This is a genomic window from Bradyrhizobium huanghuaihaiense (assembly GCF_007830635.1).
GTDB lineage: Bacteria > Pseudomonadota > Alphaproteobacteria > Rhizobiales > Xanthobacteraceae > Bradyrhizobium > Bradyrhizobium huanghuaihaiense.
In genome coordinates, this window is record NZ_VLLA01000003.1 from 163,810 (window position 1) to 219,172 (window position 55,363).

At 63.6% G+C, this 55,363-nt stretch carries 61 protein-coding genes (2 of these 61 running past the window's edge); 11 read left to right on the plus strand and 50 right to left on the minus strand.

Annotated elements, in window-relative coordinates; all coding sequences use genetic code 11:
• On the minus strand, positions 1-343 hold the 5' portion of the coding sequence (locus IQ16_RS08435; RefSeq protein ID WP_018647266.1) for a winged helix-turn-helix transcriptional regulator. It extends 35 nt beyond the left edge of the window; 343 of the gene's 378 nt are visible here — the first part of the coding sequence; it begins with the start codon at positions 341-343; its stop codon lies off the left edge, out of view.
• Between the two features lie 131 nt (positions 344-474).
• On the opposite strand from IQ16_RS08435, the gene IQ16_RS08440 reads away from it, so the two are divergent.
• Positions 475-1,488, plus strand: coding sequence for a zinc-binding alcohol dehydrogenase family protein (locus IQ16_RS08440; protein ID WP_018647265.1), 1,014 nt, complete (start codon positions 475-477; stop codon positions 1,486-1,488).
• Positions 1,489-1,604: 116 nt separating this feature from the next.
• Here IQ16_RS08440 and IQ16_RS08445 read toward each other — a convergent pair whose 3' ends face one another.
• Together IQ16_RS08445 and IQ16_RS08450 are read right to left on the minus strand one after the other, a co-directional pair.
• Positions 1,605-1,901, minus strand: a complete 297-nt coding sequence (locus IQ16_RS08445; protein ID WP_018647264.1) for a DUF1330 domain-containing protein — start codon at positions 1,899-1,901, stop codon at positions 1,605-1,607.
• Positions 1,902-1,910: 9 nt separating this feature from the next.
• Positions 1,911-2,699, minus strand: coding sequence for an SDR family NAD(P)-dependent oxidoreductase (locus tag IQ16_RS08450; protein ID WP_018647263.1), 789 nt, complete (start codon positions 2,697-2,699; stop codon positions 1,911-1,913).
• A 190-nt stretch (positions 2,700-2,889) separates the two neighbouring features.
• Between IQ16_RS08450 and IQ16_RS08455 the strand changes: the two genes are divergently transcribed.
• Positions 2,890-3,867, plus strand: a complete 978-nt coding sequence (locus tag IQ16_RS08455; RefSeq protein ID WP_026312668.1) for a Bug family tripartite tricarboxylate transporter substrate binding protein — start codon at positions 2,890-2,892, stop codon at positions 3,865-3,867.
• A gap of 75 nt (positions 3,868-3,942) precedes the next feature.
• On the opposite strand, the gene IQ16_RS08460 is transcribed toward IQ16_RS08455, so the two are convergent.
• The 33 genes from IQ16_RS08460 to rpsL form a co-directional block, all read right to left on the minus strand.
• Positions 3,943-4,401 carry a hypothetical protein gene (locus IQ16_RS08460; protein WP_018647261.1) on the minus strand — a complete coding sequence of 153 codons (459 nt, stop codon included), beginning with the start codon at positions 4,399-4,401 and terminating at the stop codon, positions 3,943-3,945.
• Between the two features lie 203 nt (positions 4,402-4,604).
• Positions 4,605-5,021 carry a 50S ribosomal protein L17 gene (gene rplQ, locus IQ16_RS08465; protein WP_018647260.1) on the minus strand — a complete coding sequence of 139 codons (417 nt, stop codon included), beginning with the start codon at positions 5,019-5,021 and terminating at the stop codon, positions 4,605-4,607.
• 165 nt (positions 5,022-5,186) lie between these two features.
• Positions 5,187-6,218, minus strand: a complete 1,032-nt coding sequence (locus tag IQ16_RS08470) for a DNA-directed RNA polymerase subunit alpha (protein WP_018647259.1) — start codon at positions 6,216-6,218, stop codon at positions 5,187-5,189.
• Positions 6,219-6,330: 112 nt separating this feature from the next.
• On the minus strand, positions 6,331-6,720 hold the full coding sequence (rpsK, locus tag IQ16_RS08475; RefSeq protein WP_007603045.1) for a 30S ribosomal protein S11: 390 nt from the start codon (positions 6,718-6,720) through the stop codon (positions 6,331-6,333).
• A 121-nt stretch (positions 6,721-6,841) separates the two neighbouring features.
• The gene (rpsM, locus tag IQ16_RS08480) at positions 6,842-7,210 is read right to left on the minus strand and encodes a 30S ribosomal protein S13 (protein WP_018647258.1); all 369 of its coding nucleotides are present in this window, start codon (positions 7,208-7,210) and stop codon (positions 6,842-6,844) included.
• A 186-nt stretch (positions 7,211-7,396) separates the two neighbouring features.
• On the minus strand, positions 7,397-8,263 hold the full coding sequence (locus tag IQ16_RS08485) for an adenylate kinase (protein WP_018647257.1): 867 nt from the start codon (positions 8,261-8,263) through the stop codon (positions 7,397-7,399).
• A complete protein-coding gene (locus IQ16_RS08490; protein ID WP_244635588.1) occupies positions 8,260-9,360 on the minus strand; it encodes a preprotein translocase subunit SecY in 1,101 nt (366 codons plus the stop codon). Before IQ16_RS08490 ends, IQ16_RS08485 begins: the two co-directional genes overlap by 4 nt.
• Before the next feature lie 128 nt (positions 9,361-9,488).
• Positions 9,489-10,820 (minus strand): preprotein translocase subunit SecY, encoded by a 1,332-nt coding sequence (gene secY / locus IQ16_RS08495; RefSeq protein ID WP_018647255.1) that lies wholly within the window; start codon positions 10,818-10,820, stop codon positions 9,489-9,491.
• Positions 10,821-10,970: 150 nt separating this feature from the next.
• Positions 10,971-11,456 carry a 50S ribosomal protein L15 gene (gene rplO / locus IQ16_RS08500; protein WP_018322273.1) on the minus strand — a complete coding sequence of 162 codons (486 nt, stop codon included), beginning with the start codon at positions 11,454-11,456 and terminating at the stop codon, positions 10,971-10,973.
• Between the two features lie 75 nt (positions 11,457-11,531).
• Positions 11,532-11,726: a 50S ribosomal protein L30 gene (gene rpmD, locus IQ16_RS08505; protein ID WP_018647254.1), complete on the minus strand. Its 195-nt coding sequence runs from the start codon at positions 11,724-11,726 to the stop codon at positions 11,532-11,534.
• Positions 11,727-11,749: 23 nt separating this feature from the next.
• On the minus strand, positions 11,750-12,343 hold the full coding sequence (rpsE, locus tag IQ16_RS08510; protein WP_008136332.1) for a 30S ribosomal protein S5: 594 nt from the start codon (positions 12,341-12,343) through the stop codon (positions 11,750-11,752).
• Between the two features lie 44 nt (positions 12,344-12,387).
• Entirely contained in the window at positions 12,388-12,750 is a 363-nt protein-coding gene (gene rplR / locus IQ16_RS08515) for a 50S ribosomal protein L18 (RefSeq protein WP_008549238.1), read from the minus strand.
• 11 nt (positions 12,751-12,761) lie between these two features.
• Complete coding sequence (gene rplF / locus IQ16_RS08520) at positions 12,762-13,295, minus strand: 50S ribosomal protein L6 (protein ID WP_018647253.1); 534 nt, start codon at positions 13,293-13,295, stop codon at positions 12,762-12,764.
• A 16-nt stretch (positions 13,296-13,311) separates the two neighbouring features.
• A complete protein-coding gene (gene rpsH / locus IQ16_RS08525; protein ID WP_018647252.1) occupies positions 13,312-13,710 on the minus strand; it encodes a 30S ribosomal protein S8 in 399 nt (132 codons plus the stop codon).
• A gap of 14 nt (positions 13,711-13,724) precedes the next feature.
• Complete coding sequence (rpsN, locus tag IQ16_RS08530; RefSeq protein WP_018647251.1) at positions 13,725-14,030, minus strand: 30S ribosomal protein S14; 306 nt, start codon at positions 14,028-14,030, stop codon at positions 13,725-13,727.
• A 46-nt stretch (positions 14,031-14,076) separates the two neighbouring features.
• The gene (gene rplE, locus IQ16_RS08535) at positions 14,077-14,634 is read right to left on the minus strand and encodes a 50S ribosomal protein L5 (RefSeq protein ID WP_018647250.1); all 558 of its coding nucleotides are present in this window, start codon (positions 14,632-14,634) and stop codon (positions 14,077-14,079) included.
• The gene (rplX, locus tag IQ16_RS08540; protein ID WP_018647249.1) at positions 14,627-14,941 is read right to left on the minus strand and encodes a 50S ribosomal protein L24; all 315 of its coding nucleotides are present in this window, start codon (positions 14,939-14,941) and stop codon (positions 14,627-14,629) included. The genes rplE and rplX overlap by 8 nt, the downstream gene beginning before the upstream one ends.
• Entirely contained in the window at positions 14,941-15,309 is a 369-nt protein-coding gene (gene rplN / locus IQ16_RS08545) for a 50S ribosomal protein L14 (protein ID WP_007603030.1), read from the minus strand. The genes rplX and rplN overlap by 1 nt, the downstream gene beginning before the upstream one ends.
• A gap of 84 nt (positions 15,310-15,393) precedes the next feature.
• Positions 15,394-15,642 carry a 30S ribosomal protein S17 gene (gene rpsQ, locus IQ16_RS08550; protein ID WP_018647248.1) on the minus strand — a complete coding sequence of 83 codons (249 nt, stop codon included), beginning with the start codon at positions 15,640-15,642 and terminating at the stop codon, positions 15,394-15,396.
• A 13-nt stretch (positions 15,643-15,655) separates the two neighbouring features.
• A complete protein-coding gene (rpmC, locus tag IQ16_RS08555) occupies positions 15,656-15,862 on the minus strand; it encodes a 50S ribosomal protein L29 (RefSeq protein ID WP_011088144.1) in 207 nt (68 codons plus the stop codon).
• A gap of 5 nt (positions 15,863-15,867) precedes the next feature.
• Complete coding sequence (rplP, locus tag IQ16_RS08560) at positions 15,868-16,281, minus strand: 50S ribosomal protein L16 (RefSeq protein WP_018647247.1); 414 nt, start codon at positions 16,279-16,281, stop codon at positions 15,868-15,870.
• Between the two features lie 30 nt (positions 16,282-16,311).
• Positions 16,312-17,037: a 30S ribosomal protein S3 gene (rpsC, locus tag IQ16_RS08565; RefSeq protein WP_018647246.1), complete on the minus strand. Its 726-nt coding sequence runs from the start codon at positions 17,035-17,037 to the stop codon at positions 16,312-16,314.
• Positions 17,038-17,054: 17 nt separating this feature from the next.
• Complete coding sequence (gene rplV / locus IQ16_RS08570; protein ID WP_008549264.1) at positions 17,055-17,441, minus strand: 50S ribosomal protein L22; 387 nt, start codon at positions 17,439-17,441, stop codon at positions 17,055-17,057.
• A 10-nt stretch (positions 17,442-17,451) separates the two neighbouring features.
• Positions 17,452-17,730, minus strand: coding sequence for a 30S ribosomal protein S19 (gene rpsS / locus IQ16_RS08575; protein WP_008136357.1), 279 nt, complete (start codon positions 17,728-17,730; stop codon positions 17,452-17,454).
• Between the two features lie 12 nt (positions 17,731-17,742).
• The gene (gene rplB / locus IQ16_RS08580; RefSeq protein ID WP_018647245.1) at positions 17,743-18,576 is read right to left on the minus strand and encodes a 50S ribosomal protein L2; all 834 of its coding nucleotides are present in this window, start codon (positions 18,574-18,576) and stop codon (positions 17,743-17,745) included.
• Positions 18,577-18,588: 12 nt separating this feature from the next.
• Complete coding sequence (locus IQ16_RS08585; protein WP_018647244.1) at positions 18,589-18,891, minus strand: 50S ribosomal protein L23; 303 nt, start codon at positions 18,889-18,891, stop codon at positions 18,589-18,591.
• Complete coding sequence (gene rplD / locus IQ16_RS08590; protein WP_018647243.1) at positions 18,888-19,508, minus strand: 50S ribosomal protein L4; 621 nt, start codon at positions 19,506-19,508, stop codon at positions 18,888-18,890. Before rplD ends, IQ16_RS08585 begins: the two co-directional genes overlap by 4 nt.
• A 1-nt stretch (position 19,509) precedes the next feature.
• Complete coding sequence (gene rplC / locus IQ16_RS08595; protein ID WP_018647242.1) at positions 19,510-20,223, minus strand: 50S ribosomal protein L3; 714 nt, start codon at positions 20,221-20,223, stop codon at positions 19,510-19,512.
• Between the two features lie 51 nt (positions 20,224-20,274).
• A complete protein-coding gene (gene rpsJ, locus IQ16_RS08600; RefSeq protein ID WP_002712302.1) occupies positions 20,275-20,583 on the minus strand; it encodes a 30S ribosomal protein S10 in 309 nt (102 codons plus the stop codon).
• Positions 20,584-20,664: 81 nt separating this feature from the next.
• On the minus strand, positions 20,665-21,855 hold the full coding sequence (gene tuf, locus IQ16_RS08605; protein WP_018647241.1) for an elongation factor Tu: 1,191 nt from the start codon (positions 21,853-21,855) through the stop codon (positions 20,665-20,667).
• Between the two features lie 40 nt (positions 21,856-21,895).
• The gene (fusA, locus tag IQ16_RS08610; RefSeq protein WP_018647240.1) at positions 21,896-23,968 is read right to left on the minus strand and encodes an elongation factor G; all 2,073 of its coding nucleotides are present in this window, start codon (positions 23,966-23,968) and stop codon (positions 21,896-21,898) included.
• 33 nt (positions 23,969-24,001) lie between these two features.
• Positions 24,002-24,472, minus strand: a complete 471-nt coding sequence (gene rpsG / locus IQ16_RS08615; protein WP_018647239.1) for a 30S ribosomal protein S7 — start codon at positions 24,470-24,472, stop codon at positions 24,002-24,004.
• A gap of 15 nt (positions 24,473-24,487) precedes the next feature.
• On the minus strand, positions 24,488-24,859 hold the full coding sequence (gene rpsL, locus IQ16_RS08620; RefSeq protein ID WP_007603006.1) for a 30S ribosomal protein S12: 372 nt from the start codon (positions 24,857-24,859) through the stop codon (positions 24,488-24,490).
• A 668-nt stretch (positions 24,860-25,527) separates the two neighbouring features.
• On the opposite strand from rpsL, the gene IQ16_RS08625 reads away from it, so the two are divergent.
• A complete protein-coding gene (locus IQ16_RS08625) occupies positions 25,528-26,775 on the plus strand; it encodes an FAD-dependent oxidoreductase (protein WP_018647238.1) in 1,248 nt (415 codons plus the stop codon).
• Here IQ16_RS08625 and IQ16_RS08630 read toward each other — a convergent pair.
• The 14 genes from IQ16_RS08630 to IQ16_RS08695 form a co-directional block, all read right to left on the minus strand.
• Positions 26,694-28,724 carry an ABC transporter ATP-binding protein gene (locus tag IQ16_RS08630; RefSeq protein ID WP_018647237.1) on the minus strand — a complete coding sequence of 677 codons (2,031 nt, stop codon included), beginning with the start codon at positions 28,722-28,724 and terminating at the stop codon, positions 26,694-26,696. The genes IQ16_RS08625 and IQ16_RS08630 overlap by 82 nt on opposite strands.
• A gap of 133 nt (positions 28,725-28,857) precedes the next feature.
• Complete coding sequence (locus IQ16_RS08635) at positions 28,858-30,918, minus strand: FAD-dependent oxidoreductase (protein ID WP_018647236.1); 2,061 nt, start codon at positions 30,916-30,918, stop codon at positions 28,858-28,860.
• Positions 30,919-31,111: 193 nt separating this feature from the next.
• Complete coding sequence (gene rpoC, locus IQ16_RS08640; protein WP_018647235.1) at positions 31,112-35,308, minus strand: DNA-directed RNA polymerase subunit beta'; 4,197 nt, start codon at positions 35,306-35,308, stop codon at positions 31,112-31,114.
• Positions 35,309-35,437: 129 nt separating this feature from the next.
• On the minus strand, positions 35,438-39,556 hold the full coding sequence (rpoB, locus tag IQ16_RS08645; protein WP_018647234.1) for a DNA-directed RNA polymerase subunit beta: 4,119 nt from the start codon (positions 39,554-39,556) through the stop codon (positions 35,438-35,440).
• 481 nt (positions 39,557-40,037) lie between these two features.
• On the minus strand, positions 40,038-40,415 hold the full coding sequence (rplL, locus tag IQ16_RS08650) for a 50S ribosomal protein L7/L12 (protein WP_018647233.1): 378 nt from the start codon (positions 40,413-40,415) through the stop codon (positions 40,038-40,040).
• A 54-nt stretch (positions 40,416-40,469) separates the two neighbouring features.
• Complete coding sequence (gene rplJ, locus IQ16_RS08655; protein WP_018647232.1) at positions 40,470-40,988, minus strand: 50S ribosomal protein L10; 519 nt, start codon at positions 40,986-40,988, stop codon at positions 40,470-40,472.
• Positions 40,989-41,574: 586 nt separating this feature from the next.
• On the minus strand, positions 41,575-42,492 hold the full coding sequence (locus IQ16_RS08660) for a 2-hydroxyacid dehydrogenase (protein WP_018647231.1): 918 nt from the start codon (positions 42,490-42,492) through the stop codon (positions 41,575-41,577).
• Positions 42,493-42,582: 90 nt separating this feature from the next.
• A complete protein-coding gene (rplA, locus tag IQ16_RS08665) occupies positions 42,583-43,275 on the minus strand; it encodes a 50S ribosomal protein L1 (RefSeq protein ID WP_018647230.1) in 693 nt (230 codons plus the stop codon).
• A gap of 6 nt (positions 43,276-43,281) precedes the next feature.
• On the minus strand, positions 43,282-43,710 hold the full coding sequence (gene rplK, locus IQ16_RS08670) for a 50S ribosomal protein L11 (RefSeq protein ID WP_008136439.1): 429 nt from the start codon (positions 43,708-43,710) through the stop codon (positions 43,282-43,284).
• A gap of 131 nt (positions 43,711-43,841) precedes the next feature.
• Complete coding sequence (gene nusG / locus IQ16_RS08675) at positions 43,842-44,396, minus strand: transcription termination/antitermination protein NusG (protein ID WP_018647229.1); 555 nt, start codon at positions 44,394-44,396, stop codon at positions 43,842-43,844.
• Positions 44,396-44,587, minus strand: coding sequence for a preprotein translocase subunit SecE (secE, locus tag IQ16_RS08680; RefSeq protein ID WP_007611620.1), 192 nt, complete (start codon positions 44,585-44,587; stop codon positions 44,396-44,398). The genes nusG and secE overlap by 1 nt, the downstream gene beginning before the upstream one ends.
• A gap of 329 nt (positions 44,588-44,916) precedes the next feature.
• Positions 44,917-46,209 (minus strand): methyltransferase domain-containing protein, encoded by a 1,293-nt coding sequence (locus IQ16_RS08685; protein ID WP_347340196.1) that lies wholly within the window; start codon positions 46,207-46,209, stop codon positions 44,917-44,919.
• Between the two features lie 61 nt (positions 46,210-46,270).
• Positions 46,271-47,293, minus strand: a complete 1,023-nt coding sequence (locus IQ16_RS08690; RefSeq protein ID WP_018647227.1) for a lysylphosphatidylglycerol synthase transmembrane domain-containing protein — start codon at positions 47,291-47,293, stop codon at positions 46,271-46,273.
• A 12-nt stretch (positions 47,294-47,305) separates the two neighbouring features.
• Positions 47,306-47,893, minus strand: a complete 588-nt coding sequence (locus tag IQ16_RS08695; RefSeq protein WP_244635592.1) for an SIS domain-containing protein — start codon at positions 47,891-47,893, stop codon at positions 47,306-47,308.
• A 160-nt stretch (positions 47,894-48,053) separates the two neighbouring features.
• On the opposite strand from IQ16_RS08695, the gene IQ16_RS08700 reads away from it, so the two are divergent.
• The 8 genes from IQ16_RS08700 to IQ16_RS08735 form a co-directional block, all read left to right on the plus strand.
• Complete coding sequence (locus tag IQ16_RS08700; protein ID WP_018647225.1) at positions 48,054-49,082, plus strand: SDR family oxidoreductase; 1,029 nt, start codon at positions 48,054-48,056, stop codon at positions 49,080-49,082.
• A gap of 84 nt (positions 49,083-49,166) precedes the next feature.
• On the plus strand, positions 49,167-50,732 hold the full coding sequence (locus tag IQ16_RS08705; RefSeq protein ID WP_018647224.1) for a PfkB family carbohydrate kinase: 1,566 nt from the start codon (positions 49,167-49,169) through the stop codon (positions 50,730-50,732).
• 26 nt (positions 50,733-50,758) lie between these two features.
• On the plus strand, positions 50,759-51,760 hold the full coding sequence (locus IQ16_RS08710) for an NAD-dependent epimerase/dehydratase family protein (RefSeq protein ID WP_018647223.1): 1,002 nt from the start codon (positions 50,759-50,761) through the stop codon (positions 51,758-51,760).
• Between the two features lie 5 nt (positions 51,761-51,765).
• Positions 51,766-52,377: an HAD family hydrolase gene (locus IQ16_RS08715; RefSeq protein ID WP_244635594.1), complete on the plus strand. Its 612-nt coding sequence runs from the start codon at positions 51,766-51,768 to the stop codon at positions 52,375-52,377.
• Positions 52,374-53,411, plus strand: a complete 1,038-nt coding sequence (locus IQ16_RS08720) for a phosphotransferase family protein (RefSeq protein WP_035667885.1) — start codon at positions 52,374-52,376, stop codon at positions 53,409-53,411. Before IQ16_RS08715 ends, IQ16_RS08720 begins: the two co-directional genes overlap by 4 nt.
• Positions 53,386-54,234 carry a transketolase gene (locus tag IQ16_RS08725; protein WP_018647220.1) on the plus strand — a complete coding sequence of 283 codons (849 nt, stop codon included), beginning with the start codon at positions 53,386-53,388 and terminating at the stop codon, positions 54,232-54,234. Before IQ16_RS08720 ends, IQ16_RS08725 begins: the two co-directional genes overlap by 26 nt.
• Before the next feature lie 10 nt (positions 54,235-54,244).
• Positions 54,245-55,204 (plus strand): transketolase family protein, encoded by a 960-nt coding sequence (locus IQ16_RS08730; protein WP_018647219.1) that lies wholly within the window; start codon positions 54,245-54,247, stop codon positions 55,202-55,204.
• 8 nt (positions 55,205-55,212) lie between these two features.
• On the plus strand, positions 55,213-55,363 hold the beginning of the coding sequence (locus tag IQ16_RS08735; protein ID WP_018647218.1) for a DegT/DnrJ/EryC1/StrS family aminotransferase. 956 nt of this gene lie beyond the right edge of the window; only the first 151 of its 1,107 coding nucleotides appear in the window; its start codon is at positions 55,213-55,215; its stop codon lies off the right edge, out of view.

Here is a 55,363-nt window from a genome sequence, read left to right on the forward strand (position 1 = left end):
GCGGCGGCGCGCAGGACAGCCGCTGCTGATGGCTCTCGCCCCAGGCCTTGAGGATGTCGATCACCGGCTTGAGGCTCTCGCCAAGCTCGGAGAGGCAATACTCCACGCGCGGCGGCACTTCGGCATAGACCTTGCGGATGACGAGCTTGTCCTCCTCCAGCGCGCGCAGCTGTTTCGTGAGCATGCGCTGGGTGATGCCGGGCATCCGGCGACGCAATTCGCCGAAGCGCTGGGTTCCGCTCTGCAGGTGGTAGAGGATCACGCCCTTCCACTTGCCGTCGATCAGATCCAGCGTCGCCTCGACCGAGCAGCCGGGACGACGGGCGAAATTGCGCCGTTTCATGCGTGTTTTCCCAATAGTATCCAAACAGGGACTATATCCCCGAATTTACAGTACTTGCCAAATGGACGCCAGCGGGACAGTTAGCAGGCCAGGCGTACGCGACAAGCTGCGCCAACTGATGGAGACACGCCATGAAGGCCGTCGGCTACAAGAAGTCGCTTCCGATCGAGGACTCGAATTCACTGATCGATTTCGAGGCCGCAAAACCCGAGCCGAAGGGGCGCGACATCCGCGTCGCCGTGAAGGCGATCTCGGCCAATCCGGTCGATTACAAGGTACGCAAGCGCGCCGCCCCGCCCGAGGGCGAGGTGAAGATCCTGGGCTATGACGCCGCCGGCGTGGTCGATGCCGTCGGCCCCGATGTCACGCTGTTCAAGCCGGGCGACGAAGTGTTTTATGCCGGCTCGATCCTGCGCCAGGGCACCAACGCCGAATTCCACTTGGTCGACGAACGCATCGTCGGCAACAAGCCGAAGTCGCTCTCGTTCGCGCAGGCAGCAGCCCTTCCCCTCACCTCCATCACCGCCTGGGAATTGCTGTTCGATCGGCTCGGCGCGGTACCCGGCAAGAGCGTCGATCCGCGCACGCTGCTGATCACGGGCGGTGCCGGCGGCGTCGGCTCGATCCTGATCCAACTCGCGCGCCGCCTCACCGGACTCACGGTGCTCGCGACCGCGACGCGGCCGGAATCGCAGAAATGGTGCCTCGATCTCGGCGCACACGCGGTGATCGATCACGGCAAGCCGATGAAGGAGCAGATCGAGAAATTGAAGCTGCCGCCGGTCGCGCTGGTGGCGAGCCTTACCTTCACCGATCAGCACTACAAGGCGATCGCCGAGTTCATGGCGCCGCAGGGACGGTTCGGCCTGATCGACGATCCCCCGGAGTTCACCATGAGCACGTTCAAGGGCAAGGCGATCTCGGTGCACTGGGAATCGATGTTCACGCGCTCCTCGTTCCAGACCCCTGACATGATCGCACAGCATCATCTGCTCAACGATGTCGCCGACCTCATCGACAAGGGCGTGCTACGCACCACGCTCGACCAGACCTTTGGCACGATCAATGCCGCCAACCTCAAGCGCGCGCATTCGCTGCTGGAGAGCGGCAAGTCGCGCGGCAAGATCGTGCTGGAGGGGTGGTAGCTAAGACCTCGTAGGGTGGGCAAAGGCGCACTTGCGCCGTGCCCACCATCTCCTCGACACGCGCAATCAAGGTGGTGGGCACGCTTGCGCTTTGCCCACCCTACGGCACCGGCGCTCTAGGCTGGCACCACGCCCTCGACAAATATCAATCGCCGCTCCAGCGCAGCGGCGCGGATCTTCAACGCCTCGGCATATTCCGGCGAAGCGTACCATTCCTTCAGCCTTGTCATCGACGGGAATTCGACGACGACGATGGCCTTCGGCGGAAGGTTGCCTTCCGCCAGCTCGGCCTTGCCGCCACGGACGAGATAGCGCCCGCCAAACTGCGCGATCGTCTTCGCGGCGAGCGCGCGATAGGCTTCAAATCCCTCGAGGTCGCGCATCTCGACTTCAGAAATCACATAAGCGGTCATAGGTGGCTCTTATGCGATCGTATTGACGATGCCACCTTCCGCCCGCAGCGCCGCGCCATTGGTCGCGGACGCTTCCTTCGAGGCGACGTAGACAACCATGTTCGCGATCTCTTCGACACTCGCAAAACGCTGGATCAGCGAGCTCGGGCGATGCTGCTTGACGAAATTGGCTGCCGCCTCGTCCACGGACTGCCCGTTTTGCTTCGCGAGATCCTTCACGAAAGTCTCAACGCCCTCCGACATGGTCGGGCCCGGCAGCACCGAATTGACGGTGACGCCGGTGCCGCGGGTGAGCTGCGCGAGGCCGCGCGCGACCGACAGCTGGGCCGTCTTGCTCATGCCGTAGTGGATCATCTCGACGGGAATGTTGAGTCCGGACTCCGAGGAGATGAAGACGATGCGGCCCCAGTTGCGCTTGAGCATGCCTTTCATGTAGGCCCGCGACAGCCGCACGCCGCTCATCACGTTGACCTCGAAGAAGCGGGTCCAGTCCTCGTCGGGGATGTCGAAAAAATCCTTCGGCTCGAAGATGCCGGCGTTGTTGATGAGGATGTCGACCTCCGGCAGAGCGGCCACAAGCGCCTTGCAGCCGGCAGCGGTGGAGACGTCGGCGGCGATGCCGCGGACCTTGGCGCCCGTCCCTTCCAGCTTGCGCACGGCCGCATCGACCTTGTCCTTGCCGCGCCCGTTGATCACGACGCTCGCGCCCGAGGCGGCAAGGCCTTTGGCGATGGCATGGCCGATGCCGGCGGTCGAGCCGGTCACGAGGGCGGTCTTTCCGGAAAGGTCGATGTTCATATACTATCTCCATCAGATTGATGATCGGGATATCGGACGCCGCGGATCGGGCTGCAATCGGCGCTCACCAATCAGTGAGATGCCCGGCACCTTTCCTGCAACCCCGCGAACGCCGCGCACCGCCACTGGAACGATTGTTGCTTGTCTATCCGGGATTCTCTTACTCACACAGAAACGGAAGAATGACGCGATGAACAGAACGGCTTTAACGGTTGCGCTCGGTTTGGTCGGTTTGATTGCTGGCAACGCGCCCGCACCGGCTCAGGCGGTCTATCCGGAAAAGTCGCTGCAATTGATCGTCCCCTTCCCGCCCGGCGGCGCCTCCGACGTGGTCGCGCGCATCATCGGCGGCGAATTGGAGACGCGGCTCGGCAAGCCCGTGATCATCATGAACCGTCCCGGCGGCGGCACAACGATCGCGGCCAAGGAGGTCGCGCGCTCGGCGCCTGACGGGTACACCCTGTTCTTCAGCTCGAACTCGAGCTTCACGCTGCCGGCGGCCGTCAAGGAAAGCGTGCCTTACGATGCGGCGAAGGACTTTGAGCCAATCGGCCGGACCGGAAAGATCACGCTGGCGCTGGTCACCTACAAGGACAACCCGATCAACGATCTGCCTGGGCTGGTCGCCGAGGCGAAGGCCAATCCCGACAAGCTGTCGCTGGCATCCTTCGGCGTCGCTACGGTGTCGCATTTCGCCGGCGAGCTGTTCAAATCGGCCGCCGGGGTCAAGATGGTCCACCTGCCCTACAAGGGCAGCGCGCCAGCGATGAACGACCTCATCGGCAAGCACATCCAGTATCACGTCGACACCGTGATCGCGGTGAAGCCGCAGATCGAAGCCGGCACCGTCAAGGTGCTCGCCGTGTTCTCGGGCAAGCGCACGCCCTTCCTGCCCGACGTGCCGACGCTCGCCGAGCTCGGCTATGGCAATATCGACTTCGCCTCATGGGGCGCCGTGGTCGCGCCCAGGGGGCTGCCGCCGGCCGTTCACGACAAGCTGTCGGCGACGCTAGAGGAGATCATCAACAGTCCCTCCGTCGTCGAGCGCTTCAGCAAGGTCGGCTTCGAGCCGGGCTTTGCGCGCTTCGACGATTGGGCCGGCGCGGTGACCAAGGAGACGGCGGAAATGAAGGACATCGCGCAGAAGGCGGGGATCAAGGAGGAGTAATCTTCTGCTCGCCAACGGAAGTGATGGGTACGGCGCAAGTGCGCCGTGCTGTACAGGTCCGCCCCCGCTACACCGTCATTTTTTCTGGGCGACGGCCTGAATCTCCTTCCAGTCGAACCTGTCGGCGAGCGCCAATGCCTCGTCCTCGCCGACGCCCTGATAGGTGAAGCTGAACACCGCCTCTTTGCTGAGCGCGACGATCAGCATGCCGGACTTGTCCTTGACGTGGAAAGTCTTGAAGACTTGCATGCCCCGTGCGCTACCGGTGATCATGTGACCATCCGCCGTCTGGACGTTCATGCCACTCTGAATCGGCGCCAGCGCGCCCTCGGCGGCCGGGCCGAGAATGATGGTGGCGTGAGCCTGCGCCTCACCGCGTTCGTAGTCGCGCGTCGCAGTGGTCACGCTGGTCTCTGCCATTTGCATCGACATGCCCTCCGGCTTCCTGCCCTCCCAACCATTCAAATCGACCAGGAACGGCAGAAAGCGCTGAAATGCCTGCTGGGCTTGCGCGAGGCCGACCGGCCAGATCATTGAAAGCGCCAAAAGGACAATGGAAACCATGTATCGCGGCTTAAACATCGCTTTCCCTCGTAGGTTGAACGCGAACAGTAGAGTTGCATTCGTGGCGTGAGAAAGGCGGCACGGCAGCGAGGCCGGACGGTAGACGCGCGACGTTGTAGATAAAAAAAGCGGCGCCCGAGGGCGCCGCTTTCAATTCAGATTTGCGATGCGGCTTACGCCGCCTCGGCTTCCTTTTCCTGCACCGGGCCGGAGTCCTGGCCCTTGGCGTCGACGTCGCGATCGACGAACTCGATCACGGCCATCGCGGCGTTGTCGCCGTAACGGAAGCCGGCCTTGATGATGCGGGTGTAGCCGCCCTGGCGGTCCTTGTAGCGGGTCGCCAGCACGTCGAAGAGCTTCTTGACCTGATCCTTGTCGCGCATCTCGGAGATCGCCTGGCGGCGCATGGCCAGCCCGCCCTTCTTGCCGAGGGTTACGAGCTTCTCGACGATCGGACGGAGCTCCTTGGCCTTGGGCAGCGTGGTGACGATCTGCTCGTGCTTGATCAGCGCGGCCGCCATGTTGGCGAACATCGCCTTGCGATGCTCGGCCGTGCGGTTGAGCTTCCGATGAACCTTGCCGTGACGCATGTGTGTAGTCCTTACTTTAAAACTGCCGCGACGGTTCGTCGGACATGTTGCTCAGGTGGGCTGCCTGCGTTCGCCCATGGTGTCATTCCGGACGACGCGAAGCGGCGATCCGGAATCTCGAGGTTCCGGGTTCGATGCTGCGCATCGCCCCGGAACGACGAATTCTCAGTAATGATCCTCGAAGCGCTTGGCGAGCTCGTCGATGTTCTCCGGCGGCCAGCCCGGCACTTCCATGCCGAGGTGCAGACCCATCTGGGCCAGCACTTCCTTGATCTCGTTCAGCGACTTGCGGCCGAAGTTCGGGGTGCGAAGCATTTCCGCCTCGCTCTTCTGCACGAGATCGCCGATGTAGACGATGTTGTCGTTCTTCAGGCAGTTGGCCGAACGCACCGACAGCTCGAGCTCGTCCACCTTCTTGAGGAAGGCCGGGTTGAAGGCGAGGTCCGGGATGATCTCCTGGGCGACTTCCTTGCGCGGCTCTTCGAAGTTGACGAACACGTTGAGCTGATCCTGCAGAATGCGGGCGGCATAGGCCACCGAGTCATCCGGCGAGATCGCGCCGTTGGTCTCGATCGTCATGGTCAGCTTGTCGTAGTCGAGGATCTGGCCCTCGCGGGTGTTCTCGACCTTGTAGGAGACCTTGCGGACCGGCGAGTACAGGCTGTCGACCGGGATCAGGCCGATCGGCGCGTCCTCGGGACGGTTGCGCTCGGCGGGCACGTAGCCCTTGCCGGTGGAGACCGTGAACTCCATGCGGATCTCGGCGCCCTCGTCGAGGGTGCAGATCTGGAGGTCCGGGTTCAGCACCGTGACGTCGCCGACGGTCTGGATGTCGCCGGCGGTGACGACGCCCGGGCCCTGCTTCTTCACGACCATGCGCTTGGGGCCTTCGCCCTGCATCTTGATCGAGATGTCCTTGATGTTCAGCACGATGTCGGTGACGTCCTCACGGACGCCAGCGATCGAGGAGAACTCGTGCAGCACGCCATCGATGTGCACCGACTGCACCGCCGCGCCCTGGAGCGAGGAGAGCAGGATGCGGCGCAGCGCGTTGCCGAGGGTCTGGCCGAAGCCGCGCTCGAGCGGTTCGGCGACGATGGTCGCGAAACGCGAGGAGTCACTGCCGGGCGTGACCTGGAGCTTGTTCGGCCGAATCAGTTCTTGCCAATTTTTCTGGATCGTCACTGTTTCACCCATACAGGCCAGTCGAACTGCCGTTGCAGACACTGGCGTTGGAGAAAGGCTGCAGGCCACGCCCGCGGCTTCTTACAAAAGTCATTGCGGGCGCCGATGCGCCCGCAACTTGGTATCAAACGCGCCGACGCTTGCGGGGACGGCAGCCGTTGTGCGGGATCGTGGTCACGTCGCGGATCGAGGTGACGGTGAAGCCCGCGGCCTGGAGCGCGCGGAGCGCCGATTCGCGGCCCGAACCGGGACCGGCGACTTCGACTTCCAGCGTGCGCATGCCGTGTTCCTGCGCCTTCTTCGACACGTCTTCCGCCGCAACCTGCGCGGCGTACGGGGTCGACTTGCGCGAGCCCTTGAAGCCCATCGTGCCGGCGGAAGACCAGGCAATCGTGTTGCCCTGCGCGTCGGTGATGGTGATGGTCGTGTTGTTGAACGACGAGTTCACGTGCGCAACGCCGGAGGCGATGTTCTTGCGCTCACGACGGCGAACGCGGGTGGCTTCCTTGCCCATTGAGTCCCTTTCCTGAAGATCTCAAACGCCGCCGTAATGCCAGCGGCTACACCTGTGGAACGAAAAGCGCGTGGCGAACGGGTATCCCCTTTCGCCACACGCCGCGATGGAGTGCGAAAACTTACTTCTTCTTGCCGGCGATGGCCTTGGCCGGACCCTTGCGCGTACGCGCATTGGTGTGGGTACGCTGACCGCGCACCGGCAGACCGCGACGATGACGCAGGCCGCGATAGCAGCCGAGGTCCATCAGACGCTTGATGTTGATGCCGACCTCACGACGCAGGTCGCCCTCGACGAGATAGTCGCGGTCGATCACTTCGCGGATCTGAAGAACTTCGGCGTCGCTGAGCTGATTGACGCGACGATCCTCGGGGATCTTCACCTTCTCGATGATGTCACCGGCGATCTTCGGGCCGATGCCATGGATGTACTGAAGCGCGATCAGCACGCGCTTGTTGGTGGGAATGTTCACGCCGGCAATACGGGCCACGGCCTTCTCTCCTGTTGCCGATCCCTCGTCAGGAATCGGGCTTAAGTGCTTGCTTTCTCGGGCAGGTGTTCACAAACGCGAACACGACGCCCACCCCCGGTCTTCCTGGGGCCCGGCATCGTCTGAAACTATCCGACTTGGATGCGGGGCTTATTAGGGGATTCCAGGGGCTTTCGTCAACCGCTGCTAGCGCTTGGCTCGCTTTTTCGTGACCTTTTTTGGTCCCTTCTTCGAACCTTTTTTGACGGTCTTCTTGGCGGTCTTTTTGACCGTTTTCTTGGCGGTTTTCTTCGCCGCCTTCTTGGTCCCCTTCACGGCCTTCTTCGCCGTCTTTTTGGTGGTTTTGGCCGATTTGGCGGCCTTTTTGGCTGTTTTCACCGCCTTTTTGGCCGATTTCTTGCCAGCCTTGGCTTTCTTGGCCGGCGCCGCCTTGGCCGCGCTGCGGGCGTGGGTCTTGGGTTCCACGGCCCCGAGCGCCAGGAGCTGGCGATGGATGGCGCGGGTGACCTCGTCGATGGCCATCATGCCGTCGATGGTGGAGAGCTTCCGCCGCTCGGAATAGTAGTGAATCAGTGGTTCCGTCTGGCTGCGGTAGCTCGCGAGGCGCTTGGTCAGGACCTCCGGGGTGTCGTCCACCCGGACCTCCTCGCCGCGCTCGCGCATCTGGGCAACGCGGGTCTCGACGCGACTCAGCAGCGCACTTTCGTTGACGCGGAGCTCGATCACGGCGTCGAGCTTCAGGTGCTTGTGCTTCAGCAACTCATCCAGCGCTTCCGCCTGCGGCACGGTGCGCGGGAAGCCGTCGAGGATGAAACCGTTCTTGGCGTCCGGCTGGTCGATGCGGTCGGAGATGATTCCAACCACGACGTCATCAGGGACGAGGCTGCCGCTGGCCATGATCTCCTTGGCCTTCAGCCCGACCGGCGTTCCCGCCGCAACGGCTGCGCGCAGCATCTCGCCGGTCGAGAGCTGGACGATGCCATAGCGCTGCACCAAGAGCTGCGCCTGGGTCCCCTTGCCCGACCCCGGCGGTCCCAGAAGTATAATTCTCATCGGCGTACGCCCCCCGGATTGGTGAGCGATACGTCGCGCACCTGTGTTTTGATATCAAGAGCGGTGCAAACCACAACCAGCGCCGCACCACCATCGACGACCATACTATAAGGCAGCCCTATCCCGTAAAGGTCGAACACCTCCGGAATCAACTGCAACGCAGTCAGGTAGACGGCTCCGACGACCGTCGTCAATGACACGACGCGATCGAGATAGTCCGCAGTCGCCTCGCCGGGCGCGACGCCGGGAATGGTGCCATCATGCTGCGCCAGGGATTTGGCCGTGTCCTCGGGATCGACGACATAGGCGGTGTAGACGAAGGCGAGCACGAAGACCGCGATCGACACGAGGATCATGTGCGCCGGCTGCCCCAGCTGGAGATGCCGGTAGGCCGCGGCGACCAAGGGGTGATCGCCGCCCAGGGTGAAGCCGGCAAAGGCGAGCGGAAGAAAGAAGATCCACGGCGCCACCGTGACCGGAATTAGATACCCGGCGCTGTTGAGCTTGATCGGCAGCACGGCAGCGCGCGCCGGCAATTGCCGCGCGCCGACATTGAGCGCGCCGAACTCGACCCGAACATTTCGCCGCGCGCCTTCGACGAGAACGATCACGGCGACGGTCACGACCCAGAGCAAAGCGTGGATGAACACGAGATTGCCCGAGACCGCCCCGCTCCGCACGACATCTGCGATGCCGGCGACGTCTTGCGGCAGGGAGACGAGCATGCCGACACTCAAGATCACCGCCAGGCCGTTGCCGATGCCGTAGCGGGTGATCTGTTCGCTCAGCCACACCAGCACGAAGACGCCACCAACCATCGAGGCCGTAGCCGTCGTCACGAACCAGCCGTCCGGATTTCTGACGAGCTCCGGAATGGAAATCAGCGCGGAGGCGATGCCGTAGGCTTGAAAGGCAGCAAGAGCCAGCGTGAGTCCGAGCGTTGCACGGGCGACCTTGCGTCGGCCGTCCTCGCCCGAGCGCTCAAGCGAATTCAGGCCGCGCCACACCACGGACAGCAACCGGACAAAGATCGCCGCAGACAGATAGGGAATGAGGCCGAGCGAAAAGAGCGAAAGGCGGACGTTGAAGTTGGGCAACGACGAGAGGCGCGAAACATCCAGCCCCGCGATCGGGATCTGGGTGCCGAGCCTGAAAAGGAGCAGCGCGCCAATCGTGAAAGCGATCCGGCGCGCGAGCTCCCTGCTCATCTAGAGCGTCGCCGCAGCTAGCGGCGGCGACCGCGCAGCTTGGACTTGCGGATCAGGCCTTCGTACTGATGGGCCAGCAGATAGCCCTGCACCTGCGCCACCGTGTCCATGGTGACGCTGACGACGATCAGCAGCGAGGTACCGCCGAAGTAGAACGGCACCGAGGCATAGGAGATCAGGATCTCCGGGATCAAGCAGACGATGGCGAGATAGATCGCACCGAGCACCGTGATGCGCGACAGCACGTAGTCGATATATTCGGCGGTGCGCTCGCCCGGACGGATGCCCGGAATGAAGCCGCCATGCTTCTTCAGATTGTCGGCGGTCTCGGTCGGGTTGAACACGATCGCGGTGTAGAAGAACGCGAAGAACACGATCAGCGCCAGATACATGATCAGGAACAGCGGACGGCCATGGCCGAGCTGAGTGGTGATCCACTGGAACCATTCCGGCCCGCTGCCGGCGTTGAAGTTCGCAACCGTGGTCGGCAGCAAGAGCAGCGAGGACGCGAAGATCGGCGGAATCACGCCCGAGGTGTTGAGCTTGAGCGGCAGATGCGAGGACTGGCCCTCGAACATCTTGTTGCCGACCTGGCGCTTCGGATACTGGATCAAGAGCCGGCGCTGGGCGCGCTCCATGAACACGATGAAGGCGATCACGGCGACGGCCATGATGATGACGACCAGGATCAGACCGGTCGACATCGCGCCCTGACGGCCGAGCTCGAGCATGTTGGCGAGCGCCGCGGGCAACTCGGCGACGATGCCGGCCAGAATGATCAGCGAGATGCCGTTGCCGATGCCGCGCGAGGTGATCTGCTCGCCCAGCCACATCAGGAACATGGTGCCGCCGGTCAGCGTGATCGCCGTGGACAGGCGGAAGAACATGCCGGGGTCGCTGACGACGTTGCCGGCGCCTTCGAGACCCACCGCGATACCGTAGGACTGGAACGCGGCCAGGATCACGGTCAGGTAGCGGGTGTACTGGTTCAGCAGCTTGCGGCCGGCCTCACCTTCCTTCTTCAGCGCCTCGAGCTGCGGCGAGACGGTGGTCAGGAGCTGGATGATGATCGAGGCCGAGATGTACGGCATGATGTTCAGCGCGAAGATCGCCATGCGGTGAATACCGCCGCCGGCGAACATGTTGAACATGCCGAGGATGCCGCCCGCCTGGGACTTGAACACCTGTTCCCAGATGTTGGGATCGATGCCCGGCAGCGGGATGTAGGTTCCGAGCCGATAAACGAGCAGCGCACCCAGTGTGAACCAGATGCGCTTCTTCAGTTCGTCGGCCTTGGCAAACGCGCCGAAATTGAGATTGGCTGCCAGTTGTTCCGCTGCAGAGACCATCTTGGACTTTCTCCCGCCGCCTGTTGCGCCGTCATGCCCGCGGCCGGGCTACTATCTAGCGGACGCCGGACATTATCTGGGGCTCGGCTTCGATAAGTCCACGTCCCGCATGCGTAAAGGCCCGCGAGCCGCGGGCCAATGACGCAGTTGTTACGCCGCCTCGCCTTCTTCCTTGGCAGGGGCGAGGATCTTCACCGAGCCGCCGGCCTTCTCGACCGCCGCAATCGCGGTCTTGGTGGCGCCATGCACTTCGATGTTGAGCTTGGACTTGAGCTCGCCGCGGCCGAGCAGCCGCAGGCCGGCCTTGGCGCGGCGCAGCACGCCGCCCTTCACCAGGGCCTCGACGTTCACGACGCTGCCGGCGTCGATCTTCTTGGCATCAACCGCTTCCTGGAGCCGGTCGAGATTGATCTCGGCGAACTCCACGCGGAAGATGTTGTTGAAGCCGCGCTTGGGCAGACGGCGATGCATCGGCATCTGGCCGCCTTCGAAACCCTTGATGCGCACGCCCGAACGCGCGGTCTGACCCTTGCCGCCACGGCCGGACTGCTTGCCCTTGCCCGAACCGATGCCGCGGCCGACGCGCATACGCTTTTTGCGCGAGCCGGCGTTGTCGGCGATATCGCTGAGCTTCATCGCCCTTCTCCTTGTGTCTTGCGCCCGATCGTCACCGAAAACCGGTCCCCGCTTTTCGGGATCGTGCGCCGCTTCTTACTTCTCGTCGACGATGCGGACGAGATGGTGAACCTTCTCGATCATGCCGCGGACCGCCGGGGTGTCCTGCAGTTCGCTGGTGCGACCGATCTTGTTGAGCTTGAGCCCGATCAGCGTCGAACGCTGCGAGTGATGGCGGCGGATCGCGCTGCCGATCTGCTCGAGCTTGATCGTTTTGGTGGCCTTGGCCATGGGAGTCTACTCCAAAGCTTCCGTTAGTCGGCAGCCGCCTCGGCATCGCCACCGATACGGCGCGACTGCAGAGTGGACACCTTGATGTTGCGGCGGGCTGCGACCGAACGCGGCGAATCCTGATGCTTCAGCGCGTCGAAGGTCGCGCGAACCATGTTGTACGGGTTCGACGAGCCGATCGACTTCGCCACCACGTCCTGGACGCCGAGCGTCTCGAACACGGCGCGCATCGGGCCGCCGGCGATGATGCCGGTACCGGCCGGAGCTGCACGCAGGTAGACACGGCCCGCGCCATGACGGCCGGCGATGTCGTGATGGAGCGTGCGGCCCTCGCGCAGCGACACCCGGGTCAGGTTGCGCTTGGCGGACTCGGTTGCCTTGCGGATCGCCTCAGGCACTTCGCGCGCCTTGCCGTGACCGAAGCCGGCGCGGCCCTTCTGGTCGCCGATCACGACCAGCGCTGCGAAACCGAAGCGCTTGCCGCCCTTGACGACCTTGGCCACGCGGTTGATGTGGACGAGCTTGTCGACGAACTCGCTGTCGCGCTCCTCGCGCTCCTTGCGTTCGCGTCCGCCGCCGCGTTGATCGCGTCCACCACGTTGTTCGCGTTCTGCCATTTTTCCAATCCTTCAGAGGCTTACGCCTCAATCCTCAAATTCTGTTAGAAGCTCAGCCCGCTCTCACGCGCGGCGTCGGCAAGAGCCTTGACGCGCCCGTGGTAGAGGTAGCTGCCGCGATCGAACACGACTTCCTTGACGCCCTTCTCGGCGGCGCGCTCGGCCAGCAGCTTGCCGACCGCCTTCGCCGCATCGATGTCGGCACCAGTCTTGCCGCCGTCGCGCATCGCCTTCTCGAGCGAGGAGGCAGAGGCCAGCGTCTCGCCCTTCAGGTCGTCGATGACCTGGGCGTAGATGTGCTTGGACGAGCGGAACACCGACAGACGCGGACGGCCGCCACCGGAGCGGCGCAGCTTCAGCCGCACACTCCGCTTGCGCCGGGCATTCGTAACCTTGGCTTTGGACATGACCGGCTCCGTTACTTCTTCTTGCCTTCCTTGCGGAAGATGAATTCGCCCACATACTTCACGCCCTTGCCCTTGTAGGGCTCCGGCGGACGGTAGGCGCGGATCTCCGCGGCGACCTGGCCGACGCGCTGGACGTCGCTGCCCGAAACCGTGATTTCGGTCGGCTTCGGCACCGCGATCGTGATCCCTTCCGGGATCGGATAGATCACGTCGTGGCTGTAGCCGAGCGCGAGCTGCAGGTTTTTGCCCTGCATCGCGGCGCGATAGCCGACGCCGGTGATCTCGAGCTTCTTCTCGAAGCCCTTGGTGACGCCTTCGACCAGATTCGCGACCTGGGCGCGAGCGGTACCGTACAGGGCCCGCGCGCGGTTGGTCTCGGCGCGCGGCTTGACCTTGATCTGGCCGCTCTCGAGCTTCACCTCGACGTCGTCATGGACGACGAACTGAAGCTGGCCCTTCGGCCCCTTCATCTTGACGGTCTGCCCATCGACGGTCGCGGTCACACCCGACGGAACCGCCACAGGCCTTTTGCCAACTCGTGACATGGATGAAAAATCCTTCTCAGAACACCGTGAAGAGGACTTCACCGCCCACATTCGCGTCGCGCGCGCTGTGGTCGGCCATGATCCCCTTCGGCGTCGACAACACCGAAATGCCGAGCCCGTTGTTGACCCGCGGCAGGTTCTTCACCGAGGCGTAGACACGACGCCCGGGCTTGGAAACGCGTTCGATCTCGCGGATGACGGGCTCGCCGTCGAAATACTTCAGCTCGATCTCGATCTCGCTGCGGCCCGAGGGGTGCTCGAGCGTGGCGTAACCGCGGATGTAGCCCTCGGACTTGAGGACCTCGAGCACGTTCTCGCGCATCTTCGAGCCAGGCGTGGAGACCTTGGTCTTGGAGCGCATCTGCGCGTTGCGGATGCGGGTGATCAGATCGCTGATTGGATCGTGCGTAGACATCTAAACGCCCCTCCTTACCAGCTGGACTTCACGAGGCCCGGGACCATGCCCTTGGAGCCAAGGTCGCGCAGCGCGATACGGGACAGCTTGTTCTTGCGATAGTTCGAGCGCGGGCGGCCCGACAGCTCGCAACGCAGACGGATGCGGGTCGCCGACGAGTTGCGCGGCATCTCGGCCAGCTTCAGCGTCGCAGCGAAACGCTCTTCCATCGGCAGCTTCTTGTCGGCGATGATCGCCTTCAACCGCTCGCGCTTGGCGGCGGCGTTCTTCACCATCCGCTTGCGCCGGTTGTTCTTCTCGACTGAACTCTTCTTTGCCATGCTTGGCTCCTGGGTATCCGCGTTTGAGAGGCTTTAGGTCAGCGTCTCACTGCCGGAACGGGAAATTGAAAGCGGTCAACAAGGCCCTCGCCTCTTCGTCGGTCTTGGCCGTGGTGCAGACGGTGATGTCCATACCGCGGGCTTCCGTGACCTTGTCGAAGTCGATCTCGGGGAAAATGATGTGCTCCTTGATGCCGAGCGAGTAGTTGCCGCGGCCGTCAAAGCTCTTCGGGTTCAGGCCGCGGAAGTCGCGGACGCGCGGCAGCGCGACCGTCACCAGGCGATCGATGAACTCGTACATGCGGGCCTTGCGCAGCGTGACCTTGCAGCCGATCGGCTGGTTCTCACGCAGCTTGAAGGTCGCGATCGCGATACGCGAATAGGTCACGATCGCCTTCTGGCCGGCGATCTGGGTCAGCTCGGCAGCGGCGGTCTCGGCCTTCTTGCGGTCGTTGACGGAATCGCCAACGCCCATGTTCAGCACGACCTTGTCCAGGCGCGGAACCTGCATCACGTTCTCATAACCGAACTTCTCGGTCAGAGCCGTGCGGATCTTCGCGTCATATTCCGCGCGCAGGCGCGGCGTGTAAGCGGCCTCAGCCATCGATCTCAGCTCCCGAGCTCTTGGCGATGCGGACCTTCTTGCCGTCCGCCAGAATCTTGAATCCGACGCGGGTCGGCTTTCCGTCCTTGCCGACATACGCGATGTTGGACAGTTGGATCGGCGCCTCTTTCGAGATGATGCCGCCCTCCTGCGCCTGCGTCTGCTTCTGGTGACGCTTGACCATGTTGACGCCGCGCACCAGCGCGGTGCCGGCGTCGGGACGAACCTCGAACACTTCGCCGGTACGGCCCTTGTCGCGGCCGGTCAGCACGACGACCTTGTCGCCCTTGCGGATCTTCGCAGCCATCACAGCACCTCCGGCGCGAGCGAAATGATCTTCATGTGGTTCTTGGCGCGCAGCTCGCGCGGCACGGGCCCGAAGATACGGGTGCCGACCGGCTCGGACTGGTTGTTGATCAGAACGGCGGCGTTGCGGTCGAAGCGGATGACCGAACCGTCGGCGCGGCGGATGTCCTTGCGGACGCGCACCACGACGGCCTTCATCACGTCGCCCTTCTTCACCTTGCCACGCGGAATCGCTTCCTTGATCGAGACGACGATGATGTCGCCGATCGTGGCGTAGCGGCGCTTGGAGCCTCCGAGCACCTTGATACACATGACACGGCGTGCGCCAGAATTGTCGGCCACGTCGAGGTTGGTCTGCATCTGAATCATTGATGCACCTCGTCCTCTTTCTAATTGCGCCAGCCCAGCCGGCGCTCAACATTTCCCTGAAGTCAGTCGGCTAAAGCCAACAGATCAGGCGCTTTTCTTGTGTTCGCCCCGGATCACGACCCAGCGCTTCAACTTCGAAATCGGCTTCGATTCCTCGATCCACACCACATCGCCCGGCTTGAACTCGTTGCTCTCGTCGTGCGCGTGATAGTTCTTCGAACGGCGGATCGTCTTCTTGTAGATCGGGTGCGTGAAACGGCGATCGACGCGCACCACGATGGTCTTGGCTTGCTTGTCGCTGACGACCACGCCCTGCAAAGTACGTTTCGGCATCTTCGTAAGCCTCTTACTTCTTCTTCGCGCGCGTCTGCGCGGCGACGGTCTTGATCCGGGCGATGTCACGGCGGGCCTCGCGCAGGCGCGAGGTGTTCTCGAGCTGCCCGGTGGCGCGCTGGAAGCGCAGGTTGAAGCGCTCCTTCTTCAGGTTCAGGATGGCGTCATCCTGCTGGTCGGGGCTCATCGCGCGGATGTCTTCGATCTTCATCTGGGCCATGGCCATTACTCCGCAATGCGCTCGACGAAGCGCGTCTTGATCGGCAGCTTGGCCGCCGCAAGGGTCAGCGCCTCACGCGCCGTCTGGGTGTTGACGCCGTCGATCTCGAACAGCACCCGGCCCGGCTTGACCCGAGCCACCCACAGTTCCGGCGAACCCTTGCCGGAGCCCATGCGGACTTCGGCCGGCTTCTTCGACACCGGAACATCGGGGAACACGCGGATCCAGACGCGGCCGGCGCGCTTCATGTGGCGGGTCAGCGCGCGGCGGGCGGCCTCGATCTGGCGCGCGGTGACGCGCTCAGGCTCGGTCGCCTTCAGGCCGTACTGGCCGAACGCCAACGTCGCGCCCGAAGACGCAACGCCGTGGATGCGGCCCTTATGCGCCTTCCGGAACTTCGTTTTCTTAGGTTGCATCATGGCTTTAAGCCCTCAAATTCCTGTCTGGCTTTAGGCCGCAGCCGTATCGCGGCGCTGACGGCCACCACGATCACCACTACCGCCCGTCTCGCCTTCGGCCATTCTCTTGTCCTGGGCCATCGGATCGTGCTCGAGGATCTCGCCCTTGAAGATCCAGACCTTGACGCCGCAGGTGCCGAAGGTCGTGAACGCGGTCGCAACGCCGTAGTCGATGTCGGCACGCAGCGTGTGCAGCGGCACGCGACCTTCGCGGTACCACTCCATGCGCGCGATTTCCGCACCGCCGAGACGTCCCGAGCAGTTGATGCGGATGCCTTCCGCGCCGAGACGCATCGCCGACTGCACGGCGCGCTTCATGGCGCGGCGGAACGCCACGCGGCGCTCCAGCTGCTGCGCGATCGACTCGGCCACCAGCGTCGCATCGAGCTCCGGCTTGCGGATCTCGACGATGTTGATGACGACGTCGGACGAGGTGATGTCCGCAACGCGCTTGCGCAGCTTGTCGATGTCGGCGCCCTTCTTGCCGATCACCACGCCCGGACGGGCCGAGTGGATGGTGACGCGGCACTTCTTGTGCGGACGCTCGATCACGATGCGGGCGACGGCCGCCTGCTTGAGCTCCTTGTGCAGGATCTCGCGGATCTTGACGTCCTCGTGCAGCAGCTTGCCGTATTCCTGCTTGCCGGCGAACCAGCGGGAATCCCAGGTCCGGTTGATGCCGAGACGCAAACCGATCGGATTGATCTTTTGACCCATCGTGTTCTCCTGCGCCCTTAAGCCGCTGCTTCGGCTTCGACCTGACGAACGATGATCGTCAGCTGCGAAAATGGTTTGTAGACACGGCCCGAACGGCCACGGCCGCGGGCGGCGAAGCGCTTCATCACGAGGCCGTTGCCGACGAAGGCCTGCGCCACGACGAGATCGTCGACGTCGAGGTCGTGGTTGTTCTCGGCGTTGGCGATAGCCGATTCCAGGCACTTCTTCACGTCGACCGCGATCCGCTTGCGCGAGAACTGCAGGTCGGCGAGCGCAGCGGAAGCCTTCCGGCCGCGAATGAGCTGGGCGACCAGGTTGAGCTTCTGCGGGCTCACCCGCAGCATCCGGGCGACCGCCTTGGCCTCGTTGTCGGCGAGGCTCCGTTCGCGCTTAGGTTTGCTCATCGTTTAATCCTCAAGCCTTCTTGGCTTTCTTGTCGCCGGAGTGGCCATGGAAGGTCCGGGTCGGCGAGAACTCGCCGAACTTGTGACCGACCATTTCCTCGTTGACCGCCACCGGCACGTGCTTCTGACCGTTGTAGACGCCGAAGGTCAGACCGACGAACTGCGGCAGGATCGTCGAGCGACGGCTCCAGATCTTGATGACGTCGTGACGGCCGGACGCGCGCGCGGCATCTGCCTTCTTGAGCAGAGAACCCTCGACGAACGGGCCTTTCCAGACTGAACGAACCATGTCCGGCGTTCCTTACTTCTTCCGCTTGTGGCGGCTTAGGAGAATGAATTTGTTGGTCGACTTGTTGGTGCGGGTCTTCTTGCCCTTGGTCGGCTTGCCCCACGGAGTGACCGGGTGGCGACCGCCCGAGGTACGACCTTCACCACCGCCGTGCGGATGGTCGATCGGGTTCATCGAAACACCGCGGTTGTGCGGCTTACGGCCCAGCCAACGGTTGCGGCCAGCCTTGCCGATCGAGGTGTTCATGTGATCCGGGTTCGACACCGCGCCGATCGTGCCGCGGCAACGGCCGTGCACGAGACGCTGCTCGCCCGAGTTCAGGCGGACGATGACGTAATCCTGGTCGCGGCCGACGAGCTGGGCGTAGGTGCCCGCGGAACGGGCGAGCTGGCCGCCCTTCCCGATCTTGACCTCGATGTTGTGGATGATCGTGCCGACCGGCATGTTGCCGAGCGGCATGACGTTGCCCGGCTTCACGTCGACATAGTTGCCGGCGACGATGGTGTCACCCACGGCCAGGCGCTGCGGCGCCAGGATGTAGGCCTGCTCGCCGTCCTGATATTTGATCAGCGCGATGAAAGCAGTGCGGTTCGGATCGTATTCCAGCCGCTCGACCGTCGCGGGCGCATCGACCTTGTCGCGCTTGAAGTCGACGATGCGCAGCGTCTGCTTGTGACCGCCGCCGCGGAAGCGCACGGTGATACGGCCGGTGTTGTTACGACCGCCCGAGGAGTGCTTGCCTTCGGTCAGCGCCTTGACCGGCTTGCCCTTGTACAGGCTCGAACGATCGACCATGACCAGCTGGCGCTGGCCCGGCGTCGTGGGATTGAATGTCTTCAGTGCCATCGTCGTACGACCTTACAGACCGGTGGTGACGTCGATCCGGTGGCCCTCTTCGAGGGTCACGATCGCGCGCTTGGTGTTCGACTGCGAACCGAGATTGCCGCGGAAGGCCTTGACCTTGCCCTTGCGGACCAGCGTGTTGACGCTCTTGACCTTGACGTCGAACAGCTTCTCGATCGCTTCCTTGATCTGCGGCTTGGTCGCCTTCGCGGCCACCTTGAACAGCACCTTGTTGTGCTCCGAGGCGATCGTCGCCTTTTCGGTCACGACCGGCGACAGGATCACGTCGTAGTGGCGAGGCTCGATGTTCTTCGTCATTTGAAGCGCGCCTCCAGCGCATCGATGGCGGCCTTGGTCAGAACGAGCTTCTGACGGCGCAGGATGTCATAGACGTTGATGCCCTGGATCGGCAGCACGTCCATGTTCGGGATGTTGCGGGCCGCAGCGGCGAAGCCGTTGTTGAGCTCGGCACCGTCGATGATCAGCGCGTTGGTGAGGCCGAGGCCCGAGAAGTGACCGAGCAGCGCCTTGGTCTTGGCAGCTTCCAGCGCGGCCTTCTCGATCACGACGAGATCGCCGTCCTTGGCCTTGGCCGAGAGCGCATGTTTCAGAGCGAGCGCGCGGACCTTCTTCGGCAGGTCGGTGGCGTGCGAACGCACCACCGGACCGAAGGCACGGCCGCCGCCACGGAACTGCGGCACGCGGGCCGAGCCGTGACGAGCACCGCCGGTGCCCTTCTGCTTGTACATCTTCTTGCCGGTGCGCCAGATCTCGGCGCGGCCCTTGGCCTTGTGCGTGCCGGCCTGGCGCTTGTTGAGCTGCCACTGCACGCAACGCGCAATGATGTCTTCGCGCGGCTCGAGACCGAAAATGGCGTCGGAGAGCTGGACGGAGCCGGCTTCCTTACCTTCGAGGGTGGTGACCTTCAGTTCCATCTCACGCCTCCTGCGCAGCCGGAGCGGCGTCCGCTTCGCCAGCAACCTTGAACTTGCCGGGCTTCGGAGCTTCCTTCGGCAGCGGCTTCTTGACGGCGTCGCGCACGCGGATCCAGCCGCCCTTGGAGCCGGGAACGGCGCCTTCGACGAGGATCAGGCCGCGCTCGACATCGAGCTGAACGACGCGGAGGTTGAGCGTGGTGATGCGGTCGACACCCATGTGGCCGGGCATCTTCTTGTTCTTCCAGGTCTTGCCGGGGTCCTGACGACCACCGGTCGAACCGATCGAGCGGTGCGAGATCGACACACCGTGCGTGGCGCGCAGACCGCCGAAGTTCCAGCGCTTCATACCGCCCGCGAAGCCCTTACCGACCGAGGTGCCGGTGACGTCGACGAACTGGCCGACGACGAAGTGGTCGGCCTGGATCTCGGCGCCGACCGGGATCATGGCGTCCGCGGTGACGCGGAACTCCTCGACCCGGCGCTTCGGCTCGACCTTGGCAACCGCGAACTGGCCGCGCTCAGCCTTGGGCATGTAAACGGTCTTGCGAGCACCAGAACCAAGCTGGAGTGCGACGTAACCGTTCTTCTCTTCGGTGCGGTGGCCTACGACCTGGCAATTGCCGAGCTTCAGCACGGTCACGGGGATATGTTCGCCGGCCTCCGTGAAGACCCGCGTCATCCCGACCTTTTGTGCGATCACTCCGGAGCGCATCGGCTTGCTTCCTGTTCTCTTTGTCCGCTTTCGCGAACGGGATCCAAAATCTTAGAGCTTGATCTCGACGTCGACACCGGCGGCCAGGTCGAGCTTCATCAAAGCATCGACGGTCTGCGGGGTCGGATCGACGATGTCGAGCAGGCGCTTGTGGGTGCGCATCTCGAACTGTTCGCGGCTCTTCTTGTCGACGTGGGGCGAACGGTTGACGGTGAACTTCTCGATGCGGGTGGGCAGCGGAATGGGTCCGCGGACCTGCGCGCCGGTGCGCTTCGCCGTGTTCACGATCTCACGGGTCGACGTATCGAGGATACGATGGTCGAACGCCTTGAGACGGATACGAATGTTTTGGCCGTTCATTGCCGTGGTCTCTCTTCAGTGGGTGGCGAATAGCGAATAGCGAATGTCACCATTCGCTACTCGCCGTCCCTTTTCTCGTAATTACTCGATGATCGAGGCGACGACGCCGGCGCCGACGGTGCGGCCGCCTTCGCGGATCGCGAAGCGGAGCTTCTCTTCCATCGCGATCGGCACGATCAGGTGCACTTCCATCGCGATGTTGTCGCCCGGCATCACCATCTCGGTGCCTTCCGGCAGGTGCACGACACCGGTCACGTCGGTGGTGCGGAAGTAGAACTGCGGACGGTAGTTGGTGAAGAACGGGGTGTGGCGGCCGCCCTCTTCCTTGGTGAGGATGTAGGCCTCAGCCTTGAACTTGGTGTGCGGCTTGACCGAACCCGGCTTGGCCAGAACCTGGCCGCGCTCGACGTCCTCGCGCTTGGTGCCGCGGAGCAGAGCGCCGATGTTGTCGCCGGCCTGACCCTGATCGAGCAGCTTGCGGAACATTTCGACGCCGGTGACGGTGGTCTTCTGGGTGGCGCGGAGACCGATGATCTCGATTTCCTCGCCGACCTTGACGACGCCGCGCTCGACACGGCCGGTCACGACGGTGCCGCGGCCCGAGATCGAGAACACGTCTTCAACCGGCATCAGGAACGGCTGGTCGATCGGACGCTCCGGCTGCGGGATGTAGCTGTCGACATTCTTCATCAGCTCGATGATGGCATCGTGGCCGAGCTTCTTGTCGCTGTCTTCGAGAGCGGCGAGAGCCGAACCCTTGATGATCGGGATCTTGTCGCCCGGGAATTCGTACTTCGAGAGCAGCTCGCGGACTTCGAGCTCGACGAGCTCGAGCAGTTCCGGATCGTCGACCATGTCGCACTTGTTCAGGAACACGACGAGCGCGGGCACGCCGACCTGGCGGGCGAGCAGGATGTGCTCGCGGGTCTGCGGCATCGGGCCGTCAGCAGCCGACACGACGAGGATCGCACCGTCCATCTGGGCCGCGCCGGTGATCATGTTCTTCACGTAGTCGGCGTGGCCGGGGCAGTCGACGTGGGCGTAGTGGCGGTTCGGCGTCTCGTACTCGACGTGCGCGGTCGAGATGGTGATGCCGCGCGCCTTCTCTTCCGGCGCCTTGTCGATCTGGTCGTACGCGGTGAACGTCGCACCGCCGGCTTCGGCGAGAACCTTGGTGATCGCCGCGGTCAGCGACGTCTTACCATGGTCGACGTGACCGATGGTGCCGATGTTGCAGTGCGGCTTGGTACGTTCAAACTTTGCTTTGGCCATTTGACTCTCCGTTCAATCGTCAGCTTTCAACCGACGACAATCAGGCAAACTTCTTTTGGACTTCTGCCGACACGTTGGCCGGCGCTTCTGCGTAGTGATCGAACTGCATGGTGAAGGTCGCGCGACCCTGGCTCATCGAGCGCAGGTTGTTCACGTAACCAAACATGTTCATGAGCGGCACCATCGCGTTGATGACGTTGGCGTTGCCGCGCATGTCCTGGCCCTGGATCTGACCGCGCCGGGAGTTCAGGTCGCCGATGACCGAGCCGGTGTAGTCTTCAGGGGTCACCACTTCGACCTTCATGATCGGCTCGAGCAGGACGGACTTGCCCATCTGCAGCGCTTCGCGGAAGCAGGCGCGCGAAGCGATTTCGAAGGCGAGCGCCGACGAGTCGACGTCGTGATACTTGCCGTCGACGAGCTGCACCTTGACGTCGACCACGGGGAAGCCCGCGACCACGCCGGACGACAGCACGCTCTCCAGGCCCTTCTCGACGCCGGGAATGTATTCCTTCGGCACCGCACCGCCGACGATCTTCGATTCGAACTCGTAGCCCTTGCCGGGCTCGTTCGGCTCGACGATGAACGACACGGCCGCGAACTGGCCGGTACCGCCGGTCTGCTTCTTGTGGGTGTAGCTGTGCTCCACCCGCTTGGTGACGCGCTCACGGAACGCAACCTGCGGCGCGCCGATGTTGGCGTCGACCTTGTAGGTGCGCTTGAGGATGTCGACCTTGATGTCCAGGTGGAGTTCGCCCATGCCCTTGAGGATGGTCTGGCCGGACTCGTGGTCGGTCGACACGCGGAAGGACGGATCCTCCGCGGCGAGCTTGGCCAGCGCCACGCCCAGCTTCTCCTGGTCGGCCTTGGACTTCGGCTCGATCGCGATCTCGATGACCGGCTCGGGGAATTCCATCTTCTCCAGGATCACCTGCTTGTCGGGATCGCACAACGTGTCACCGGTGCGCGCTTCCTTCAGGCCAGCCAGCGCGACGATGTCGCCGGCATAGGCTTCCTTGATGTCCTCGCGGTTGTTCGCATGCATCAACAGCATGCGCCCGATGCGCTCCTTCTTCTCGCGGGTCGAGTTCACGACGCCGGTGCCGCTCTGGAGAACGCCGGAGTAGATGCGGCAGAAGGTGATGGTGCCGACGAACGGGTCGTCCATGATCTTGAACGCGAGCAGTGCCAGCGGCTCCTTGTCGTCCGCCTTGCGCACGACTTCGTTGCCCTTGTCGTCGGTGCCCTTGATCGAAGGCACGTCGAGCGGCGACGGCAGGTAGTCGACGACGGCGTCGAGCAGCGGCTGCACGCCCTTGTTCTTGAAGGCCGAGCCGCACAGCACGGGATAGAACGCACCGGTCAGCACCGCCTTGCGGATCAGGCGCTTCAGGGTCGCCTCGTCCGGCTCCTTGCCGTCGAGGTAAGCGGCCATGGCATCGTCGTCGAGCTCGACGGCGGCTTCCACCATCTTCTCGCGGTATTCCTTGGCCTGGTCGACGAGATCTTCCGGAATGTCGACATAGTCGAACTTGGCGCCGAGCGCTTCATCGTTCCAGACGACGCCCTTCATCTTCACGAGGTCGACGAGACCCTTGAAGTTGTTCTCGGCACCGATCGGAAGCTGGATCGCGACGGGCTTGGCGCCCAGGCGATCGACGATGTCCGCCAGACACTTGAAGAAGTCGGCACCGATCTTGTCCATCTTGTTGGCGAAGACGATGCGCGGAACCTTGTACTTGTCGCCCTGGCGCCAGACGGTCTCGGTCTGGGGCTCGACGCCCTGGTTCGAGTCGAGCACGCAGACGGCGCCGTCGAGCACGCGCAGCGAACGCTCGACTTCGATGGTGAAGTCGACGTGGCCGGGAGTGTCGATGATGTTCAGGCGCTTGCCGGCCCAGAAGGCGGTGGTCGCAGCCGAGGTGATCGTGATGCCACGCTCCTGCTCCTGCTCCATCCAGTCCATCGTCGCGGCACCTTCGTGCACTTCGCCGATCTTGTGGCTCTTGCCGGTGTAATAGAGGATGCGCTCGGTCGTCGTCGTCTTGCCGGCGTCGATATGCGCCATGATACCGAAGTTACGGTAGTCCTCGATGGCATGTTGGCGGGGCATGGGGTGTTCCTTGCGAGTCCGTTTGTTTCGCCGTTACCAGCGATAGTGCGAGAAGGCGCGGTTGGCTTCCGCCATGCGGTGCACGTCTTCGCGCTTCTTGACGGCGTTCCCCCGGTTGTTCGATGCGTCCAAGAGCTCCGCAGAGAGCCGCTCGGTCATCGTCTTCTCGTTGCGCTCGCGCGCAGCCGCGATCAGCCAGCGGATGCCCAGGGCCTGCCGGCGGGTCGAGCGAACCTCGACCGGAACCTGGTAGGTCGCGCCGCCGACGCGGCGGGAGCGAACCTCGATCGTCGGCATGACGTTCTCGAGCGCCTGCTCGAACACGCCGAGCGGGTTCTGCTTGGTCTTGCTCTCGATGATGCCGAACGCGCCGTAGACAATACCTTCGGCGACCGACTTCTTGCCGGCGTACATCACCGAGTTCATGAACTTCGTGACGATGATGTTCCCGAACTTCGGATCCGGGAGAACTTCGCGCTTTTCCGCAGAGTGGCGACGAGACATAGGCTTGGTTCCCGCTTACTTCGGACGCTTGGCGCCGTACTTCGAACGACGCTGCTTACGGTTCTTGACGCCCTGGGTATCCAGAACGCCGCGGAGGATGTGGTAGCGCACGCCGGGCAAGTCCTTGACGCGGCCGCCGCGGATCATGACCACCGAGTGCTCCTGGAGGTTATGACCCTCGCCGGGGATGTAGCCGATCACCTCGAAGCCGTTGGTCAGGCGCACCTTGGCGACCTTACGAAGCGCCGAGTTCGGCTTCTTCGGGGTCGTAGTGTAGACGCGGGTGCAAACACCACGCTTCTGAGGCGACTGCTGCAGCGCCGGCACCTTCTTGCGCGACTTCTGCACTTCCCGCGGTTGAGCGATCAGCTGGTTGATCGTCGGCATCCTGGCCTTACCCTTTGTTATCGCGGCCCCTTGCGGATCCGCTGTCTTGCCGCAGCCCGTTGCCGGGACCGCAAATTCTGTTCGGGCCACCCACCCGACGAGGCCGCCTCAGGCGGAACAATCCGCACAAAGCGAAATTGCGCCAACCGCTCCATCAACGAGCGGAAAGCGTTACGACGCCACAGAGGACCGCAGTTTTCGGGCCAACCAGCGTAAAGCTGCGGCCCGCGCACCGAGGTCATGCATCCGAATTCGATCTCAAGAGAACATGCTCAAGAGAACTAGAATCGCACTGGCATTGCCTAGCTATGATCGACAGCGTCTGAGCGGCATTCGTCGAGGTTGGTGCCTGCCGGACGATCCTAAAAGGATCAGGCAGGTGGTCCGTACCGACGTTGGCGATGCTCACCGCCTGTCGTTAAGTGAGGCGCTTTCTATAAGTGAGAATCGGTCAAGTCAAGGTGAAACGACAGTCACAAAGCGCTTCTCGCGCCTGTCGAAATCGAGGTTTACCGCACTCACCGCCCTACGCCCATATGGGAACGCTGCGCCTGTTCCGCCACCCCAATGCCACATTATACCCGGGTGTAATATACTTTTATAACCCTTGCTAAGGCTTTTTTTCCTGTTGATGCGTCAATCTGCCGCCTTAGGCGGAGATTTGCGCCATGCGGTACACCGACATTGCCATCATCGGCGGGGGATTATCCGGCTCGACCGCCGCCGCGATGCTCGGCCGCGCCGGCATTTCCGTGGTGCTGATCGATCCGCATGAGACCTATCCGGCGGACTTTCGCGTCGAAAAACTCAGCGGCGAGGTGCAGGTCGAGCGATTCCTGAAGACCGGAATCGCAGAATCGGTGCTGCGGCGCGCGACCTATTCGGGCGAGAACTGGATCGCGAGATTCGGCCGGCTGCTCGACAAGGCGCCGAGCCGGCAGTTCAACATCCTCTACGATTCCCTGGTCAACGCCATCCGCGACGAGATTCCCGCGAGCGTCTGGCGCATTTGCGCCAAGGCAATCGCGGTCGAGACCAGCGCTGAGCGGCAGAGGATCACGCTCTCAAATGACGAGACCATCTCGGCCCGGCTGGTCGTGCTCGCCAACGGCCTCAATGTTGGCCTGCGCCACCAGCTCGGCATCGCGCGGAAAATCGTCAGCGCCTGCCATTCGATCTCGATCGGATTCGACGTGGTCCCGGCCGGCCGGAATGCGTTCGACTTCCCGGCCCTCACCTACTTTTCGGAGCGGCCCAGCGACCGCATCCCCTACATCACGCTGTTTCCGGTCGGCACGCGGATGCGCGCCAATTTGTTCGTCTATCGCGGCTTCGACGATCCCTGGCTGCGCGAGCTGCGCCGCGTCCCGGCCGAGACGCTGCATGCCGCCCTGCCCCGGCTCGAGCGCATCACCGGCCCGTTCGACATTCCCGGCGAGCTGAAGATCCGCCCGGTCGATCTCTATGTGAACGATGCCAGCGGCCAGCCCGGCCTCGTGCTGGTGGGCGATGCCTTCTCGACCTCCTGCCCGGTCGCCGGGACCGGCTGCGACAAGGTCTTCACCGACGTCGAACGGCTCTGCAACGTCTACATCCCGCGATGGCTGGCCTCCGACGGGATGGATGCTGCCAAGGTCGCCACGTTCTACGCCGATCCGGTCAAGCGGGCTTGCGACGAATGGTCGGCGGCGAAGGCGTTCGACTTCCGCTCAGTCTCGACTGCGACAAGCCCCTATTGGACGGCACAGCGCTGGGCACGCTTCATTGCCTGGTCGGTTCAAGGGCTCCTGCGGCCGCTCGGAGGCGCCTTCGATCTGGAGCCGAACTTCCTCGGTCACTCCTCCTCGTCGTCCTCGTCCTCATCATCCTCGAGGTCGTCTTCATCCTCGTCGTCGTCGCTGTCGTCGTCGGCGTGAGCCGCTGCGCCGTGCGGCTGGTGGATCTGGTCGTTCCACAGCTGGCGATAGGTGCCGTTCTTGGCGAGCAGCTCGGCGTGCGAGCCGCGCTCGATCGCCCTGCCCCCTGAAATCACGATGATCTCGTCCATCTCGACCACCGAGGTCAGGCGGTGGGTCGACCAGATCATGGTGCGGCCTTTGGCAACCTTGAGCAGCGTGCGGTTGATCGCGGCTTCCGTGGTCTGGTCGAGCGCCGAGGTGGCCTCGTCCAGCAGCAGCACGGACGGATTGCGGATGATCGCGCGCGCGATCGCGATGCGCTGGCGCTGGCCGCCCGAGAGCGTATCGCCGCGCTCGCCGACCGGCGTGTCGTAGCGCTGCGGCAGGCTCATGATGTAGCGGTGGATCTCGGCCTTCTTGGCCGCCTCTTCCACCTCCGCGTCGGTCGCGCCCTCCTTGCCGAGCCGGATGTTCTCGCGGATCGACATGTTGAACAACATGTTCTCCTGGAACACCACGGCCATGCTCCGGCGCAACGAATCCAGGGTGACCTTGCGGACATCGACGCCGTCGATGGTGACACGCCCCTCGTCCGGCACGTACAGCCGCAGGATCAGGTTGAGCAGCGTGCTCTTGCCCGAGCCCGAGGGGCCGACGATGGCGATGCTCTTGCCGACGTTCAGCTTGAGGCTGAGATTGTCCAGCACCGGCGTCTGGCTGCCCTCGTACTGGAAGGTGACGCGGTCGAAGGTGATGTCGTGGGTGATGCGCGGCAGGTCGGGTGCGCCGGGCCGATCGGCGCCGCGGGTCGGCTCGTCGAGCAGCTCCTGGATGTGCCGGATCGCGGCAGCCGAGGAGATCGACACCGGGATGAAATGCATCACGTGGGCGATGTTGTAGGAGACCTCCCAGAACGCGCTCTCGAAGGTGACGAAGGTGCCGATGGTGATCTGGCCCTTGGTCGCCAGATAGGCACCGATCGCGAGCACCACGAGGTGCAGCATCAAGACCGAGATGGTGACCGTCCGCTCCACCATGGTCGACAGGAACGCGGCCGAGGCGATCCTGTTACGGGTCTCGTCGTTGCGGAAGCTGAAGAAGCCGAACATCTTGCGCTGCAGGCTGAACGCCTTGATCACGGCCTGCGCGCCGATGTTCTCCTGCACCATGCCGAGCAGCGCGGCTTCGTTCTGCTTCTGCTCGTAATTGGCCTGCACCGCCTTCGGAGTGAGGATGCGCGGGCCGATCAGCGTGATCGGAAACACCAGCAGCGCGACCGCCGCGAGCTGCCAGTTCAGGAACACCATCAGGATGATGCCGGCGATCAATTCCAGGAACGGCAGCGCCGCGCTGTTGGCGAAGGTTTTGACCGAGCCTTCGAAGGCCGAGAGGTCGACCGAGAAGCGCGACAGGATCTCGCCGCGCTTGGTGCGGCCGAAATAGGCTGCCGGCAGGTCCTGGACGTGCTCGAACAGGCGCTTGCGCACGTCGGAGATGATGCAGGCCGCCAGCCGCGCGTCCCAGCGCTCGTACCAGACCGCGACGATCGAGGTGAAGATGCCGGCGGCCGCAAGCACGCCGAGGATCTTGTACAGCGCCTGGAAATCCTCCTCGCCGAGCGCGTCGTCGATCAGGTACTTCAGGCTGAGCGGCATGATGACGTTGAACAGCGTCTCGACGACGACGCCGAACGCCACGAATGACAGCATCCGCTTGTAGTTGGTCAGATAGGGCTTGACGAAACCCAGGATGGTCGCGAGCGCGCCGGCGGCCTCGCGCGCGGTAAAGACGACGAGGTCCTCGTCCTCATCATCGTCGTCGAGCTCCAGCTCGTCATCCTCCTCGCCTTCGTCGTCCGCGTCGTCTTCGAGATCGGGCTTGGCGGCGGAGGCGAGCTTGTCGTCGAGCTCGGCCGCCTCTTCGGCGGCGAGCTTCTGTTTGTCGGGCGAAAGAGGCTTGGACGCCATGAAACCAACCGATGCTGACGGCCGGCATGACCGCAGAGAAAGCATGAAATAGCGGAGCGCCGCTATCGCACCGATTCTATGCGATCACGATGAATTCGGCAAAGCAATTGGCGAATTCACCCGATCTTAAGGGCTAGTCGTCGTCCTCGTCCTCGACCTTGTCGAAGAACGAATAACGCAAAGAGTCCGCGTCGGCATACCACTGGCCCGGGCCCTTGCCCGCGGCAAGCGTCGCCTCCCAGAGCGCATCGGTGCAGTCCTTGCGGTGCATCGACAGATCGAAGCCGTTGCCGAAGAACAGCTCGGACCATTCCCACCAGGTGCCGAGCTTCTTGACCCCGCGCAGCAGGTCGTAACGGTCGATCAGAGCCGGCGCCATGTCGGAGGTGACCGAGCCGAACACGAGGCCGGTCTTGACCACGCGGTTGAGCTCGCGGATCGCGCGGACCACCTGCTTCGGAGCAACGTGGCAGAGGCTGGTCTCGAACACGAAATCGAAGCTGCCGTCCTTGAACGGCATGTCGGTGATCGACCCGAGCTTGTTGTATTTCTTCAGCGCCTTCGGCGTTTTGGCATGGATGGCACGGTTGCTCTCGATGCCCCAGGCATCAATGCCGCGCTCGCGCAGCGCGCCGACCAGTTCCCCACTCGCCGCGCCCGCAACAAGAAGCTTGGAGCCCTTGGCCTTGCCCCAGACGATGCCGATCAGCTTTGTCAGGTAGTCGGGATCGGTGAAGTGCTGCCACGCCTCGCCGTAGGGACCGAGACCGCGATAGTTCTCGAAATAGTCGCGGTCGATCTTGTCGGAGAGTGGCTGGTCCTCCTGCGCGCGTTCGCGGCGCAGGCGCATCATCTCGGTCAGGATGATGTCGGTAGCCGCATCCGAGGAGTCGAGCAGGCCGTTCAGGGTCGAGTCGAACAGATAGTCGCCGACCACGACGATGCCGGGATGTTCCTTCGGCTCGGGCCGGTGATTGGTCATGACGTCGCGCACGGGCAGACCACCCGGCAGCGCATTCACCGACGACAGCCAGCGATGGATCTTGCCTTCCATGACATGCGCGCGCGCATCGCCGAGCGAAGCCGGCAGCGATTTCAGCGCGGCATCGATCAGCTCCTGATCGGACAGATTGGCGAAGGCCAGCGCGTCGGAACCGGGGATCAGCCAGTTCAGCACGCCATGCTTGCCGACGTCGTGACGCGCGCCCTCATTGTAGACGCAGCAGCCGCCGAAGGCTTCCGACATGAACCAGGCGCCCGGAATCTTCTCGCCCCAGAACGGCTCGTCGAACAGGATCGAGACCCGCAGATAGTGCGCCGGACGGTCGAAATAGGAGACGTGCTTGACCATCGACTTGCGCAGCTGCTCGCCTTCCCACCCCATGGTGGCGAGCCAGGAATGCGGCAGGCAGACCAGCACGAGGTCGAAGTCGCGCGTCTCCGGGCCCTTGCCGTTCATCATCTTGAGCTGGTAGCGGCCGGTCGGCGCCTTGCCGACGGTCAGCACGCGGTGATTGAGCTCGATGTCGGCATTGACCTCCGACTGCAGGCACTCGATCAGCTGCTCGTTGCCGTTCTGGATGGAATAGAGGCCGATATAGCCGTCGACGTCCATCAAGTAGTTCTTGAGCGCGTTGAGGCCGTTGGTGTTGTGGCTTTCGGTCGCGATGTCCGAGCGCGCCATCACCTTGAAGAAGCGCTTTGCGGTCTCGTCCTCGACCTCCTCGTCGAGCACCTGCTCGGCGGTCTTGTAGGCCCAGGGATTCTCGTTGTCGTGCGCCCCGACGCCTTCGTAATATTCGATCGGCGACATCATCTCGGTGCAGCGCTGGCGGAACGCCTCGATCGCGGCCGCGGTCTTGGCGCCGTATTTGCGGCGCATGCCGGGCACGTCGTTGAGCAGCTCGCCGCCGAACTGCACCTGCTCGGCGTCCATCGGAATCGTTTGCAGGCCGAAATGCTGGATCAGCTCGCGCAGTGGATCCGGACCGGTCATCGAGTAGTCGTAGATCTCGGCAACGCCGGCCTCGTACATCGCGGGCGCAGAATCGAATTTGCGTGTGACAATCTTGCCGCCGAGCCGGTCGGACGCTTCGTATATGGTGACGCGGCAGAGGTCGCCGAGCTTACGCTTCAGATACCAGGCGCTCATCAGCCCGCCGGGGCCGCCGCCTACGATTGCGAGATCAAGCATATCCGTTCCGTGGTCTCCGGCCCTGCCCCCGTCACGGGATCCACCGGTCTAAGCTCCCCTAGCAGAAGCGCTTTTGCGTCTGAAGGAAAGATGAACAAAGGTTGATCCTGCACCGCAGCAAGCAAACAAAGCAGCAAAAAGGCCGGCTTGCGCCGGCCTTTTCATTGTCCTCGGTATTCCTACGGATGAACGATCATTCCGCGGGCGGCAGCGCAGGAAGCTCTGCTTCCGGTGCCGGCGGCACGACGGACGCCTGCTTCTCGCGCTCGTCCAGGATCAGCTTGTCGCGCTTCATCGCGACTTCGCGGATCTTGGCCATGGAGGCGCCGGTGCCTGCCGGGATCAGCCGGCCGACGATGACGTTCTCCTTGAGACCCTCCAGCGGATCGATCTTGCCGTTGACCGCCGCCTCGGTGAGGACGCGGGTGGTCTCCTGGAACGAGGCCGCCGAGAAGAACGAGCGGGTCTGCAGGCTCGCCTTGGTGATGCCGAGCAGAACCGGCGTTCCCGTGGCGGGCTTCTTGCCCTCTTCCTTGGCCTTCTCGTTCAGCGCGTCGAACTCGATCTTGTCGACCTGCTCGCCGGAGATCATGTCCGTGTCGCCCTGGTCGGTGACTTCCACCTTCTGGAGCATCTGACGGACAATCACCTCGATGTGCTTGTCGTTGATGAGCACGCCCTGGAGCCGGTAGACCTCCTGGATTTCGTTGACCAGGTAGGCCGCGAGCTCCTCGATGCCCTTGACCGCAAGGATGTCGTGCGGCGCCGGGTTGCCTTCGACGATGAAGTCGCCCTTTTCGACGACGTCGCCGTCCTGAAGGTGGATGTGCTTGCCCTTCGGGATCAGGTACTCGCGCGGCTCCTCGGTCTTGTCCATCGGCTCGATCGAGATGCGGCGCTTGTTCTTGTAGTCGCGTCCGAACCGGATGGTGCCCGCGATTTCGGCGATGATCGCCGCATCCTTCGGACGCCGGGCCTCGAACAGTTCCGCCACCCGCGGCAGACCGCCGGTGATGTCACGCGTCTTGGCGCTTTCGGTCGAGACACGGGCGAGGATGTCGCCCGGGTTGACCTTGGCTCCGACGTCGACCGAGAGAATGGCGTCGACCGACAGCATGTAGCGGGCATCGCCGCCACGGGCGAGCTTGAGCACCTTGCCGTCCTTGCCCTTGACCACGATGGCCGGACGCAGGTCCGAACCGCCGCGGGTCGAGCGCCAGTCGATGACCACGCGCTTGGCGATACCGGTGGCCTCGTCGAGCGTTTCCGAGATCGACTGCCCCTCGACCAGATCCTCGAAGCCGATGGTACCTTCGACTTCAGTGAGGAGCGGACGAGTGTAGGGATCCCACTCGACGATGCGCTGGCCGCGCTTGACCATGTCGCCTTCGTCGACGTGCAGGCGCGAGCCGTACTGGACGCGGTGCGTCGCACGCTCGGTGCCGTCGGCATCGACGATCGCCACCACCATGTTGCGCACCATCGCGATCAAGTGACCTTCGCTGTTGCGGGCGATGGCCTTGTTCCGGATCACGATCTTGCCGTCGAAGTTGGCTTCGACGAACGACTGCTCGTTGAGCTGCGCCGCACCACCGATGTGGAAGGTACGCATGGTGAGCTGGGTGCCCGGCTCACCGATCGACTGCGCCGCGATGACGCCGACGGCTTCACCGTGGTTGACCGGCGTGCCGCGGGCGAGGTCGCGGCCGTAGCACTTGCCGCAGATGCCGTTGACGAGTTCGCAGGTCAGCGCCGAGCGGATCTTCACCTCCTGCACACCACCCTGCTGGATGGCGTCCAGATGGCTTTCTTCCATCAGCGTGTCGCGCTTGATGATCACCTTGCCGGAGCTGTCACGGATGTCTTCGCAGGCCGTGCGTCCAAGGATGCGCGAGCCGAGCGAAGCGACCACGGTGCCGGCATCGACGATGGCGCGCATCTTGATGCCGAGCTTGGTGCCGCAGTCGGACTGCGTGATGATGCAGTCCTGCGCGACGTCGACCAGACGACGGGTCAGGTAGCCCGAGTTCGCGGTCTTCAACGCGGTGTCCGCGAGGCCCTTACGGGCGCCGTGGGTCGAGTTGAAGTACTCGAGAACCGAGAGGCCTTCCTTGAAGTTCGAGATGATCGGCGTCTCGATGATCTCACCCGACGGCTTGGCCATCAGGCCGCGCATGCCGGCGAGCTGGCGCATCTGGGCCGGCGAACCGCGGGCACCGGAGTGAGCCATCATGTAGATCGAGTTGATGTCGGCATCGGCCCCGCTCGCCGTCTTCTTGGTCGAGGAGATCTCCTTCATCATCGCCTTGGCGATTTCTTCCGTGGCCTTCGACCAGGCGTCTACGACCTTGTTGTACTTCTCGCCATGGGTGATCAGACCGTCGTTGTACTGCTGCTCGAAATCCTTCGCCAGCGTACGGGTGGTGTCGACGATCTTCCACTTGCCATGCGGCACGACCATGTCGTCCTTGCCGAACGAGATGCCGGCCTTGAACGCGTTGTAGAAGCCGAGCGCCATGATGCGGTCGCAGAAGATCACCGTCTCCTTCTGACCGCAGTGACGGTAGACCTGGTCGATGACGCCCGAGATCTCGCGCTTGGTCATCAGCTTGTTGATGATCTCGTACGAAATCCGCGGATTCTTCGGCAGCAGATTGCCGAGCATGACGCGGCCGGCGGTGGTCTCGATCCAGCGCGTCGAGACCTTGCCGGTCTCATCCATGCCCTGCCACCGGTACTTGATCTTGGTGTGGAGGTGGATGACCTTCGCGTGCAGCGCGTGCTCGAGCTCGGCCATGTCGCCGAAGATCTTGCCCTCGCCGGGCAGACCTTCGCGCATGATCGAGACGTAGTAGAGACCGAGCACGATGTCCTGCGACGGCACGATGATCGGCTGGCCGTTCGCCGGATGCAGGATGTTGTTGGTCGACATCATCAGGACGCGCGCTTCCAGCTGCGCTTCGAGCGACAGCGGAACGTGCACGGCCATCTGGTCGCCGTCGAAGTCGGCGTTGAACGCGGAGCAGACCAGCGGGTGAAGCTGGATCGCTTTGCCCTCGATCAGCACGGGCTCGAACGCCTGAATGCCGAGACGATGCAGCGTCGGCGCGCGGTTGAGCAGCACCGGATGCTCGCGGATGACCTCGTCCAGGATGTCCCAGACCTCGGGCCGCTCCTTCTCGACCAGCTTCTTCGCCTGCTTCACCGTGGTGGACAGGCCCTTGGCGTCAAGCCGCGAATAGATGAACGGCTTGAAAAGCTCGAGCGCCATCTTCTTCGGCAGGCCGCACTGATGCAGGCGCAGCTCGGGACCGACCACGATCACCGAACGGCCCGAATAGTCGACGCGCTTGCCGAGCAGGTTCTGACGGAAGCGGCCCTGCTTGCCCTTGAGCATGTCGGCGAGCGACTTCAGCGGACGCTTGTTGGCGCCGGTGATGACGCGGCCGCGGCGGCCGTTGTCGAACAGAGCGTCGACCGCTTCCTGAAGCATGCGCTTCTCGTTGCGGATGATGATGTCCGGCGCGCGCAGCTCCATCAGCCGCTTCAAGCGGTTGTTGCGGTTGATGACGCGGCGGTAGAGGTCGTTGAGGTCGGAGGTCGCGAAGCGGCCGCCGTCGAGCGGCACCAGCGGACGCAGGTCCGGCGGGATCACCGGGACCACGGTCATGATCATCCATTCCGGCTTGTTGCCGGAGTGGCGGAACGCTTCCACGATCTTCAGGCGCTTGGCGAGCTTCTTGTGCTTGATGTCGGAGTCGGTCTCCTGCATCTCCGCGCGCAAGGACAATTCGAGCTTCTCGAGGTCCATGCCCTTGAGCAGCTCGCGGATCGCTTCGGCGCCGATCATGGCGGTGAAGCTGTCCTGGCCATACTCGTCCTGCGCCTTCAGATACTCGTCTTCAGACAGCAGCTGACGGTCCTTGAGCGCGGTGAGGCCCGGCTCGAGAACGACGTAGTATTCGAAGTAGAGGATCCGCTCGAGATCCTTCAGCGTCATGTCCAGCAGAAGCCCGATGCGCGAGGGCAGCGACTTCAGGAACCAGATGTGCGCGACGGGGGCGGCGAGCTCGATGTGGCCCATGCGCTCGCGCCGGACGCGCGACAGCGTGACCTCGACCGAGCACTTCTCGCAGATGATGCCCTTGTACTTCATGCGCTTGTACTTGCCGCACAAGCACTCATAGTCCTTGATCGGCCCGAAGATGCGGGCGCAGAACAGGCCGTCGCGCTCGGGCTTGAAGGTACGGTAGTTGATGGTCTCCGGCTTCTTGATCTCGCCGTAGGACCAGGACAGAATCTTCTCTGGAGACGCGATCGAGATCCGGATCTGGTCGAAGACCTGAGCCGGCGTCGTCGGGTTGAAGAGATTCATAATTTCTTGGTTCATCGTCTTCTCCTCGCGTGCCGGTCGCCTCCGGCCGCAAATTCGAAAATCACTCGAGCACGGCGCCCTGCCCTCAAGGCCTCGGGAGGGGCGCCAATGCCCGGCCGCGAAGGCCGGGCATGAAAGGTCGAATTACTCGGCCGCTTCCGACGTCGGCGCCGGTCCCATCTTGGAGTTGTGCAGGTCGACGTTGAGGCCGAGCGAGCGCATTTCCTTGACCAGCACGTTGAACGATTCCGGAATACCGGCCTCGAACGTGTCGTCGCCGCGCACGATCGCCTCGTACACCTTGGTGCGGCCGGCGACGTCGTCCGACTTCACCGTCAGCATTTCCTGGAGCGTGTACGCCGCGCCGTAAGCCTCGAGCGCCCACACCTCCATTTCGCCGAAGCGCTGGCCGCCGAACTGCGCCTTGCCGCCCAGCGGCTGCTGGGTGACGAGCGAGTACGGACCGATCGAACGCGCATGGATCTTGTCGTCGACGAGATGGTGCAGCTTGAGCATGTAGATGTAGCCCACCGTCACCTTGCGATCGAACGGATCGCCGGTGCGGCCGTCATAGACGGTCGACTGACCCGAAGCGTCGAGACCGGCAAGCTTCAGCATCTCCTCGATGTCGGCTTCCTTGGCGCCGTCGAACACCGGCGTCGCGATCGGAACACCGCGGCTGAGGTTATGGCCGAGCTCAAGCAGCTCGTTGTCGTTGAGCGACTTGATGGTCTCGTCCTCGCCGTAGACCTTCTTCAAGGTTTCCTTCAGCGGCTTGATGTCCTGCTTCGACAGGTAGGCATCGACCGTCTGGCCGATACGCTTGCCGAGGCCGGCGCAGGCCCAGCCGAGATGGGTCTCGAGGATCTGTCCGACGTTCATGCGCGAGGGCACGCCCAGCGGGTTGAGCACGATGTCGGCGTGCGTACCGTCTTCGAGGAACGGCATGTCCTCGATCGGCACGATCTTCGACACCACGCCCTTGTTGCCGTGGCGGCCGGCCATCTTGTCGCCGGGCTGGATCTTGCGCTTCACCGCGACGAAGACCTTGACCATCTTCATCACGCCGGGCGGCAATTCGTCGCCGCGCTGGAGCTTCTCGACCTTGTCGAGGAAGCGCTGCTCGAGCCCCTTCTTCGACTCGTCGTACTGCTTCCGCATGGCCTCGATCTCGGCCATCAGCTTGTCGTTCGGCGAGGCGAACAGCCACCACTGCGACTTCGGATACTCCTCGAGCACCGCACGGGTGATCTTGGTGTCCTTCTTGAAGCCCTTGGGACCCGCAATGCCCTGCCGCCCTTCGAGCAGCTCGGCAAGACGGTTGTAGACGTTGCGATCCAGGATCGCCTGCTCGTCGTCGCGGTCCTTGGCCAGACGCTCGATCTCTTCCCGCTCGATCGCCAGCGCACGCTCGTCCTTGTCGACGCCGTGACGGTTGAACACGCGAACTTCCACGATCGTGCCCTGCACGCCCGGAGGAACGCGCAGCGAGGTGTCGCGAACGTCGGAAGCCTTCTCACCGAAGATGGCGCGCAGCAGCTTCTCTTCCGGCGTCATCGGGCTTTCGCCCTTCGGCGTGATCTTGCCGACCAGGATGTCGCCGGCGCGCACTTCCGCACCGATGTAGACGATACCGGCTTCGTCGAGGTTCTTCAGCGCTTCTTCCGAGACGTTCGGAATGTCGCGGGTGATTTCCTCGGGCCCGAGCTTGGTGTCGCGGGCCATCACCTCGAACTCCTCGATGTGGATCGAGGTGAAGACGTCTTCCTTCACGATCCGCTCGGAGAGCAGGATCGAGTCTTCGAAGTTGTAGCCGTTCCACGGCATGAACGCGACGAGCACGTTGCGGCCGAGCGCGAGCTCGCCGAGATCGGTCGACGGACCGTCGGCGATGATGTCGCCCTTCTTGACGATGTCACCGACCTTCACCAGCGGACGCTGGTTGATGCAGGTCGACTGGTTCGAGCGCTGGTACTTCATCAGACGGTAGATATCGACGCCCGACTTGGTCGGATCGAGATCTTCCGTGGCGCGGATGACGACGCGGGTCGCGTCGATCTGGTCGATCACGCCCGACCGGCGCGCCGCGATCGCGGCACCCGAGTCACGGGCAACGACGCCCTCCATGCCGGTGCCGACGAAAGGCGCCTCGGCGCGAACCAGCGGCACCGCCTGGCGCTGCATGTTCGAGCCCATCAGCGCGCGGTTGGCGTCGTCGTTCTCGAGGAACGGGATCAGCGCCGCGGCGACCGAAACGAGCTGCTTCGGCGACACGTCCATGTAGTCGACCTTGTCCGGCGTCACCGGCAAGACTTCGCCGGCGTGGCGGCAGACCACGAGGTCCTCGGTGAAGCGGCCCTTCGGGTCGAGCGGCACGTTGGCCTGCGCGACCGTGTAGCGGCCCTCCTCCATCGCCGAGAGGTACACGACCTCGTCGGTGACGCGGCCGTCCTTGACCTTGCGATACGGCGTCTCGACGAAGCCGTACTTGTTCACGCGCGCGAAAGTCGCGAGCGAGTTGATCAGACCGATGTTCGGACCTTCCGGCGTCTCGATCGGGCAGATGCGGCCGTAATGCGTCGGATGCACGTCGCGCACCTCGAAGCCGGCGCGCTCGCGGGTCAGACCACCCGGTCCAAGTGCCGAGAGGCGGCGCTTGTGGGTGATCTCCGACAGCGGGTTGGTCTGGTCCATGAACTGCGAGAGCTGCGAGGAGCCGAAGAACTCGCGCACGGCGGCAGCCGCGGGCTTCGCGTTGATCAGGTCCTGCGGCATGACCGTGTCGATGTCGACCGAGGACATGCGCTCCTTGATCGCGCGCTCCATGCGCAGGAGGCCGATGCGGTACTGGTTCTCCATGAGCTCGCCGACCGAGCGCACACGGCGGTTGCCGAGATGGTCGATGTCGTCGATCTCGCCCTTGCCGTCGCGCAGGTCCACCAGCGTCTTGATGACGGAGAGGATGTCTTCCTTGCGCAGCGTACGCTGGGTGTCGGGCGCATCGAGGTCGAGGCGCATGTTCATCTTGACGCGGCCGACCGCGGAGAGGTCGTAACGCTCGGCGTCGAAGAACAGCGACTGGAACATGGCCTGCGCCGAATCCAGCGTCGGCGGCTCGCCCGGACGCATCACGCGGTAGATGTCGAACAGCGCGTCTTCACGCGTCATGTTCTTGTCGGCCGAGAGCGTGTTGCGGATGTAGGGGCCGACATTGACGTGGTCGATGTCGAGCAGCGGCAGCTCCTTGTAGCCGTGCTCGTTGAGCGCCTTCATGTTCTTGTCGGTGATCTCCTCACCGGCCTCGGCGTGGATCTCGCCGGTCTTCGGGTTGACGAGGTCCTCGGCGAGGTAGTTGCCGACGAGCTCCTCATCCGACAGACGCAGCGCCTTCAGCCCCTTCTCCTGGAGCTGGCGGGCGGCACGGACGGTAAGCTTCTTGCCGGCCTCGAGCACGACCTTGCCGGTGTCGGCGTCGATCAGGTCGTTGACGGTCGAGTAACCGCGGAAACGGTTGGCGTCGAACGGAACGCGCCAGCCTTCCTTGGTCCGCTTGTAGAGGATCTTCTTGTAGAACGTGGACAGGATCGCTTCGCCGTCGAGGCCGAGGGCGAACATCAGCGACGTCACCGGAATCTTGCGGCGACGGTCGATACGCGCATAGACGATGTCCTTGGCATCGAACTCGATGTCGAGCCAGGAGCCGCGATACGGGATGACGCGGGCGGCGAACAGCAGCTTGCCCGAGGAGTGGGTCTTGCCCTTGTCGTGGTCGAAGAACACGCCGGGCGAACGGTGCATCTGCGAGACGATGACGCGCTCGGTGCCGTTGACGATGAAGGTGCCGTTCATCGTCATGAGCGGGATGTCGCCCATGTAGACGTCCTGCTCCTTGATGTCCTTCACCGACTTCGCGCCAGTTTCCTCGTCGATATCGAACACGATGAGGCGCAGCGTCACCTTGAGGGGCGCCGCGAAGGTCATGCCACGCTGGCGGCACTCGTCGACGTCGTACTTCGGCTGCTCGAACTCGTAGCGGACGAATTCCAGCATCGAGGTGCCCGAGAAGTCCGAGATCGGGAACACCGAGCGGAACACCGCCTGCAGACCCTCGTCGAGACGACCGCCCTGGGGCTCGTCGACCATCAGGAACTGGTCATAGGACGCCTTCTGAACCTCGATGAGGTTCGGCATCTCGGCGACTTCCTTGATGTGTCCGAAGAACTTGCGAACGCGTTTGCGACCGGTGAATGTCTGCTGCGCCATCGTGGCCTCTCATTTCGTCGCCCGCTGTGGGCGCGCCGTCCGGAACGCGGCTGCCACCGCTCCCCGGGTTGAATTTTTCGAACCCGTTTTTGGGGCCGGAAACTCAGGTTCAGGCGGGAATGTCCTGAATCTGTTCTTCAGACCTTCAAAACGCAAAACGACGCGCGGGGCGCTGGTGTGCGCGCCCGCCCGTCACAACGATCGTCTTCACGGACTGCAAAAGCCCGAAATAGCCTGCTCTCCCAACGGCTTCCAGGGAAATCCGGCCTCCCTGCCCACCGCGCTTTCGTGCTGCCGACCCGATATGGGGCGACAATAGTGCAGATTCGAGGGACAAACCCTCAAATCCCCACACTTTTTCGTGTTCGGCCCGCGTCGGATCGTTCCGTCGCACGCCTTTTGCATCCGGTCCACCCTCTCGAGGGGACCAGGATCCCGGGCTGAGCCGACGCTCGCCCGGGATCCCGCCAGTAAGCAGTGCTTACTTGAGCTCGACCTTGGCGCCAGCCTTCTCGATCTGGGCCTTGATCTTCTCGGCTTCTTCCTTGTTCACACCTTCCTTCAGCGGCTTCGGAGCACCCTCAACGAGGTCCTTTGCTTCCTTGAGGCCGAGGCCGGTGATGGCGCGGACTTCCTTGATGACCTCGATCTTCTTCTCGCCGGCGGAGGCGAGAACGACCGTGAACTCGGTCTTCTCTTCAGCCGGAGCGGCGGCAGCGCCACCACCAGCCGGGCCGGCCACGGCGACAGCCGCGGCAGCCGAAACGCCCCACTTCTCTTCGAGGAGCTTCGCGAGTTCAGCGGCTTCGAGCACGGTGAGGCTCGAGAGGTCGTCAACGATCTTCTGCAAGTCAGCCATTGTTCAGTTTCCTTAGGTGTAAGTCTGGTTCGGGTTTGAGTTTTGCGAAGGGCGTCAGGCCGCTTCGCCCTTTGAGGCATGAGCCTGGATGACGCGCGCGAGCTTGCCCGCGGGCGCGTTGGCGAGCTGAGCGATCTTGGTCGCCGGGGCCACAAGCAGGCCGACGATCTTGCCGCGCAGTTCGTCAAGCGACGGCAGCGAGGCAAGCGCCTTCACGCCGTCGACATTCAGGACGGTCTTCCCCATCGAGCCGCCAACGATGACGAACTTTTCGTTCGCCTTGGCGAATTCGACGGCGACCTTTGGCGCCGCTACCGGATCGTTCGAAGTGGCGATCACGGTCGGTCCCTTCAGCATGGGGCCGATGGCAACGACGTCAGTGCCTTCAAGAGCAATTTTGGCGAGACGGTTCTTCGAGACCTTCACCGATGCACCCGCCTGCTTCATCTGCTGGCGCAGCTTCTGCATCTGGGCGACGGTGAGGCCGGAATATTGAGCAACGATCGCGACGCTCGTGGCCTTGAAGACCCCATTGAGCTGTTCGACCGCGTCCTTTTTTGCCGCTCGTTCCACAGCAAGCTCTTTCCGGTTGGCAGTCTTCGCGAAAAGCGGGACCGCCGGGTTGCACCCATCGTCCCGCCCAAACCTGAACCTCCGGGTCAAAAACCCTTCGGACACGCCGGGCAAGACGACAATTCAAAGCCTGCCCTCCGGGAGCCCCTGAAAGGCCCACGGCGTGTCGAGGTCCGAACCAGACCCGTTTCGCGAAGCCAGCCCTTAAAGCTGGATGCGAAGTGAAATCCGGTCTTCACCCGTCTATGCAGGCCATGCGATTAAGCCGTTGAGAAATCGAAATTTCCCGCGAGCGCCTGCAGTCTTGGACAGGACAAGGTCAGCCGGCGAACCGTCCGACCTCTGCCCGCATCCCAGCCAACCGACGGATTTTCCTTCCTTTTCGGGCAAATCCTTGCGGACGTCCTGAAAAGGAATGATCTCCTGTCGCGTCGGGTTTTCGGAATGCGTGCACGAACGCGCCAGCCGAGGCCGGCACGTCCGGAGGCGGTTCTTTAACCGCTCCGGGCCTGCTTGCCAAGAGCAAAATTCACACCAGTTCCAATCTGTTGCCGACCGGGCTTGAGATGGCCAAACAAGGACCGATTCAGACCGATTTGACCGCGTAAGGGAGCGGCTTGCCTTCGAAGAACGCGGTCAGGTTCGCCAGCACGCAATTCTGCATGGCGACGTGCGAGTCCAGGGTGTGGCCACCGATATGCGGGGCGAACACGACGTTCGGGAGCGCGGTCAGCGCGTCGGGCGCGTGCGGCTCCTTCTCGAAGACGTCAAGGCCGGCGCCGGCGATGGTCTTGTCGGTGAGCGCCGCGACCAGGGCCCTCTCGTCGATGACAGAGCCGCGGGAGATGTTGACGACATAGCCGTCTGCCCCAAGTCGCCCAAGGATGTCGGCATTGACGACATGTTGGGTCTCGCCCCCTGCCCGCACCGCGATCATCAGCACGCTGCACCAGTCGGCCAACGCCTCCAGCGACGGAAAATATTGATACGGCAGATCGTATTTGGTGCGGCTGAAGTAGCCGACCTCGCTTTCGAAAGCGGCGCAGCGCGCCGCGATCTTGCGGCCGATCTCGCCCATGCCATAGACGCCGATGCGGCGGCCGGGCATGCCGGCTTGCGGGCGCATCATCGGCGATTGCTTCGAGGCCGCCCAATCGCCGCTGCGGACATACTGGTCGGCGACCAGGATCCGCCGCGTCGTCGCCAGCATCAGGGTCATCGCGATATCAGCCACGGAAGCCGCGTTGGCACCCGGGCTGTGGCCGACCGCGATGTTGCGCGCGGCCGCCGCTTTCAAATCCACACCGTCATAGCCGGTGCCGTAGCAGACGATGGCGCCGAGCTTTGGAAACAGGTCCATCGCCTCCGCGCCCAGCGGCGAGCCGCCCGCGGTCAGCATCGCACGGATTCCGCTGAGCTCGTCCGCCGAAAACACCTCGCGCGGGGGCTTGCCGCCGGTGTCGAGCAGCTCGAACCGCGAGTAGATCAGGACCTTGTCAGCCATTGTTCTTGTTTCCGGTCAACGCCGCCACAAACGACGAGGGGCGGAATCGGTCGCCCGATTCCGCCCCTCGCATCATGCAATTTCCAAACCTCAACCGAGAATGGTGCCCGGCTCGACCTTCACGCCGGGGCCCATCGTCGAGGACACCGCAACGCGCTGGATGTAGGTGCCCTTGGAACCAGCCGGCTTCGCCTTGGAGACAGCGTCCGCGAGAGCCTTGATGTTCTCGACCAGCTTCTCCTCGGAGAACGAGGCCTTGCCGACGCCGGCCTGCAGAATGCCGGCCTTCTCGACGCGGAACTCGACCGAGCCGCCCTTGGCACCCTTCACCGCGCCGGTGACGTCCATGGTCACGGTGCCGATCTTCGGGTTCGGCATCAGACCGCGCGGGCCGAGCACCTTACCGAGACGGCCGACCAGCGGCATCATGTCGGGGGTGGCGATACAGCGGTCGAAATCGATCGAGCCGTTCTGCACCTTCTCGACCAGGTCCTCGGCGCCGACGACGTCGGCACCGGCGGCCTTGGCTTCATCGGCCTTGGCGCCGCGGGCGAACACGCCGACGCGGAGCGTACGGCCGGTGCCGTTCGGCAGGGTCACGACACCGCGGACCATCTGGTCGGCGTGACGCGGATCGACGCCGAGATTGATGGCGACCTCGATGGTCTCGTCGAACTTCGCCTTGGCGCGTTCCTTGACCATCTTGATGGCGTCCGCGAGCGGGTAAAGCTTTTCGCGGTCAATGCCTTCGCGGGCTTTGTTCAAACGCTTTCCGATTGCCATAGCCGCTTACCCCGCAACTTCCAGACCCATCGAACGGGCAGAGCCCTCGACCATCTTCATGGCCGATTCGATGGTGTCGCAATTCAAGTCCTTCATCTTCTTCTCGGCGATCTCGCGCACCTGCGCCTTGGTCACCTTGCCGGCCTTGTCACGGCCCGGCGCCTTCGAGCCGGACTGGATCTTGGCAGCCTGCTTGAGGAAGAAGGACATCGGGGGAGTCTTCATCTCGAACGTGAACGAACGATCGGCGTAGATCGTGATCACGACGGGAATCGGGGTGTTCTTCTCTTCCTTCTGGGTCTGGGCGTTGAACGCCTTGCAGAACTCCATGATGTTGAGACCGCGCTGACCGAGCGCGGGACCGATCGGGGGCGAGGGATTCGCCGCACCGGCCGGGACCTGAAGCTTCAGGTATCCGGTCACTTTCTTTGCCATGTATCACTCCTGTTGTGCCGGCGGGGCCGGCGGTTTCAGGTTCGTGGTCGGGATCGATGTGCGGCTGGCAACCGCCCTCGTCCTCCCACGGCCTCTTGTCGCGTGCGACCGAAGCCTCACGCCTCGTCCGGTCAGACCTTCTCGACCTGACCGAATTCCAGCTCGACCGGCGTCGCGCGGCCGAAGATCGACACCGCGACCTTCACGCGCGAGCGCGCCTCGTCGATTTCCTCGACCACCCCCGAGAACGAGGCGAACGGGCCGTCGGCCACGCGCACGTTCTCGCCGATCTCGAACGACACCGACGCCTTCGGCCGTTCCACGCCCTCCTGCACCTGGTGCAGGATGCGCATGGCCTCGGCCTCCGAGATCGGCATCGGCTTGTTTTCCGCGCCGAGGAAACCCGTCACCTTCGGCGTGTTCTTGATCAGATGGAACGCCTCGTCGGTCAGCTTCATCTTCACCAGGACGTAGCCCGGGAAGAACTTGCGCTCGGCGTCGATCTTGCGGCCGCGGCGCACTTCCGTGACCTTCTCGGTCGGAACCAGCACCAGCTCGAACAGCTCCTCGAGCCCGCGCTGCTTGGCCTGCTCGCGGATCGATTCGGCGACCTTCTTCTCGAAGTTCGAATAGGCGTGGACGATGTACCAGCGCTTGTCGGACACTTGAGCGGTTGCTGTAGCCATCAGTGGATGCCCAGAAGGAAGGTGATGAGGTAGCGGATGATCTGGTCGGCGGCGAAGAAGAAGATCGAGGCCACCGCGACCATGACGAACACCATGATGGTGGTGATCGTGGTCTCGCGGCGGGTCGGCCAGGTGACCTTGGCGGTCTCCGAGCGCACTTCCTGCAAGAACTTGAACGGGCTGACTGCCATCGTTTGAGGTCCAGCGTCCGTCGACAGACGCACATGAATTTCAGGGATCCGAACAGCCGCCGTTGGCCCAGCCCTCTGTCTCGAAGGATGAGCCGGGAACCGGGCTCGATTGTTCGGGGATTTAAAGCCGCGCCGGAGATCCGCGTCTAACGGGCCGGCTGCGAGTGCGGGGTATCTACTGCGGATGAGGCCAAAGGTCAAGATAGAGAGGGCTTGTGCGGGCAAGCCGCCCTCCCCCGGACCGCCGTGCAGAGGTCATGTGGATCAAGGACTTATCCACCGCCCGCAAGGCGTCATCCCCGGGAGGCCTTCAGCCCCCGCCAGCCCCATCAGTCGACCCGGTCCACCATGGTAATGCCCGGCAGCGGCACCACGAACTTTCCGCCCTCGGCGAAATAGCGGGCATGCTTGGCCCGGATCGGGTCGACATAGCGCCAGGCGAACACGACCACGAAGGCCGGCTTGCGCTCGTAAAGGGCCGCGGGCGGCAGGATCGGGATGTCGTATCCCGGGCCGGCCATCACGTTCCCCTTCTTCGGATCGTCGTCCACGAGGAAGTCGATCTTGTTCTCCAGGCCGAACTGCGGCAGCAGCGTCGTGGTACCGACCGAGACGCCGTAGCCGGCAACCGATTGACCGCGCGCATGGGCGGCATCAGCCATCGCAATCAGTTCGTCGCGGATGGCGCCGATTCTCTTCACATAGGGTGCGTAATAAGCCGGCTGATCGACACCGAGCCGGTCCTCCTCGGCGACGAAGCGCGCGACTTCCGCGGACGGCTTCTTCGGGCCGCCGGCGCGCTGAACCGTGACGCGGATCGAGCCGCCCTTGGTCCAGATGTGCTGGACGTCGATCAGCTCCATGCCCAGCCGAGCAAAGAAACGGATCAGCGGCTTGATGTTAAAATACGACAGATGCTCGTGATAGACGGTGTCGAGAAGGTTCTTCTCGGTGACGTCGACGCCATACTGCGTCTCGAACACGAACAATCCGTCCGGCGCCAGCACGTCGCGAACCCCGATCACCAGCGGATCGAGGTTGTCGACATTGGCGATCATGTTGTTGGCGATCACGACGCTGGCGGCACCGTGGCTCTGAAGGATGCGGCGACCGATCACGTCAGTGAAGAAATCGCCGATGGTCTCGATCCCCCTCTCCGTCGCGCGCCGCGCAATGTCGACGGCCGGATCGACGCCCAGCACCCGCATGCCCCGCTCCTTGAAGAAGCCGAGCAGCGATCCGTCATTGCTGCCGAGTTCGACGACCAGCGAGCCCGGCGCGATCCCGAAGCGGCTGACGACGTCGTTGGCATAACCGGCGAAATGCTCCCGCAGGCCGAGCGAGAGCGAGGTGGTGTAGACGTAGTTGCGGTACTGCACCTCCGGATTGCCGACATGGAGGATCTGGAGGTGGCCGCAATCCCTGCACAGGTGCAGCGCCATCGGGACCGCGGCCCGGAAGACGGGATCGTCGACGCTGGCGTTCGGCACCTGGAAGTTGGGCGTGCCAATGGGCATGCCGGCCATCGGAACGACCAGCTCTTGCTTGTCCGAATGACAGAGGCGGCAGGTATGGCGGGCGTAGAATAGGTTTTGCATCATAGATCCGGAAAACGGAGACATGCGAGCGAGCGGGACAACCCCACCCTGTGAAGATCAGATCGACGGTAATGGTTCAAGACAGTCAAGGGTGGCTCGAGACCTCCCTGGCCTTCGCCAGCCCGTAGCCCGGCGGTTCTTCGGCAGCCTGCGCGGCCTTGTCCGCTGAATACGAGCCCCGCTCCGGACTTGCCAGCCAGATCACCCCGCCCGCCAGACCGACGATCACGCTGACCGCCCCCAGCAGCAGCGAAACCGACAGCGCTTCCTCGGAAGGAACGCCAGCCAAGCCGAGACAGGCAACCATTGCGCCCTCGCGAACGCCCCAGCCGCTGATCGAGATCGGAACCGCCGTCAGCAGGACCACCGGCGGAATCAGGATGGCGGCGTCCACCACCGAGAGCTGAGCTCCTACGCCGCGCGCCAAGGCATAGCACGCCGCTGCCGTCACGAGATGAATGAAGAGCGCCGACCCGAACAGCAAACCGCGGTGCTCGGATCGCAGGAGAAGAAATCTGACGAGCGTTCCGAACCGGACGAAGCTTGCGATCGCGGGAAGCGCGATGAGGCGCTTCGGCAGGCGATCGAGCGTCAACAGGACCACGGTACCGGCGACGCCCGCCAGCGTCAGCCCGCCGATCGCCAGGATCGCAGCCTGATTCGACACCCGCGACATCAGGACCGGCAAGCCGGCCACCATCAGCACGATCAGCCCGATCAACGCCGTGAAACGGTCCGCCGCAACGCCCTTGACCGCCTCCGGCCACTGCACGCCGCGCTGGCGCAGCAGCCACATCCGAACCGCGTCGCCGCCCACCGACGACGGCAGCACCTGGTTGAACCAGAGGCTGATCATCAGGATCCGCCAGCCAGCGAGCCAATCCAGCGACACGCCCAGCGCGCGCATGATCAGCTCCCACCGGCCATTCAGTGCGAAGGTCTGAACGAAGATCAGCGCCAGCGCGAGGATAAAGAGCAACGGATTGATCGAGACGAGATGGGTGCGCAACTGCTGCAGGTCGAGACCGCGCGCGATGTAGACCAGCACCGCGATCGACAGCAGCAGCTTCACCGAGAACAGGGCTGCCTGTTTGAACCGCGCATGCATCCGATGCCCGCCTCAGGATGCCGGGTATTCCGCGCGACCTATGACGAGGTCGATCGCGGCCATCATCCAGAACTGGTGCGTGGTCTCGACAATGTTGTAGCTGCGGCTGTCCACCCAGAAATTGACGTCGCCGAGATTGCGCAGCGGATTGTCCACATTCATGCCCGACAGCGTGACCACGCCGAGCTTCATCGTCCGCGCCTGCGCAACCGCATTGAGGATGTTCTTCGAGCGCCCCGACGAACTGATCGCAACGAGGCAGTCGCCGGCGCGGGCGCTCAGCCGCACGGCGTGCGCGATCCAGTCCTCGAAACCGTAGTCGTTGGCAAGGCACGACATCATGCTGGCATCGCTGAAGCAGAGCGCCGGCACGGACGCGTTCTTCGCCAGATCGATCGCCAGATGCGAAGCAATGCCGGCCGAGCCGCCATTGCCAATGAAGATGACGCGACCGCCCTGCTCGCGCGCACGCAACCAGGCCGCGCGGGTGGCGGAGATGCTGGCGAAAACACCGTCGTCGATCGCCGTCGCGCGATGCAGGCGCCCCATGTAATCGACGAGGAAGGCCTTGTGATCGGGATCAAGAGTCTCGGCGGGCATGGGCTGGCGGCTCGACTGCAACATGACGCCCTGATACCGGCTATTACCAGGGATTGCAAAGGTATAATACTTGCAAAAATCGCGACCGGCTGTTAGTCGGCGTCAGGGTTTCACTCAACATTGGCGACGCCCGCAGGGCATTCGCGCTACGGATGTTCCTATGAAATGCATCGTCACTGGCGGCGCCGGCTTCATCGGCAGTCACCTCGTTGATCGCCTTCTCGATGACGGCCATGAGGTGATTGCGCTCGACAATTTCGTCATCGGACGTTCCGAAAATCTGTCGTCGCACGCCGGTTCGAGCCGGCTGAAGGTCGTCCAGGCCGACGTCACTGACCGCGAATCGATCAGCCCGTATTTCAACGGTATCGACTGGGTGTTCCACCTCGCGGCACTCGCCGACATCGTTCCCTCGATCGAATCGCCGATCCCGTATCACCGCGCCAATGTCGACGGCACGGTCAACGTTCTCGAGGCTGCGCGGCAGGCTGGCGTCAGCCGCTTCGTGTATGCGGCGTCGTCGTCCTGCTACGGCATTCCCGACGTCTATCCGACGCCGGAGAGCGCCGAGATCCGGCCGATGTATCCCTACGCTCTCACCAAGAATCTCGGCGAGCAGTGCGTCATGCACTGGTGCCAGGTCTACAAGCTTCCGGCGGTCGCGCTCCGTCTGTTCAACGTGTTCGGGCCGCGCCATCGCACCACGGGGACCTACGGCGCCGTGTTCGGCGTGTTCATGGCGCAGAAGCTTGCCGGCAAGCCCTTCACAGTGGTCGGCGACGGCGAGCAGACCCGCGATTTCACCTTCGTCAGCGACGTCGCCGACGCCTTCGTCACGGCCGCACGCTCCGACGTCTCGCACGAGATTTTCAACGTCGGCTCGGACAACACCTACAGCGTCAACCGGCTGGTTGAACTGCTCGGCGGCGACAAGGTCCACATTCCCAAGCGTCCCGGCGAGCCCGACTGCACCTACGCCGACATCACCAAGATCAAGCGGATCCTGAAATGGACGCCGAAGGTGAAATTCGAGGACGGCGTCGCGACGATGCTGAAGTCCATGGACCAGTACAAGGACGCTCCCCTGTGGACGGTGGACAAGATTGCCGACGCCACCAAGGACTGGTTCAAATATCTTGGCGACGACAAGGATGCGGCGTCCGGTGCGCCGCAGAAGGCAAGCTACTGAACAGGTTCGCTACGTATTGTCGCCGCGAGTCGATCAATTTCGGGCCAGCCGGCCGAGGCCGGCCGGTGCTTTTGGGTAATTCACATGGGTAATTCTGCGACAGACAAGGCGGCGGTCCATCCGGCACCGCACGAGAAGATCAAGACGCTCGAGGAGCTGGGAGCGATCGCGCGCGCCGCACAGGCCGAGGGCCGTACCGTGGCGCTGTGCCACGGCGTGTTCGATCTGGTCCATCTCGGTCACGTCCGGCACATTCTGGCGGCGCGCAACGAGGCCGACGTGGTGATCGTGACCATCACCGCCGACCGTTTCGTCAACAAGGGCCCGGGACGGCCGATCTTTCCCGAGAACATGCGCGCCGAGATGCTGGCCGCACTCGGCACGGTCGACTGGGTCGCCATCAACCGGACCTCCAGCGCCGAACCGGTCCTCGACACCGTACGCCCCGACATCTACGTGAAGGGCTCGGACTACGAAAATCCCGAGGATGACGTCACCGGCAAGATCGCCACCGAGCGCGAGGCCGTCGAGCGCCATGGCGGGCGCATCGTCTTCACGCGCGACGTGACCTTCAGTTCGTCGTCGCTGCTGAACCGCTATTTCGACATCTACGACCCTCCCCTGCGCGACTACCTCCAGAAGGTGCGCGAAGGCGGCGGCGCCGAACGCCTCCTGAAGCTGATCGACAAGATCCAGGACATGCACGTCGTGCTGGTCGGAGATACGATCATCGACGAGTACCAGTACGTCACCGCGCTCGGAAAGGCCTCGAAGGAGAACATCGTCGCGACCCTGTTCAAGAACCGGGAGCAATTCGCAGGCGGCGTGATCGCCGCGGCGAACCACGTCGCGAGCTTCTGCAAGTCGGTCGAGATCGTCACGACGCTCGGCGGCGACGACTATCCCGAAGAATTCCTTCGCGCGCATATCCGACAGAACGTCAAGCTGACGCCGATCCGCGTCGAAAACCGCCCCACCACCCGCAAGCTCCGCTACGTCGAGCTCGGCTACCTGCACAAGTTGTTCGAGGTCTACACCATGAACGACACGCCGGTCAGCGAGACCCAGCGGCAGGAGATCGACCGGGTCACCGCGGAGCGCGTGCGTGGCGCGGACGTGGTCATCGTCACCGATTTCGGCCACGGCATGATCGCGTCCAGCACGATCGATACGTTGATCGCGAATTCCAAGTTCCTGGCCGTCAACGCCCAGAGCAACAGCGGAAATCACGGCTACAATCTGGTGACGAAGTATCCGCGGGCCGACTACATCTGCATCGACGCGCCGGAAGCGCGGCTGGCCGCCACCGACAAGTTCAGCGACATCGCGTCGGTGATCGAGAACAGCCTGCACGGCAAGATCGCCTGCGACAACATGATCATCACGCACGGCTCCTTCGGCTGTTACCCGTTCTCGTCGAAGACCGGCGTCGCGCGCGTGCCCGCCTTCACCAAGACCGTCGTCGACACCGTCGGCGCCGGCGACGCCTTCCTGACGATCACGGCACCACTGGTTGCCGCCGGCGGCAATATCGAGGACGTCGCGTTCATCGGCAACGCGGCAGGCGCGATCAAGGTCGGTATCGTCGGCCACCGCAGCTCGGTCGAAAAGGCGCCGCTGGTCAAGTTCGTGACCGCGTTGTTGAAGTAGCGCAAAGAGAATTCTGGAGAACGACAGTGATTGATCAGAAATGGAACGTGATGGTCACCGGCGGCGCCGGCTATGTCGGCAGCGTGCTGGTTCCCCAGTTGCTCGCGGCAGGCCACAAGGTCACGGTGCTCGACCTGTTCATGTACGGTGAAAACGTCTTCGACGCCGTCCGTGACAACCCCAATTTGCGCCTGATCAAGGGCGACATCCGCGACGAGGCCGCGATCAACGAAGCGCTGCGCGGCAACAATGCGGTGATCCACCTCGCCTGTATTTCCAACGACCCCTCGTTCGAGCTCGATCCGACGCTCGGCAAGTCCATCAACTACGACTGCTTCCGGCCGATGGTGCGCGCGGCGAAGAAGGCCGGCATCAAGCGCTTCATCTACGCGTCCTCCTCCAGCGTCTACGGCATCAAGGACGAAGCCGAGGTGACGGAGGAGCTGTCCTGCGAGCCGCTCACCGACTATTCCAAGTTCAAGGCGATGTGCGAGACCGACCTTGCCGACGAAGCCGCATCCGGGTTCGTCACGTGCACCGTGCGTCCAGCCACCGTCTGCGGCTACGCACCGCGGCAACGGCTCGACGTCGTCGTCAACATCCTGACCAACCTTGCGGTCAACACCGGCCGCATCCGCGTGTTCGGCGGAACGCAGCGCCGGCCCAACCTGCATATCCGGGACATGTCGGCGGCCTATCTGTTCCTGCTCCAGCAGGACGACGCGAAGATCGACGGCAAGACCTACAATATCGGCTACGAGAACCACTCGCTGATGAAGATCGCCGACATCGTCAAGTCGGTGGTCGGCAACAACGTCGACATCGCGGTCGAGCCGACCGACGATCTGCGCTCGTATCACGTCTCTTCGGAAAAGATCCGCCGCGAGCTCGGATTTGCGCCGACACACACGATCGAGCAGGCCGTGTCGGGTCTGGTGGACGCCTTCAAGACCGGCCGTCTGCCGAACTCGCTCAACGACCCCCGGTACTTCAACATCAAGATGATGCAGAATATCAGCCTGAAGTGAGCGGCGTGCGGATCGGCATCGATTTCGACAACACGATCATCTGCTACGACAAGGTCTTTGCCGCCGCGGCGCGTCAGCGCGACCTGGTGCCGGAGGGCTGGGAGGGGCTGAAGACCGATGTGCGGGATTACTTGAGATCCCGCACCGGCGGCGAGCTCGCCTGGCAAGGCCTGCAAGGCTTCGTCTACGGCAAGGGCATTGGCGGCGCCGAAATCTATCCGGGCGTGCGGGAATTCCTGGCGGCGTGCAGACAGGCCGGTGCGAAGGTGTACGTCGTCAGCCACAAGACCCGATTCGGTCATCAGGATCCGGACCGTACCGATTTGCGCGAAGCCGCGCGCGGCTGGCTGCGCGGAGCCGGCCTGATCGACGCCGCGGATGCAGCGGTGGCTGCCGGCGATGTCTACTTCGAGGACACGATGGCGGCCAAGGTCGACAGGCTCGTGGGCCTGGAGCTCGACATCTTCATCGACGATCTCGTCGAGGTCTTCGAGCAACCGCATTTCCCGAAGGGCACGCGATCGATCCTGTTCACGCGCTCGCAATCCCCGCACCCCGGACATTGCAAGCCGATCGCGACATGGGCTGCCATCCGCGACGAGGTGTTTGCGGCATGAGCGAACCGGACATCAGCGCAATGGACGCGATGGCGATCGGCAGCCGCCTGGCGGGCGCCCCCGTTGCTGCCGTCCAACCGGCGCGGTCCGGCGGCAACAACCGGGTGTTTCGGCTCGAGATGGCAAAGGGACCGGCCCTTGCCCTCAAGCATTATCCGTCCGACGGGCGCGATCGCCTGGGACAGGAATATGACGCGCTGTCGTTTCTGTCGCGCCACAGCATCATGTGGACACCGCACCCGGTCGCCAAGGATGAGGATGCGTTCTGCGCGCTGTATCAATGGTTCGACGGCGAAGCGGCGGTGCTGCGCCCCCAGGACGGCGATGCCGATCAGCTGGCCGATTTCCTGATCGAGCTGCAGAAACTGCGCGACGCCGACGGCGCGCAGACGTTGCGCGACGCCTCGGCCAGCATCTTCTCGCCCGAGGAGGCGATCGCCCAGTACGAGCAGCGCCTGGACGGACTGAGGCGGGCCTCGGACGATCATCCGGACCTGCGCGCATTCGTCGACGGCAGCCTGGTGCCCAGCACGTCCATCGCGATCCGAAAGCTGCGCCTGCGCTATGCGGAACTCGGCCGCAATCCCGCAGCAGACCTTGCGCCCGCGCATCGCGCGTTGAGCCCGTCCGATTTCGGTCTGCACAATGCCCTGCGCGGCGAAGACGGCCGGCTGCGATTCATCGACTTCGAGTATTTCGGCTGGGACGATCCGGTCAAGCTCGTGTCCGACACCGCGCTTCACCCCGGCAGCGATCTGCCCGAAGCCAAAGCAAATCGGTTGACCGAACGCCTCACGCAAGCTTTCGCGGCTAGGGATGACGCGTTTGCGATCCGTCGTGACGTACTGTATCCTGTGTTCGGGGCGATCTGGTGCCTGATTGTCCTGAATGCTTATTTGCCGGAAAGCCGCTCCCGACGCGCATTGGCCGCGCAAGGTGGCGATCTGACGGTCCGCCTTGCTGGTCAGCTCGACAAAGCGCGCCGGCTCCACCAAACGATTTGCCAACGTGATCCAGACCTCACCCCACGCTGAAGCCGCCCTCACCTGCACGCTGGACGAGCGCAGCCTTTATTTGCGCCGCCTGGTGCTCGGTTCTGTCCGTTCCGCGGGACGCGGACATGTCGGACCTGCCCTGTCGCTGATCGAGATGGTCCGCGTGCTCTACGACGACGTTTTGCGGATCGATCCGAAGAACCCGCGCGATCCCGATCGCGACCGCGCCATCCTCAGCAAGGGACACGGGTGTCTGGCGCTCTATGCGCTGCTGGCCGATCGCGGCTTCTTCCCGCTGTCGGAGCTCGACGGCTTTTGCGGCCCCGACAGCATCCTGGGCGGACATCCCGAATACGGCATGGTGCCGGGGGTCGAGGCGTCGACCGGCGCGCTCGGGCATGGCCTGTCGATCGGCGTCGGCCTTGCGCTTGCCGCACGCATGCGCGAGCGCAGCTACCGGACCTTCGTCCTGCTCGGCGACGGCGAGATCAACGAGGGATCGGTGTGGGAAGCTGCGATGGGCGCGGCCAAGCACGGGCTCGACAACCTGGTCGCGCTGATCGACTACAACAAGCTCCAGAGCTACGGGCCTACCGACTACGTGCTGCCGCTGGAGCCGCTCGCGGACAAGTGGCGCAGCTTCGGCTTCGCCGTGCAGGAGGTCAACGGCCACGACGTCGGCGCCCTGCGCACCGTGCTGAAGCAGATCCCGGCCGTTGCGGGCAAGCCCACCGCCATCATCTGCCATACCGTCAAGGGTAAGGGACTTCCGGCTGCGGAATCCAACGCCGATTGGCATCACAAGAACAAGCTGACCGACAGCGAGCTCGACGCCATTCGCGTTGCTGTCGGCGATTTTTGATCGGCTCCCCATGCGCAACACCGCGATGAACATGGTCCACAAGCTCGCCGCGCGCGACGAGCGTGTGCTTTACATCGGCTCCGATCCCGGCGCCGGCACGCTGCGCGCGATGAGCAAGGAGTTTCCCAAGCGCCACCTGATCGAGGGCATCTCGGAAGCGCACATCATCGGCATGTCGGCCGGCCTCGCGATGGAAGGCTTCGTGCCCTACGTCAACACCATCGCGACCTTCCTGACGCGTCGCTGTTACGAGCAGGTCGCGGTCGATCTCTGCCTGCACAATCTGCCGGTGCGGCTGATCGCCAACGGCGGCGGCCTCGTCTATGCGCCACTCGGCCCCACCCACCAGGCGATCGAGGACATCGCCATCATGCGGGCGCTGCCGAACATGACGGTGATCTGCCCGTGCGACGCCGACGAGGCGGCGCGCATGATGGAGCAGACGCTGGACTGGAAGGGCCCGATCTACATCCGGCTCGGCAAGGGCGGCGACGCCATCGTCTCCAAGGCCGAGCACGGCTTCGAGATCGGCAAGGCCATCCCGATGCGGCCGCCCGGCGACGTCCTCATGGTCACCACCGGCATCATGCTCCAGCGCGCCCTCGCCGCGGCCGACCTGCTGGCCGCGCAAGGCGTTCGCGCCGGCATCCTGCACATGCACACCGTGAAGCCGCTCGACACCGAGGCGCTGCTGCAGGCGGTGCGCGCCACACGCCTGCTGGTGACGCTCGAGGAGCACGTCCCCTCCGGCGGCCTCGGCAGCGCGGTCGCGGAGACGCTGATCGACAAGCTCGGATCCGGCCTGCCCGCCATGCTGCGGCTGTCGCTGCCGGATCGCTTCATGCACAATTACGGCTCGCAGGACTCGCTGCTGAAGAAGCACGGGCTCTCCGCCAACGCCATTGCGACCTCGATCGAGCATGCGCTCGCGGCGTCGCGCACCTCCTCTCCTCAACTCCATTCCACCTGACGGGCCACATGTACGACGTTCGATATTCCTATCTGCTCGAGCAATTCGCCGATCCCGCACCGATCCTCGCCGAGATCGGCCGCCTGGTGGCGACCGGTGACTTCACCCTTGGCAAGCCCGTCGCCGAATTCGAGAAGCGCTTTGCCGAGCTGATCGGCG

Bases quoted from the DNA above. Each gene is read 5' to 3' on its own strand.
- tuf (WP_018647241.1), bottom strand. From the start codon at position 21,855: ATGGCCAAAGCAAAGTTTGAACGTACCAAGCCGCACTGCAACATCGGC.
- rplL (WP_018647233.1), bottom strand. From the start codon at position 40,415: ATGGCTGACTTGCAGAAGATCGTTGACGACCTCTCGAGCCTCACCGTG.
- rpsK (WP_007603045.1), bottom strand. From the start codon at position 6,720: ATGGGCAAGGAAGCCACCCGCGTTCGCCGTCGTGAGCGCAAGAACATC.
- secY (WP_018647255.1), bottom strand. From the start codon at position 10,820: ATGGTCTCTGCAGCGGAACAACTGGCAGCCAATCTCAATTTCGGCGCG.
- rpmD (WP_018647254.1), bottom strand. From the start codon at position 11,726: ATGGCCAAGGCCACCAAAACGATCAAGCTCGAGCAGATCGGCAGCGCG.
- rplF (WP_018647253.1), bottom strand. From the start codon at position 13,295: ATGTCACGAGTTGGCAAAAGGCCTGTGGCGGTTCCGTCGGGTGTGACC.
- IQ16_RS08705 (WP_018647224.1), top strand. From the start codon at position 49,167: ATGGGTAATTCTGCGACAGACAAGGCGGCGGTCCATCCGGCACCGCAC.
- rplV (WP_008549264.1), bottom strand. From the start codon at position 17,441: ATGAGCAAACCTAAGCGCGAACGGAGCCTCGCCGACAACGAGGCCAAG.
- IQ16_RS08730 (WP_018647219.1), top strand. From the start codon at position 54,245: ATGCGCAACACCGCGATGAACATGGTCCACAAGCTCGCCGCGCGCGAC.
- IQ16_RS08720 (WP_035667885.1), top strand. From the start codon at position 52,374: ATGAGCGAACCGGACATCAGCGCAATGGACGCGATGGCGATCGGCAGC.
- IQ16_RS08625 (WP_018647238.1), top strand. From the start codon at position 25,528: ATGCGGTACACCGACATTGCCATCATCGGCGGGGGATTATCCGGCTCG.
- fusA (WP_018647240.1), bottom strand. From the start codon at position 23,968: ATGCCCCGCCAACATGCCATCGAGGACTACCGTAACTTCGGTATCATG.
- IQ16_RS08685 (WP_347340196.1), bottom strand. From the start codon at position 46,209: ATGTCTCCGTTTTCCGGATCTATGATGCAAAACCTATTCTACGCCCGC.
- rpsL (WP_007603006.1), bottom strand. From the start codon at position 24,859: ATGCCGACGATCAACCAGCTGATCGCTCAACCGCGGGAAGTGCAGAAG.
- rplB (WP_018647245.1), bottom strand. From the start codon at position 18,576: ATGGCACTGAAGACATTCAATCCCACGACGCCGGGCCAGCGCCAGCTG.
- IQ16_RS08460 (WP_018647261.1), bottom strand. From the start codon at position 4,401: ATGATCTGGCCGGTCGGCCTCGCGCAAGCCCAGCAGGCATTTCAGCGC.
- rplA (WP_018647230.1), bottom strand. From the start codon at position 43,275: ATGGCAATCGGAAAGCGTTTGAACAAAGCCCGCGAAGGCATTGACCGC.
- rpmC (WP_011088144.1), bottom strand. From the start codon at position 15,862: ATGGCCCAGATGAAGATCGAAGACATCCGCGCGATGAGCCCCGACCAG.
- rplP (WP_018647247.1), bottom strand. From the start codon at position 16,281: ATGATGCAACCTAAGAAAACGAAGTTCCGGAAGGCGCATAAGGGCCGC.
- rpsN (WP_018647251.1), bottom strand. From the start codon at position 14,030: ATGGCAAAGAAGAGTTCAGTCGAGAAGAACAACCGGCGCAAGCGGATG.
- rplO (WP_018322273.1), bottom strand. From the start codon at position 11,456: ATGAAGCTCAGCGATATCGCCGACAACGCCGGCTCGCGCAAAAAGCGT.
- IQ16_RS08455 (WP_026312668.1), top strand. From the start codon at position 2,890: ATGAACAGAACGGCTTTAACGGTTGCGCTCGGTTTGGTCGGTTTGATT.
- IQ16_RS08660 (WP_018647231.1), bottom strand. From the start codon at position 42,492: ATGGCTGACAAGGTCCTGATCTACTCGCGGTTCGAGCTGCTCGACACC.
- rpsG (WP_018647239.1), bottom strand. From the start codon at position 24,472: ATGTCTCGTCGCCACTCTGCGGAAAAGCGCGAAGTTCTCCCGGATCCG.
- rpsS (WP_008136357.1), bottom strand. From the start codon at position 17,730: ATGGTTCGTTCAGTCTGGAAAGGCCCGTTCGTCGAGGGTTCTCTGCTC.
- IQ16_RS08445 (WP_018647264.1), bottom strand. From the start codon at position 1,901: ATGACCGCTTATGTGATTTCTGAAGTCGAGATGCGCGACCTCGAGGGA.
- IQ16_RS08450 (WP_018647263.1), bottom strand. From the start codon at position 2,699: ATGAACATCGACCTTTCCGGAAAGACCGCCCTCGTGACCGGCTCGACC.
- rplD (WP_018647243.1), bottom strand. From the start codon at position 19,508: ATGGAACTGAAGGTCACCACCCTCGAAGGTAAGGAAGCCGGCTCCGTC.
- rpsQ (WP_018647248.1), bottom strand. From the start codon at position 15,642: ATGCCGAAACGTACTTTGCAGGGCGTGGTCGTCAGCGACAAGCAAGCC.
- nusG (WP_018647229.1), bottom strand. From the start codon at position 44,396: ATGGCTACAGCAACCGCTCAAGTGTCCGACAAGCGCTGGTACATCGTC.
- rplR (WP_008549238.1), bottom strand. From the start codon at position 12,750: ATGTCCAAAGCCAAGGTTACGAATGCCCGGCGCAAGCGGAGTGTGCGG.
- secE (WP_007611620.1), bottom strand. From the start codon at position 44,587: ATGGCAGTCAGCCCGTTCAAGTTCTTGCAGGAAGTGCGCTCGGAGACC.
- IQ16_RS08440 (WP_018647265.1), top strand. From the start codon at position 475: ATGAAGGCCGTCGGCTACAAGAAGTCGCTTCCGATCGAGGACTCGAAT.
- IQ16_RS08690 (WP_018647227.1), bottom strand. From the start codon at position 47,293: ATGCATGCGCGGTTCAAACAGGCAGCCCTGTTCTCGGTGAAGCTGCTG.
- rpoC (WP_018647235.1), bottom strand. From the start codon at position 35,308: ATGAACCAAGAAATTATGAATCTCTTCAACCCGACGACGCCGGCTCAG.
- rplK (WP_008136439.1), bottom strand. From the start codon at position 43,710: ATGGCAAAGAAAGTGACCGGATACCTGAAGCTTCAGGTCCCGGCCGGT.
- rpsE (WP_008136332.1), bottom strand. From the start codon at position 12,343: ATGGCAGAACGCGAACAACGTGGTGGACGCGATCAACGCGGCGGCGGA.
- rplX (WP_018647249.1), bottom strand. From the start codon at position 14,941: ATGGCTGCGAAGATCCGCAAGGGCGACAAGGTCGTCGTGCTGACCGGC.
- IQ16_RS08470 (WP_018647259.1), bottom strand. From the start codon at position 6,218: ATGGGTGAAACAGTGACGATCCAGAAAAATTGGCAAGAACTGATTCGG.
- IQ16_RS08585 (WP_018647244.1), bottom strand. From the start codon at position 18,891: ATGACGAAGAACATCGAGCCTCGCCACTACGACGTGATCCTGTCGCCG.
- IQ16_RS08635 (WP_018647236.1), bottom strand. From the start codon at position 30,918: ATGCTTGATCTCGCAATCGTAGGCGGCGGCCCCGGCGGGCTGATGAGC.
- rplQ (WP_018647260.1), bottom strand. From the start codon at position 5,021: ATGCGTCACGGCAAGGTTCATCGGAAGCTCAACCGCACGGCCGAGCAT.
- IQ16_RS08695 (WP_244635592.1), bottom strand. From the start codon at position 47,893: ATGCCCGCCGAGACTCTTGATCCCGATCACAAGGCCTTCCTCGTCGAT.
- rpsC (WP_018647246.1), bottom strand. From the start codon at position 17,037: ATGGGTCAAAAGATCAATCCGATCGGTTTGCGTCTCGGCATCAACCGG.
- IQ16_RS08700 (WP_018647225.1), top strand. From the start codon at position 48,054: ATGAAATGCATCGTCACTGGCGGCGCCGGCTTCATCGGCAGTCACCTC.
- IQ16_RS08485 (WP_018647257.1), bottom strand. From the start codon at position 8,263: ATGAGAATTATACTTCTGGGACCGCCGGGGTCGGGCAAGGGGACCCAG.
- rpsH (WP_018647252.1), bottom strand. From the start codon at position 13,710: ATGTCTACGCACGATCCAATCAGCGATCTGATCACCCGCATCCGCAAC.
- IQ16_RS08630 (WP_018647237.1), bottom strand. From the start codon at position 28,724: ATGGCGTCCAAGCCTCTTTCGCCCGACAAACAGAAGCTCGCCGCCGAA.
- rplE (WP_018647250.1), bottom strand. From the start codon at position 14,634: ATGGCTGAGGCCGCTTACACGCCGCGCCTGCGCGCGGAATATGACGCG.
- rpoB (WP_018647234.1), bottom strand. From the start codon at position 39,556: ATGGCGCAGCAGACATTCACCGGTCGCAAACGCGTTCGCAAGTTCTTC.
- rpsJ (WP_002712302.1), bottom strand. From the start codon at position 20,583: ATGAACGGCCAAAACATTCGTATCCGTCTCAAGGCGTTCGACCATCGT.
- rplC (WP_018647242.1), bottom strand. From the start codon at position 20,223: ATGCGCTCCGGAGTGATCGCACAAAAGGTCGGGATGACGCGGGTCTTC.
- rplN (WP_007603030.1), bottom strand. From the start codon at position 15,309: ATGATTCAGATGCAGACCAACCTCGACGTGGCCGACAATTCTGGCGCA.